Source organism: Variovorax sp. DAIF25 (assembly GCF_050711835.1).
Classification (GTDB): domain Bacteria; phylum Pseudomonadota; class Gammaproteobacteria; order Burkholderiales; family Burkholderiaceae_C; genus Variovorax.
Genome location: NZ_CP136636.1, coordinates 1,237,612 through 1,294,716 on the forward strand (window position 1 = coordinate 1,237,612; position 57,105 = coordinate 1,294,716).

General features: G+C 69.7%; 52 protein-coding genes (2 of these 52 cut by a window edge). 40 read left to right on the forward strand and 12 right to left on the reverse strand.

The genetic code is table 11. The features are described 5' to 3' along the window. The 5 genes from R0232_RS05610 to R0232_RS05630 all read left to right on the forward strand — a co-directional run. A protein-coding gene (locus tag R0232_RS05610; RefSeq protein WP_431511501.1) for a DUF484 family protein crosses the window boundary here: on the forward strand, positions 1–614 show its 3' portion. It extends 88 nt beyond the left edge of the window; the window shows 614 of its 702 coding nt (coding positions 89–702); its start codon lies beyond the left edge, outside the window; its stop codon occupies positions 612–614. Further along, entirely contained in the window at positions 611–1,270 is a 660-nt protein-coding gene (locus R0232_RS05615) for a YdcF family protein (protein WP_431511502.1), read from the forward strand. The genes R0232_RS05610 and R0232_RS05615 overlap by 4 nt, the downstream gene beginning before the upstream one ends. Further along, on the forward strand, positions 1,254–2,300 hold the full coding sequence (locus R0232_RS05620; RefSeq protein ID WP_431511503.1) for a tyrosine recombinase XerC: 1,047 nt from the start codon (positions 1,254–1,256) through the stop codon (positions 2,298–2,300). The genes R0232_RS05615 and R0232_RS05620 overlap by 17 nt, the downstream gene beginning before the upstream one ends. Beyond that, on the forward strand, positions 2,297–3,520 hold the full coding sequence (locus R0232_RS05625) for a class I SAM-dependent rRNA methyltransferase (RefSeq protein ID WP_057597014.1): 1,224 nt from the start codon (positions 2,297–2,299) through the stop codon (positions 3,518–3,520). The genes R0232_RS05620 and R0232_RS05625 overlap by 4 nt, the downstream gene beginning before the upstream one ends. A gap of 121 nt (positions 3,521–3,641) precedes the next feature. Then, entirely contained in the window at positions 3,642–4,694 is a 1,053-nt protein-coding gene (locus tag R0232_RS05630; protein WP_093353350.1) for a CobW family GTP-binding protein, read from the forward strand. A gap of 51 nt (positions 4,695–4,745) precedes the next feature. On the opposite strand, the gene R0232_RS05635 is transcribed toward R0232_RS05630, so the two are convergent. Beyond that, the gene (locus tag R0232_RS05635; protein WP_431511504.1) at positions 4,746–6,203 is read right to left on the reverse strand and encodes a YdgA family protein; all 1,458 of its coding nucleotides are present in this window, start codon (positions 6,201–6,203) and stop codon (positions 4,746–4,748) included. A gap of 704 nt (positions 6,204–6,907) precedes the next feature. On the opposite strand from R0232_RS05635, the gene dksA reads away from it, so the two are divergent. The 22 genes from dksA (at position 6,908) to R0232_RS05745 (ending at position 32,588) form a co-directional block, all read left to right on the forward strand. Further along, positions 6,908–7,600 (forward strand): RNA polymerase-binding protein DksA, encoded by a 693-nt coding sequence (gene dksA / locus R0232_RS05640; RefSeq protein ID WP_408908436.1) that lies wholly within the window; start codon positions 6,908–6,910, stop codon positions 7,598–7,600. Positions 7,601–7,646: 46 nt separating this feature from the next. Further along, complete coding sequence (locus tag R0232_RS05645; protein WP_296780862.1) at positions 7,647–9,305, forward strand: STAS domain-containing protein; 1,659 nt, start codon at positions 7,647–7,649, stop codon at positions 9,303–9,305. A 58-nt stretch (positions 9,306–9,363) separates the two neighbouring features. Further along, on the forward strand, positions 9,364–9,909 hold the full coding sequence (gene hslV, locus R0232_RS05650) for an ATP-dependent protease subunit HslV (protein WP_057597019.1): 546 nt from the start codon (positions 9,364–9,366) through the stop codon (positions 9,907–9,909). Between the two features lie 11 nt (positions 9,910–9,920). Next, positions 9,921–11,243: an ATP-dependent protease ATPase subunit HslU gene (gene hslU, locus R0232_RS05655; protein ID WP_208510403.1), complete on the forward strand. Its 1,323-nt coding sequence runs from the start codon at positions 9,921–9,923 to the stop codon at positions 11,241–11,243. Positions 11,244–11,515: 272 nt separating this feature from the next. Then, positions 11,516–11,944 carry a division/cell wall cluster transcriptional repressor MraZ gene (gene mraZ / locus R0232_RS05660; protein ID WP_057597021.1) on the forward strand — a complete coding sequence of 143 codons (429 nt, stop codon included), beginning with the start codon at positions 11,516–11,518 and terminating at the stop codon, positions 11,942–11,944. Between the two features lie 8 nt (positions 11,945–11,952). Beyond that, on the forward strand, positions 11,953–12,876 hold the full coding sequence (gene rsmH / locus R0232_RS05665; protein WP_208510404.1) for a 16S rRNA (cytosine(1402)-N(4))-methyltransferase RsmH: 924 nt from the start codon (positions 11,953–11,955) through the stop codon (positions 12,874–12,876). A 108-nt stretch (positions 12,877–12,984) separates the two neighbouring features. Further along, a complete protein-coding gene (gene ftsL / locus R0232_RS05670; protein ID WP_208510405.1) occupies positions 12,985–13,350 on the forward strand; it encodes a cell division protein FtsL in 366 nt (121 codons plus the stop codon). Beyond that, the gene (locus tag R0232_RS05675; RefSeq protein WP_093353367.1) at positions 13,347–15,095 is read left to right on the forward strand and encodes a peptidoglycan D,D-transpeptidase FtsI family protein; all 1,749 of its coding nucleotides are present in this window, start codon (positions 13,347–13,349) and stop codon (positions 15,093–15,095) included. Before ftsL ends, R0232_RS05675 begins: the two co-directional genes overlap by 4 nt. Before the next feature lie 2 nt (positions 15,096–15,097). Further along, the gene (locus R0232_RS05680) at positions 15,098–16,663 is read left to right on the forward strand and encodes a Mur ligase family protein (RefSeq protein WP_431511505.1); all 1,566 of its coding nucleotides are present in this window, start codon (positions 15,098–15,100) and stop codon (positions 16,661–16,663) included. Beyond that, positions 16,660–18,120 (forward strand): UDP-N-acetylmuramoyl-tripeptide--D-alanyl-D-alanine ligase, encoded by a 1,461-nt coding sequence (locus tag R0232_RS05685; protein ID WP_431511506.1) that lies wholly within the window; start codon positions 16,660–16,662, stop codon positions 18,118–18,120. The genes R0232_RS05680 and R0232_RS05685 overlap by 4 nt, the downstream gene beginning before the upstream one ends. Before the next feature lie 22 nt (positions 18,121–18,142). Further along, positions 18,143–19,321 (forward strand): phospho-N-acetylmuramoyl-pentapeptide-transferase, encoded by a 1,179-nt coding sequence (gene mraY / locus R0232_RS05690; RefSeq protein ID WP_057597027.1) that lies wholly within the window; start codon positions 18,143–18,145, stop codon positions 19,319–19,321. A 10-nt stretch (positions 19,322–19,331) separates the two neighbouring features. Further along, positions 19,332–21,701 (forward strand): Mur ligase family protein, encoded by a 2,370-nt coding sequence (locus tag R0232_RS05695; protein ID WP_431511507.1) that lies wholly within the window; start codon positions 19,332–19,334, stop codon positions 21,699–21,701. After that, on the forward strand, positions 21,698–22,996 hold the full coding sequence (ftsW, locus tag R0232_RS05700; RefSeq protein ID WP_093353377.1) for a putative lipid II flippase FtsW: 1,299 nt from the start codon (positions 21,698–21,700) through the stop codon (positions 22,994–22,996). Before R0232_RS05695 ends, ftsW begins: the two co-directional genes overlap by 4 nt. Then, positions 22,993–24,057: an undecaprenyldiphospho-muramoylpentapeptide beta-N-acetylglucosaminyltransferase gene (gene murG, locus R0232_RS05705; protein ID WP_296780842.1), complete on the forward strand. Its 1,065-nt coding sequence runs from the start codon at positions 22,993–22,995 to the stop codon at positions 24,055–24,057. The genes ftsW and murG overlap by 4 nt, the downstream gene beginning before the upstream one ends. Then, entirely contained in the window at positions 24,054–25,523 is a 1,470-nt protein-coding gene (murC, locus tag R0232_RS05710; RefSeq protein WP_431511508.1) for a UDP-N-acetylmuramate--L-alanine ligase, read from the forward strand. The genes murG and murC overlap by 4 nt, the downstream gene beginning before the upstream one ends. Next, the gene (locus tag R0232_RS05715; RefSeq protein ID WP_093353382.1) at positions 25,520–26,491 is read left to right on the forward strand and encodes a D-alanine--D-alanine ligase; all 972 of its coding nucleotides are present in this window, start codon (positions 25,520–25,522) and stop codon (positions 26,489–26,491) included. The genes murC and R0232_RS05715 overlap by 4 nt, the downstream gene beginning before the upstream one ends. Before the next feature lie 2 nt (positions 26,492–26,493). Beyond that, positions 26,494–27,285: a cell division protein FtsQ/DivIB gene (locus R0232_RS05720; RefSeq protein WP_093353385.1), complete on the forward strand. Its 792-nt coding sequence runs from the start codon at positions 26,494–26,496 to the stop codon at positions 27,283–27,285. 21 nt (positions 27,286–27,306) lie between these two features. Beyond that, a complete protein-coding gene (ftsA, locus tag R0232_RS05725) occupies positions 27,307–28,536 on the forward strand; it encodes a cell division protein FtsA (protein WP_093353387.1) in 1,230 nt (409 codons plus the stop codon). Positions 28,537–28,705: 169 nt separating this feature from the next. Next, the gene (ftsZ, locus tag R0232_RS05730) at positions 28,706–29,911 is read left to right on the forward strand and encodes a cell division protein FtsZ (RefSeq protein WP_093353389.1); all 1,206 of its coding nucleotides are present in this window, start codon (positions 28,706–28,708) and stop codon (positions 29,909–29,911) included. 261 nt (positions 29,912–30,172) lie between these two features. Then, the gene (lpxC, locus tag R0232_RS05735) at positions 30,173–31,096 is read left to right on the forward strand and encodes a UDP-3-O-acyl-N-acetylglucosamine deacetylase (RefSeq protein WP_093353392.1); all 924 of its coding nucleotides are present in this window, start codon (positions 30,173–30,175) and stop codon (positions 31,094–31,096) included. 22 nt (positions 31,097–31,118) lie between these two features. Further along, positions 31,119–31,295, forward strand: a complete 177-nt coding sequence (locus R0232_RS05740; RefSeq protein WP_172705536.1) for a hypothetical protein — start codon at positions 31,119–31,121, stop codon at positions 31,293–31,295. 243 nt (positions 31,296–31,538) lie between these two features. Next, positions 31,539–32,588 (forward strand): acyltransferase family protein, encoded by a 1,050-nt coding sequence (locus tag R0232_RS05745; RefSeq protein ID WP_431511509.1) that lies wholly within the window; start codon positions 31,539–31,541, stop codon positions 32,586–32,588. A 13-nt stretch (positions 32,589–32,601) separates the two neighbouring features. Here the strand turns inward: R0232_RS05745 and ruvC are convergent, their stop codons facing one another. From ruvC to R0232_RS05760, 3 genes are read right to left on the reverse strand one after another with little or no spacing between them, the layout of a single operon-like run. Then, positions 32,602–33,150 carry a crossover junction endodeoxyribonuclease RuvC gene (ruvC, locus tag R0232_RS05750; RefSeq protein ID WP_093353397.1) on the reverse strand — a complete coding sequence of 183 codons (549 nt, stop codon included), beginning with the start codon at positions 33,148–33,150 and terminating at the stop codon, positions 32,602–32,604. A gap of 7 nt (positions 33,151–33,157) precedes the next feature. After that, entirely contained in the window at positions 33,158–34,147 is a 990-nt protein-coding gene (locus tag R0232_RS05755) for a phosphatidate cytidylyltransferase (protein WP_296801250.1), read from the reverse strand. 6 nt (positions 34,148–34,153) lie between these two features. After that, positions 34,154–35,008, reverse strand: coding sequence for a lysophospholipid acyltransferase family protein (locus R0232_RS05760; protein WP_431511510.1), 855 nt, complete (start codon positions 35,006–35,008; stop codon positions 34,154–34,156). 7 nt (positions 35,009–35,015) lie between these two features. Between R0232_RS05760 and R0232_RS05765 the strand changes: the two genes are divergently transcribed. Next, entirely contained in the window at positions 35,016–35,444 is a 429-nt protein-coding gene (locus R0232_RS05765; RefSeq protein WP_431512864.1) for a DUF2809 domain-containing protein, read from the forward strand. On the opposite strand, the gene mtgA is transcribed toward R0232_RS05765, so the two are convergent. The 5 genes from mtgA to R0232_RS05790 form a co-directional block, all read right to left on the reverse strand. After that, positions 35,389–36,132 carry a monofunctional biosynthetic peptidoglycan transglycosylase gene (mtgA, locus tag R0232_RS05770; RefSeq protein ID WP_208512114.1) on the reverse strand — a complete coding sequence of 248 codons (744 nt, stop codon included), beginning with the start codon at positions 36,130–36,132 and terminating at the stop codon, positions 35,389–35,391. The genes R0232_RS05765 and mtgA overlap by 56 nt on opposite strands. Before the next feature lie 8 nt (positions 36,133–36,140). Continuing rightward, entirely contained in the window at positions 36,141–36,995 is an 855-nt protein-coding gene (gene aroE / locus R0232_RS05775; protein WP_431511511.1) for a shikimate dehydrogenase, read from the reverse strand. Positions 36,996–37,038: 43 nt separating this feature from the next. Beyond that, on the reverse strand, positions 37,039–37,890 hold the full coding sequence (locus R0232_RS05780) for an energy transducer TonB (protein WP_431511512.1): 852 nt from the start codon (positions 37,888–37,890) through the stop codon (positions 37,039–37,041). After that, positions 37,887–39,959, reverse strand: coding sequence for a ribonuclease catalytic domain-containing protein (locus R0232_RS05785; protein ID WP_431511513.1), 2,073 nt, complete (start codon positions 39,957–39,959; stop codon positions 37,887–37,889). Before R0232_RS05785 ends, R0232_RS05780 begins: the two co-directional genes overlap by 4 nt. A gap of 175 nt (positions 39,960–40,134) precedes the next feature. Further along, positions 40,135–40,731, reverse strand: coding sequence for a YqiA/YcfP family alpha/beta fold hydrolase (locus tag R0232_RS05790; RefSeq protein WP_261211314.1), 597 nt, complete (start codon positions 40,729–40,731; stop codon positions 40,135–40,137). A gap of 329 nt (positions 40,732–41,060) precedes the next feature. On the opposite strand from R0232_RS05790, the gene R0232_RS05795 reads away from it, so the two are divergent. From R0232_RS05795 to R0232_RS05820, 6 genes are all read left to right on the forward strand, one after another. Then, entirely contained in the window at positions 41,061–41,786 is a 726-nt protein-coding gene (locus R0232_RS05795) for a response regulator (RefSeq protein WP_208513129.1), read from the forward strand. Between the two features lie 12 nt (positions 41,787–41,798). After that, positions 41,799–43,661, forward strand: a complete 1,863-nt coding sequence (locus R0232_RS05800) for a histidine kinase (protein ID WP_431511514.1) — start codon at positions 41,799–41,801, stop codon at positions 43,659–43,661. A gap of 32 nt (positions 43,662–43,693) precedes the next feature. Next, on the forward strand, positions 43,694–44,848 hold the full coding sequence (gene rodA, locus R0232_RS05805) for a rod shape-determining protein RodA (protein ID WP_093353417.1): 1,155 nt from the start codon (positions 43,694–43,696) through the stop codon (positions 44,846–44,848). A 108-nt stretch (positions 44,849–44,956) separates the two neighbouring features. Continuing rightward, positions 44,957–46,417, forward strand: a complete 1,461-nt coding sequence (tldD, locus tag R0232_RS05810; RefSeq protein WP_093353419.1) for a metalloprotease TldD — start codon at positions 44,957–44,959, stop codon at positions 46,415–46,417. 80 nt (positions 46,418–46,497) lie between these two features. Next, a complete protein-coding gene (locus R0232_RS05815; RefSeq protein WP_093353422.1) occupies positions 46,498–47,034 on the forward strand; it encodes a hypothetical protein in 537 nt (178 codons plus the stop codon). Positions 47,035–47,296: 262 nt separating this feature from the next. Further along, on the forward strand, positions 47,297–48,415 hold the full coding sequence (locus R0232_RS05820) for a 3-deoxy-7-phosphoheptulonate synthase (protein ID WP_093353424.1): 1,119 nt from the start codon (positions 47,297–47,299) through the stop codon (positions 48,413–48,415). 4 nt (positions 48,416–48,419) lie between these two features. Here the strand turns inward: R0232_RS05820 and R0232_RS05825 are convergent, their stop codons facing one another. The 3 genes from R0232_RS05825 to mpl are packed head-to-tail and all read right to left on the reverse strand — an operon-like array spanning position 48,420 to position 51,666. Beyond that, positions 48,420–48,926, reverse strand: coding sequence for a cupin domain-containing protein (locus R0232_RS05825; protein WP_431511515.1), 507 nt, complete (start codon positions 48,924–48,926; stop codon positions 48,420–48,422). A 14-nt stretch (positions 48,927–48,940) separates the two neighbouring features. Next, positions 48,941–50,242, reverse strand: coding sequence for a hypothetical protein (locus R0232_RS05830; RefSeq protein WP_431511516.1), 1,302 nt, complete (start codon positions 50,240–50,242; stop codon positions 48,941–48,943). A 14-nt stretch (positions 50,243–50,256) separates the two neighbouring features. After that, positions 50,257–51,666 carry a UDP-N-acetylmuramate:L-alanyl-gamma-D-glutamyl-meso-diaminopimelate ligase gene (mpl, locus tag R0232_RS05835; protein WP_431511517.1) on the reverse strand — a complete coding sequence of 470 codons (1,410 nt, stop codon included), beginning with the start codon at positions 51,664–51,666 and terminating at the stop codon, positions 50,257–50,259. A gap of 105 nt (positions 51,667–51,771) precedes the next feature. Here mpl and R0232_RS05840 point away from each other — a divergent pair, with 105 nt between their 5' ends. From R0232_RS05840 to R0232_RS05865, 6 genes are all read left to right on the forward strand, one after another. Continuing rightward, the gene (locus tag R0232_RS05840; RefSeq protein ID WP_431512865.1) at positions 51,772–52,371 is read left to right on the forward strand and encodes a hypothetical protein; all 600 of its coding nucleotides are present in this window, start codon (positions 51,772–51,774) and stop codon (positions 52,369–52,371) included. Further along, positions 52,368–52,913 (forward strand): TlpA family protein disulfide reductase, encoded by a 546-nt coding sequence (locus R0232_RS05845; protein WP_093353434.1) that lies wholly within the window; start codon positions 52,368–52,370, stop codon positions 52,911–52,913. Before R0232_RS05840 ends, R0232_RS05845 begins: the two co-directional genes overlap by 4 nt. A 100-nt stretch (positions 52,914–53,013) precedes the next feature. Beyond that, positions 53,014–53,466: an acetyl-CoA carboxylase biotin carboxyl carrier protein gene (gene accB / locus R0232_RS05850; protein ID WP_208513492.1), complete on the forward strand. Its 453-nt coding sequence runs from the start codon at positions 53,014–53,016 to the stop codon at positions 53,464–53,466. A 2-nt stretch (positions 53,467–53,468) separates the two neighbouring features. Next, on the forward strand, positions 53,469–54,818 hold the full coding sequence (gene accC, locus R0232_RS05855) for an acetyl-CoA carboxylase biotin carboxylase subunit (RefSeq protein WP_093353440.1): 1,350 nt from the start codon (positions 53,469–53,471) through the stop codon (positions 54,816–54,818). A 16-nt stretch (positions 54,819–54,834) separates the two neighbouring features. Next, positions 54,835–55,719, forward strand: a complete 885-nt coding sequence (gene prmA / locus R0232_RS05860) for a 50S ribosomal protein L11 methyltransferase (RefSeq protein ID WP_208513491.1) — start codon at positions 54,835–54,837, stop codon at positions 55,717–55,719. An 88-nt stretch (positions 55,720–55,807) separates the two neighbouring features. Next, positions 55,808–57,105 carry the 5' portion of a zinc-ribbon and DUF3426 domain-containing protein gene (locus R0232_RS05865; protein ID WP_431511518.1) on the forward strand. It continues 268 nt past the right edge of the window, so the window shows 1,298 of its 1,566 coding nt (coding positions 1–1,298); it begins with the start codon at positions 55,808–55,810; its stop codon lies beyond the right edge, outside the window.

Consider the following 57,105-nt stretch of genomic DNA (forward strand, 5'->3'; position numbering starts at 1 on the left):
ACTTCTTCGAGCGCCATGCCCAGCTGCTGGCGCAGGTGCAGCTCACCAGCCCGCACGGCAACCGCGCCGTGAGCCTGCAGGAGCGCCAGGCCGAGATGCTGCGCGAGAAGATCAAGGCGCTCGAGCACCGCGTGATGGACATGGTGCGCCACGGCACCGAGAACGTGGTGATCGCCGACCGGCTGCAGCGCTGGACCGCGGGCCTCTTGACCACGCGCGACCCGCGCAGCCTGCCCTACCGCATCGCGGTCGACCTGCAGTCGCTGTTCCTGGTGCCGCAGACGGCGATCAAGGTCTGGGACTGCGGCACCGAATACCTCAACGAGGCCTATGCGCAGTGGGTCAGCGACGACGTGAAGGCGCTCGCGACCTCGCTGACCGCGCCGTACTGCGGCATCAACGCGGGCTTCGAGGCGGCCAACTGGCTGCCCGAGCCGAATGCCGCGGCCTCGATCTCGCTGATCCCGCTGCGCGCCGAGCCCAACGGCCCGGCCTTCGGCCTGCTGGTGCTGGCCTCGCCCGACGCGCAGCGCTTCAACGCCGAGATGGGCACCGACTTCCTCGAGCGCATCGCCGAACTGGCTTCGGGCGCGCTGTCGCGGCTGCGGCCTTGATCCGTCCCGTCGCGGCGCTGGGGCACCTGTGGCGCCGGGTGCCGCGCGTGCTGCGAATCGCAGGCTGGAGCTTGTTCGGGCTGGGTGCGATCGTCTATGCGGCAGCCTGGACCGTGGTGTGGCAGGGCGCGCGCGAAGCGCTCGCCAATCCGCCGCAGCGCGCGGCCGACGCCGCGCTGGTGCTCGGCAACCGCGCCTACCTGCGCGGCAAGCCCAATCCCTGCCTGACCGGGCGCGTCGACGAGGGCGTGGCCCTGGCGCGCGCCGGGCTGGCGCGCGAGCTGCTGTTCTCGGGCGGCGTCGACAGCGAGGACGGCCGCATCGAGGCCGAGGTGATGGAGCAGCATGCGCGCGCCGTGGGCCACAGCGGGCCGATGCGGCAGGAGCGGGTGTCGAGCTCGACGCGGCTGAACCTCGCGCTGTCGACGCCGATGCTGCAGGCGGCCGGCGTGCGCAGCGTGATCGTGGTGTCGGAGCCCTATCACCTGTGGCGCGTGAAGCGGCTGGCACAAAACAGCGGCTTCGACCGCGCCTTCGACGTGCAGTACGCGGCCGCGCCCTCGAGCTGCTGGCGACGCTGGGGAATGGTCTTCAAGGGCGCATTGCGCGAGCCGCTCGCGGTCGTGAACAATGCCGCGCATGGCTACCTCTTCTAGCGCGGCCGGGGCCGAGGCCCCGCCCGCCGACTCGGGCTGGATCGAGAAATACCTGGAGTACGTGCGCGTGGAGCGCCGGCTGTCGGCGCGCACGCTCGAGCTCTACAGCTACCACCTGAAGGAGCTGGCGGCGAACGCGGCCGAGGCGAAGCTGCCGCTGGACCGCGTGCAGACCGCGCACGTGCGCCGCTGGATGGCGCAGCTGCATGGCTCGGGCCGCGAGCCGCGCGGCATCGCGCTGGTGCTGTCGTGCTGGCGCAGCTTCTACCGCTGGCTCGGGCACGAGAAGCTGATCGGCTTCAACCCGGTGCAGGACGTGCACGCGCCCAAGGCCGACCGCCCGCTGCCCAAGGCGCTGGGCGTGGACGATGCGGTGCGGCTGGCCGAGCTGCACGACACCGAGGCCGACCCCTGGACCGAGACCCGCGACCGCGCGATCGTCGAGGTGCTCTACGGCTGCGGCCTGCGCGTGAGCGAGCTCACGGGGCTCGACGCGCGCGCGAGCCAGACCGCGCGCGGCTGGATCGACATGGACGCCCACGAGGCCAGCGTGCTCGGCAAGGGCAGCAAGCGGCGCATGGTGCCGGTGGGCTCGAAGGCGATCGAGGCCCTGACGGCCTGGCTCGCGGTGCGCGGCGACTGCGCGGCGCTCACGGCCGCCACCCTGCGCGAGCCGGCCGAGGCGGCGGCGCTCTTCATCAGCGCCAAGGGCGTGCGGATGTCCTCGCAGGCGGTGTGGAAGCTGCTGCGCGGGCGCAGCCTCAAGGCCGGCCTCGCGACGCCGGTGCATCCGCACATGCTGCGCCATTCCTTCGCGAGCCACGTGCTGCAGTCGAGCAGCGACCTGCGCGCGGTGCAGGACCTGCTGGGGCACGCGAACATCGCGACCACGCAGGTCTACACGCGGCTCGATTTCCAGCACCTGGCGCGCGCCTACGATGCGGCGCATCCGCGCGCGCGGGCCCGCGACGACGATGGCGGCAGTGGCAGCAGCCGTGGCGTCAAGAAAACTCCCGACAAGAAAACATGAAAACCCTCCGACTCAAGCCCGGCAAGGAGCGCTCGCTGCAGCGCCGCCATCCCTGGGTGTTCGAATCCGCCATCGCGCGCGGCGGCGCCGATGCCGGCGAGACCGTGCGCATCGAATCGCACGACGGTGCCTTCCTCGCCTGGGCGGCCTTCAGCCCCGATTCCAAGATCCGCGCGCGTGCCTGGAGCTTCGTCGAGACGCAGCGCATCGACGCGGCCTTTCTCGCGTCGGTGGTGGCACGCGCGGTCGCGGCGCGCGGCCTGTTCGAGCTCCAGAGCGACGGCGTGCGGCTGGTGCACGGCGAGGCCGACGGCCTGCCGGGCCTGATCGTGGACCGCTACGGCGACACGCTGGTGGCGCAGTTCCTGTCGGCCGGCGTGGAGCGCTGGAAGGCCGTGCTGGCCGATGCGTTGCTGAAGGCGACCGGCCTGTCGAAGCTCTACGAGCGCTCGGACGCCAGCGGGCGCGAGCGCGAGGGGCTCAAGCCTGTGACGGGCTGGCTGCGCGGACAGGACGAGGCGACCGAGATCGTGATCCGCGAGCACGACTGGAAGCTGTCGCTGGACATCGCCACCGGCCACAAGACCGGCTTCTACCTCGACCAGCGCGACAGCCGCCGGCGCTTTGCCGAGATGGCGCGGCACCGGCGCTTCCGGCGCGTGCTCAACTGCTTCTGCTACACGGGCGGCTTCACGGTGGCGGCGCTCGCGGGCCTGAAGGCGGCGGACGCGGTGAAGGGCGCCTCGCTGGTGTCGGTCGATTCCTCGCTGCCGGCGCTGGAGCGCGCGCGCGGCCACCTGGCGCTCAACGGCTTCGACGCGGCGGCCGACGGCTTCGAGGCCGAGTTTCTCGACGCCAACGTGAACACCGTGCTGCGCGAGTTCCTCGACCAGGGGCGCAGCTTCGACGCGATCGTGCTCGATCCGCCGAAGTTCGCGCCCACGGTGGCGCATGCCGAGCGCGCCGCGCGCGCCTACAAGGACATCAACCGGCTCGCGCTCAAGCTGCTCGAGCCGGGCGGGGTGCTGCTGACCTTCTCGTGCTCGGGCGGCGTGGGCGCCGACCTGTTCCACAAGATCGTGGCCTCGGCCGGGCTCGATGCCGGCGTGGACGGCTACATCGCCGAACGACTGGGCGCGGCGCCCGACCATCCGATGACCATCGAATTCCCCGAGGGCGAGTACCTCAAGGGGCTGGCGGTGGTGCGAAAACCCGCTTGACCGTGCCGGCCGAAGGGGGCTTGGCCCCCGCGGCAACGCAACTCAGTGGCACTGGCTACACTGCCCGCCAGTTTCCCGTTTTCCGATCCATTCCATCCGTTTTCCGCTTCCGGAGCACCCCATGGCCCTGATTCCCGCCACCATCCTCACCGGCTTCCTCGGCTCGGGCAAGACGACCTTGCTCAAGCGCATCCTGACCGAGGCCCACGGCCAGAAGATCGCGGTCATCGAGAACGAGTTCGGCGAGGAGAACATCGACAGCGACATCCTCGTGACCGAATCGAAGGAGCAGATCGTGCAGATGAGCAACGGCTGCGTCTGCTGCACCATCCGCGAAGACCTGCGCGAGGCGCTGCAGCTGCTGGCCGCCAAGAAGCGCCAGGGCCTGCTGGAGTTCGACCGCGTGGTGATCGAGACCACGGGCCTGGCCGATCCCGGCCCGGTGGCGCAGACCTTCTTCATGGACGACGAGATCGCCGAGAGCTACCTGCTCGACTCGATCCTGACCCTGGTCGATGCCAAGCACGCGCCGCAGCAGCTCAACGACCGCCAGGAGGCGCGCCGCCAGGTGGGCTTCGCCGACCAGATCTTCATCAGCAAGAGCGAGCTGGTGTCGGCCGAGGAGACCGAGGCGCTGATCCATCGCCTCAAGCACATGAACCCGCGCGCGCCGCAGCAGAAGGCGCATTTCGGCGATGTGCCGCTCAAGGACATCTTCGACCTGCGTGGCTTCAACCTGAACGCCAAGCTCGACATCGACCCCGACTTCCTGAAGGAAGACGACCACGATCATCACGACCATGACCACGCGCATGGCGAGCACTGCGACCATCCCTCGCACAAGCACGAGGGCCACGGCCACCATCACCACACGGACGACGACGTCAAGAGCTTCGTCTACAAGGCCGACCGTGCCTTCGACCCGGCCAAGCTGGAAGACTTCCTGGGCGCGATCGTCAACATCTACGGCCCGCGCATGCTGCGCTACAAGGGCGTGCTCAACATGAAGGGCACCGAGCGCAAGGTGATCTTCCAGGGCGTGCACCAGCTGATGGGCAGCGACCTCGGTCCCGAATGGGGCAAGGACGAGCAGCGCCAGAGCCGCATGGTGTTCATCGGCATCGAGCTGCCGCGCGAGATCCTCGAGCAGGGGCTCGAGCAGTGCTTGGTATGAGCTGAGTTTTCCGAATGAAGAAAAGGCGCCGGCCGCGAGGCCGGCGCCTTTTTACTTGGCGGGCAGCTCGACGGGCTTGCCGATCAGCTTGAGCTGGCCGCCGCTGAACTCGACCTGGCTGGTCACGTCGTCGCCCGCGCGCTTCAGGTAGCCCTGCTGCTCGAACTGTTCGATCATCAGCGCGGCCACTTCGGGCGACGGCGCCTGGCTGCCGCCGGCGGTCCCGGCGATCTTCTCGATCCACTTCACCGGCAGCCGCCCGTTGGCCTTGAGCACGCCGCGTTTGAGCAGCAGCGCGTTGCCGGGCAGCTGCAGGTCCTCGTCGGTCACGCCGGCCATGGCGACCGAGTAGCCGAACTCGGCGCGCTGGCCGTCGATCTCGACCAGCAGCCGGTCGACGCCGACCTCGGGGCCATGCTTGGCCATGGCCTTGAGATCGGGCGCGATCTGGTCGGCCAGCGCGCGCAGCGCGGCCTGCGAGGCCTTGCCGCGGATGCAGCCGTTGGCGGCGGCCGAGCGGGTCCAGGCCTCGGCCAGCTTGCGGTAGCCGCCGACGTCGATGCGGCGCGTGCTGCTGGCCATCTCGAAGTTGTCGATGCGCGTCGCGCCGACCGAGCCCGTGCCCTTGAAGGTGCCGGTGCCGGTGTAGAGGCCGTTCTCGATGGTGGCGTCGCTGGCGGCGTCGAGGCCCTGCAGCACGATGGCGGGGAAGGGCTTGGCGGGGGCGGCGTCGGGATCGGCCTTCTTGCCGGCCACCGTGAATTCCAGCGCCTCGAGCCGGCCCGTGCTCTTGCCGGTGGCCAGCATCCAGCCGTGGCGGATGTCCAGGTCGGCCCGGGCGCCGAGCTTGCCCATCTTGAGGTTGACGCCGTTGCGCAGGTCCGCGGCCTCGAAGCCGGGCAGGGCGAGTTCGTAGTGCGCCTCGGTGCGCGCGCCGTCGACCCGCACGCGCAGCTGCGCGCCCTGCCAGGAGACGCGGGTCTTGCCCTCGTCGGCGAACTGGCCGGGCGCGAGCGTGATCTCGCTGGCGTAGCCGCCGTCGAAGCCGACCCGGGTGTGGGCGCCGAAGGGCCTGGCGTCGCCGAACACCTTCTTGGCCTCGGCCTGGCCCTTGATGTCGAGCAGCAGTTCGCTGTCGATGGTGGCCGCGGCCAGGCTGCCGCCGGCCAGCGGGCCGTGGCGGATGGTGTCGCGGAAACTCAGGCGCAGCGGCTTGGACGGGGTCGGCGCGGCCTCCTCGCCGTCTTCTTCGTCCGGGTCCGCGGGCGGCGCGCCGGCCACGGCGGCGTCGGCCGGGCAGCCGAGTTCCAGCGTCACGGTGCTGACCGCGCCGAGGAAGCCGCGCTCGTAGCTGCGTTCGGTCACGCGCACCAGCGCGCTTTGCTGCGGCAGTTCCGCGAAGGCGCTGTCGTAGAAGGATTTCACCTTGTTGCCGGCCCACCAGGTGCTGCCGGCATAGGCCAGCGCGATCGCGGCGGCCAGGACTCCCAGGACTGTCTTCTTGCTCAAGTTCGGCTTTCTTGTAGGGGTATCCAGGGCCATGAGGCCCCTGGCGCCGGCCCTCCGCCGGCGCGGCGCGATGCTACCGGAGCGCCGTGGGGGCCAAACGCATCGCCCGCGCATTCGAGTTCTCTATACAATCGCGCGCCTGTTGAAAACGCCAGGTCCCCCCGCAAGGGGGCGGCAGGGGTCGAAGACAGGAGGGCGCCGCATGTTTGCGGCGGGCTTTCGGGGGTATAACCCCGGGGTTCGCCGACCGGCGGATGCCCTCGACAACGTGGAGCCCGCGCGGCCGACCAGGTCCGCAGTGGCTCCCATGGGAGGAGACACCAGTGAAAGCGCGTTCCAGTTCGTCCAAGGAGCCAGTCACCGTGAAGAAGCCCGCCGCCAAGGCCACGCCAGCATCCAGGACCGACGCCACCAAGGCGACGGCCGCGAAGCCGGCTGTACCGGCGGCCAAGAAAGCATCTTCCGCGACGGCGACCGTAGCGAAGAAGGAAGGCGCCGCAGCAAAGAGCGTCAAGACAGAGAAGACCGCAACGCCCACGGCCAAGGCCGCGAGCGCATCGGCGAAGAAAGCAGTTCATCCCGCCACCAAGCCTGCCAGCGAGCCGGCGGCAACCGTCCCGGCCAAGAGCGCGAGCAAGACAGCCAAAGCGGGTCCATCGTCCACCAAACCCGTCGGCCCGCGTGCCGTTTCACCTGTTCCCCCGATTCCCATGAAAAAAACGGCTGCCGCCTCTTCCTCCGCCCCGGCGACACCTTCGACCCCCGAGCCCGAAGTCGCCACGGCAACGGCCGCGCCCGCCCCCGCCCGCGGCGGCCGGGTGTCCCGCCTGTCGCAACTGACCGTGCCCTCGATGCCGCAATCGGTGGCATCGACCGCCGCCAAGTCCAGCTTTATCCAGACCGCCTCGCAGGCGCTGGTTCCGCCTCCCCCCGTGAATGTGAAGAAAGATCCGAAGTTGGCCAACAACTGGAAGACCAAGTCCGTCGAAGAACTCAGCGATGCCGAAGTCATCGCGATGCCCGATGCCGAGTACATGAACGAGAAGCAGATGGCCTTCTTCCGCCTGAAGCTCGTCGAACTCAAGCGCGGCATTCTCGAGAATGCCGGCGAAACCACCGAGCACCTGCGTGAAGACACGGTGGTCGTGCCCGATCCGGCCGACCGCGCCACCATCGAGGAAGAACATGCCCTCGAGCTGCGCACCCGCGACCGCGAACGCAAGCTGCTGAAGAAGATCGAGCAGTCGATCCAGCGCATCGACGCCGGCGACTACGGCTACTGCGACGAAACCGGCGAGCCGATCGGCGTGGGCCGCCTGCTGGCCCGCCCGACCGCCACGCTGTCGCTTGAAGCGCAGCAGCGCCGCGAGCTCAAGCAGAAGATGTTCGGGGACTGAGCGCCGGTTCTCCGGCCCGGCTCCGACCGTCGTCCATCGCCCGCGAATGCCAAAGGAAGAAACGGGCCGCCTGCTTTCCAAGGTGGCGAAGTTCGTCCGCAATCCGCTCAAGGATTGGTCGGAGCTGGACACCCCCTCGACGACGAACGCCTCCGATTCCTCGCTGCCCGACCCGGCCTACAGCCGGGAAATGCTCAAGGAGATGATCGAGCGGCGCCAGCGCAACGATTTCGTGCGCCGGCGCGAGTTCGACATGCTGCGCAAGCTGCGCCAGCGCGAGGCCGCCGCCCACGCCTTCGATGCGACGGTCACGCCGTCGTCGTTCAACATCAACAGCACCTCGGAGAAATCCGAGGGCCGCGCGCTCACGCTCAAGAAGATCGACGAGATCGAGGAGCAGATGTCGCAGCAGTGGTGGAAGGGGCGCGGGCCGAACGGCGAGACGCTGGTCAAGTCGCCGCCCGACGCGGGCGCCGAGACGCTGTCGCCGGCCGACACCGACGCGCTGCTCGAGCCGCCCTCCCGGCCGGTGCCCGCGCCGGTGGCGCCCGCGGCCGTGGCCACGGCCTCGCCCAGCGGCACCCACATGGCGACCCGGCTGGCGCAGGACGGCGCGCTCGAGGAGGCGGTGATCCGCTTCGCGCACGGCGATGACGTCGGTGCCGAGGCGATCCTGCTGCAGGCGCTGGCCTCCGAGGGCGCGAGCGGCACCGACGAGACCCATGCCGCGACGGCCGAGCGCGACGACGCCCGCTGGCGCGCGCTGTTCGACCTCTACCGCGCCACCGGCGACGCCGCCAAGTTCGCGGCTGCGCGCATGCGCTATGCCCAGCGCATGCGGCGCATGGGCCCCGACTGGGTGGCGCTCGACGAGCTCGCACGCAGCGTGAAGGCGGTGGCCGCCAGCGAGGAGGGCGACAGCGCCCCCGCCGAAGGCGCCGCCGACTGGGCCGCGCCGCCGAAGCTGGCGCGCGATGGCCTGGTGGCGCTCACGCGGGCGCTGTCGCAGGCCGGCTCGGTCTGGACGCTCGACTGGCGCGCGCTGGGCGCGATCGGCTCCGATGCCGCGGCGCCGCTGCGCGTGCTGTTCGCGCACTGGGCCGATTCGCCGGTCAAGCTGCGCTTCATCGGCGCGGCGCAGCTGCTGGCGGTGCTGGCCGAGTCCGCGCCCAACAACGAGCGCGGCATCGACGACGTCTGGTGGCAGCTGCACATGGCCGCGCTGCGCCTGATGCACCTGCCCGACGACTTCGAGCTGGTGGCGCTCAACTACTGCATCACCTACGAGGTGTCGCCGCCGTCCTGGCAGGACCCGCGCGGCGAATACAGCGCGATCGCCGCGCCGGTGTCCACGCCGTCGCGCATGGGCTCGGTCTGGTCGCTGCTGTCGGTGGGCGGCGAATCCGAGAGCTTCCCCTCGGCCGGCAGCGGCTTCGCGGCGCTCGCGGGCGACCTGCGCGGCGAGTCGCCGTCGAACCTGCAGCGGCTCGATGCCGACCTGCGCGGCGGCACCGCGCCCGTGATCTCCTGCGCCGCGCTGCTGCGTATGGACCTGGCCGCGGCGGCCGCGCTGCTGGGCTGGGTGCGCGAGCGCGATGCCAAGGGCGAGCGGGTGCAGTTCGTCGATGCGCACCGGCTGATCGCGACCCTGTTCGGGCTGGTCGGCATCGCGGACCACGCGACGGTCGCGCTGCGCAAGAACTAGGCTTTCGTGCCGCCGCGCGCGGACTTGCATTGCCCCGCCCAGTCCCCAGATGGCTGCGATGGAACAATTTCACGGCACCACCATCGTGAGCGTGCGCCGCAAGACCCCCCAGGGCGACCAGGTCGCCATCGGTGGGGACGGGCAGGTCACACTCGGAAACATCGTCATCAAGGGCACGGCGCGCAAGGTGCGGCGGCTCTATCACGGCAAGGTGCTGGCCGGCTTCGCCGGCGCCACGGCCGACGCCTTCACCCTGTTCGAACGCTTCGAGGCCAAGCTCGAGAAGCACCAGGGCCACCTGTCGCGCGCCGCGGTCGAACTGACCAAGGACTGGCGCACCGACCGCGTGCTGCGCCGCCTCGAGGCGATGCTGGCCGTGGCCGATGCCACCACCTCGCTGATCATCACCGGCAACGGCGACGTGCTGGAGCCCGAGAACGGCGTGATCGCCATCGGTTCGGGCGGCGCCTACGCGCAGTCGGCGGCCAAGGCGCTGCTCGACAACACCGAGCTCACGGCCGAGCAGATCGTGAAGAAATCGCTGGAGATCGCGGGCGAACTCTGCATTTACACGAACATGAACCACACCGTCGAGACGCTCTGAGGCCTGCCACCATGTCCATGACCCCCCAGGAAATCGTCTCCGAGCTCGACAACCACATCGTCGGCCAGCCGCAGGCCAAGCGCGCCGTGGCCATCGCCCTGCGCAACCGCTGGCGCCGCCAGCAGGTCGACGACAAGCTGCGCGCCGAGATCACGCCCAAGAACATCCTCATGATCGGCCCCACGGGCGTGGGCAAGACCGAGATCGCGCGCCGCCTCGCGCGACTGGCCGATGCGCCCTTCATCAAGGTCGAGGCCACCAAGTTCACCGAGGTGGGCTACGTGGGCAAGGACGTCGACTCGATCATCCGCGACCTGGCCGAGATCGCCGTCAAGCAGACGCGCGAGGCCGAGAGCACCAAGGTGCGCGCGCGTGCCGAGGACGCGGCCGAGGAACGCATCCTCGACGTGCTGCTGCCGCCCGCGCGGCTGGCCGACGGCACCGCGCCCGACAGCGGCAACACCACGCGCCAGGCTTTCCGCAAGAAGCTGCGCGAGCACCAGCTCGACGACAAGGAGATCGAGATCGACCTGGTCGAGACGCGCGCGCCGCTCGAGATCATGGGCCCCGCCGGCATGGAGGAGATGGCCGAGCAGCTCAAGGGCATGTTCGGCCAGATGGGCCAGGGCAAGCGCAAGACGCGCAAGCTCAAGATCGCCGAGGCGATGCGCTTCCTGATCGACGAGGAAGCGGCCAAGCTGGTGAACGAGGACGAGATCCGCGCCCAGGCGATCGCCAATGCCGAGCAGAACGGCATCGTGTTCATCGACGAGATCGACAAGGTCGCCACGCGCAGCGAGGCGCAGGGCACCGACGTCTCGCGCCAGGGCGTGCAGCGCGACCTGCTGCCGCTGGTCGAGGGCACGGCCGTGAGCACCAAGTACGGCGTGGTGCGCACCGACCACATGCTGTTCATCGCGAGCGGCGCCTTCCACCTGAGCAAGCCCAGCGACCTGATCCCCGAGCTGCAGGGGCGCTTCCCGATCCGCGTCGAGCTGCAGTCGCTGTCGGTGGCGGACTTCGAGAGCATCCTCACGCAGACCCGTGCCTCGCTCGTGAAGCAGTACCAGGCGCTGCTGGCCACCGAGGGCGTCACGCTCGACTTCACGCCCGAGGGCGTGACCCGTCTGGCGAGCATCGCCTTCGAGGTCAACGAGCGCACCGAGAACATCGGCGCGCGCCGCCTGTCGACGGTGATGGAGCGTCTTCTCGATGAAGTAAGCTTCGACGCGACCCGTCTCGAGGGTCAGACGATCCGCATCGATGCCGCCTACGTGGACCAGCGCCTGGCGGCACTAAGTCACGACGAAGACCTGTCGCGCTTCATCCTCTGAAGTCGCCTCCCTTGCCCCTGTTACAGGGGCAACGCTTCACGCATCACATTCACTGCGTGAGCTAAGTGGTTCATTCTCAACGAAATTCGCCGATTCCAAAATCTTGGAATCGGCGCTAAGTCGTTGATTCCATTACAAAAAATACCCCGCACGCCTGGTTGCGCCGGAAGTGTTTCCTGCTACAGTGCAAAAAAGTGCAGTTAAGTGGGAAAAAGTGCGAGTAGTGTGCCCTTCGGGCGCTGCGGCCTTCCCACCACAGGGGTTTCTCGGTCGTGTTTCAAGGCGCTTCATCGCTCAGTCTGGATGCCAAGGGGCGGCTTTCCGTGCCGACCCGGCATCGCGACGTCCTGAGCGCCACGGCAGGCGGCCAGCTCACGATCACGAAGCACCCCCATGGCTGCCTGATGGTGTTCCCGCGCCCGGAATGGGAGAAGTTCCGCGAGCGGATCGCCGCGCTGCCGATGTCGGCGCAGTGGTGGAAGCGGGTGTTCCTCGGCAACGCGATGGACGTCGAGATGGACGGCACCGGCCGCATCCTCGTGTCGCCCGAACTGCGCGCGGCCACGGGCATCACGCGCGACACTCTGCTGCTGGGCATGGGCAACCATTTCGAACTCTGGGACAAGGCCACCTACGAGGCCAAGGAGGCCGAGGCCACCCAGGGCGAAATGCCGGATGTGTTTCAGGACTTCGCGTTCTGAGGGGCATCGTGAATATCGCATGGACCCACACGACCGTTCTTCTGGACGAAGCGGTCGAAGCCCTTCTTGCAGGCCAGACGGCCGCGCCCGGCACCTTCGTGGACGCGACTTTCGGCCGGGGCGGGCATTCGCGCGCGATCCTCGCGCGGCTGGCGCCGGAAGGCAGGTTGATTGCCTTCGACAAGGATGCGGAAGCGGTGACCGAAGCAGCGCGCATCTCGGATGCGCGTTTTTCCATCCGGCACCAGGGATTCCGTTCGCTGGGCGAGCTGCCCGGCGCGAGCGTGGCCGGTGTGCTGCTGGACCTGGGCGTGAGCTCGCCGCAGATCGACAACCCGGCGCGCGGTTTCAGTTTTCGTTTCGACGGCCCGCTCGACATGCGCATGGACACCACGCGCGGCGAGAGCGTGGCCGAGTGGCTGGCAACGGCAGAACTCCAACAAATTGCAGAGGTGATCCGTGACTATGGCGAAGAACGGTTTGCTGTTCAGATTGCAAAGGCGATTGTTGCTCGCAGACAAGAACGGGGCGCAATTTCAACCACCACCGAACTGGCCGAGCTCGTGGCTGGCACGGTCAAAACCCGCGAGCCGGGCCAGAACCCTGCAACGCGCACATTTCAGGCTCTTCGGATTTTCATCAACGCCGAGCTTGAAGAGCTGCAACAGGCGCTAGAGGCGAGCCTGTCGGTGCTGCAACCCGGCGGCCGGCTCGCGGTGATCAGTTTCCATTCGCTCGAAGACCGGATCGTGAAGCAGTTCATCGCGAAGCACTCGAAGGAGGTCTACGACCGCCGCGCGCCGTTCGCGGCGCCGAAGGCGATGCGGCTGCGCGCGCTCGAGCGCATCAAGCCCTCCGAGGCCGAGGTCAGCGGCAACCCGCGCTCGCGCAGCGCGATCCTGCGCGTGGCCGAACGAACGGAGACGCCATGACACGACCTCGCGTCCACGGTCCCGCCCGCACGATTTCCAGCCGCCGCACCACGGGCGGCTTCGTGCCTTCTGCGGCCGCCCTGCGCGGCGAACGGGGAGGCCGCTGAGATGGCACGCCTGAACCTGCTGCTGCTGCTGTCCGTGATCGCCACGGCGCTCTACCTCGTGCACACGCAATACCTCTCGCGCCAGCTCTACACCGAGCTCGACCGCACGATGCAGGAGACGCGCCGCCTCGAGCTCGACCACGACCGGCTGCAGGTCGAGAAGCGCGCGCAGGCCACGCCGCTGCGCGTGGAGAAGCTCGCGAAGGAACAGCTGCAGATGCGCACCACCTCGCCGGCCATCACGCAGTACGTGCGTCCCGACGGCAGCGTGATCCCGGCCGTGGTCGCGCCGCCGCCCGCGCCGCCCGTCAACAAGCCGGCCGCCACCAAGCCGGCCGCCGCCGCGGCCGCAAGGGGACAGCGATGACCCGCCGCAGCGTGCGCTACACCACCAGCCCCCTGCTGGCGAGCAAGACGCCGGTCTGGCGCAGCAAGTTCATCGTCGGCGGCATCGCGCTGGGCTTCGTCGTGCTCGCGGGCCGCGCGGCCTACGTGCAGGTGTTCGGCAACAGCTTCTTCCAGCGCCAGGGCGAGGTGCGCTTCGCGCGCACGCTCGAGCTGCCGGCCAACCGCGGCCGCATCCTCGACCGCAACGGCCTGATCCTCGCGTCGAGCGTGGTGGCGCCCAGCATCTGGGCCATTCCCGAGGACGTGGAGCGCGACGATCCCGAGGTGCGCGCCAAGCTCAAGCAGGTGGCCAAGCTGCTCGAGATGCCGCAGAAGGACTTCGACAAGAAGCTCGAGGACGAGGACAAGACCTTCGTCTGGATCAAGCGCCAGGTCGACGAGCCGATCGCCAAGCAGATCGCCGCGATGAACCTCAAGGGCATCTACCAGCGCAAGGAATACAAGCGCCAGTACCCCGAGGGCGAGGCCGCCGCGCACGTGGTGGGCTTCACCAACGTCGAGGACAGCGGCCAGGAAGGCATCGAGCTCGCGTTCGACAAGGACCTGGCCGGCAAGGCCGGCTCGCGCCGCGTGATCAAGGACCGCCTGGGCCGCGTGGTCGAGGGCGTGGGCGAGCAGGTGCCACCGCTCGACGGCAAGGACATCCAGCTCAGCGTCGACAGCAAGGTGCAGTTCTTCGCCTACCAGAAGCTGCGCGACGCCGTGACCGCGCGCAAGGCCAAGGCCGGCAGCGTGGTGGTGCTCGACGCCGTGACCGGCGAGGTGCTGGCGCTGGCCAACTACCCGAGCTACGTGCCCGACAAGCGGCAGAACCTCACGGGCGAGCAGCTGCGCAACCGCGCGATGACCGACACCTTCGAGCCCGGCTCGACCATGAAGCCGATCACCGTGGCGATGGCGCTGGAGGCCGGCCGGGTCAAGCCCTCGTCGCTGATCGAGACCTCGCCCGGGCGCTACCAGCTCGGCGGCTTCACCATCAGCGACACCCACAACTACGGCACGCTGACGGTCGAGGGCGTGATCCAGAAGTCGAGCAACGTCGGCGCGCTCAAGATCGCGCAGAAGATGACCCCGCACGAGATGTGGGACACCTACACCGCGCTCGGCTACGGCCAGAAGCCGCAGATCCAGTTCCCCGGCGCGGTCACCGGCCGGCTGCGGCCCTGGAAGACCTGGAAGCCGGTCGAGCAGGCCACCATGGCCTACGGCTACGGCCTGTCGGCCTCGCTGTTTCAAATGGCACATTCGTACACCGCGTTCGCGCACGACGGCGCGATCATTCCGGCGACGATCCTCAAGAACACCGAACCGCCGGCCGGCGTGCGCGTCTTCTCGCCGTCGAACGCGCTCGCGGTGCGCAAGATGCTGCAGATGGCCGCGGGCCCGGGCGGTACCGGCACGCGCGCGCAGACCATTGGCTATTCGGTCGGCGGCAAGTCGGGCACGGCCCACAAGCAGGTCGGCAAGGGCTACGCGAGCAACAAGTACCGCGCCTGGTTCACCGGCATGGCGCCGATCGAGAAGCCGCGCATCATCGTCGCGGTGATGATCGACGAGCCCAGCGACGGCCAGTACTTCGGCGGCCTGGCCGCGGCGCCCGTGTTCAGCGAGGTCGTGCAGCAGACGCTGCGCATGATGAACGTGCCGCCCGACCTGGCGGTCAAACCCCTGGTGATGACGCAGGGCGTGGACGAGAGCTTCTGAGCATGCTGACCTTCACCTCCCCCCAACTGGCCGCGGCCTGGCTCAAGGAGCGGGTGCCTCGGGGCGCGCTGCATGCCGACAGCCGCTCGGTGGCCGCGGGCGACGTGTTCGTCGCCTGGCCCGGCGCCGCGACCGATGGCCGCAAGCACGTGGCGGCGGCGCTGGCGCAGGGTGCAGCGGCCTGCCTGGTCGAGCACGAGGGCGTCGAGGCCTTCGGCTTCGATCTGGGCGAATACAGCGAGCGCATCGTCAGCTACCCCGGCCTCAAGGCCGCCACCGGCCCGATCGCCGCGGCCTTCTACGACCATCCTTCGGCCCGGCTCGACCTGCTGGCCGTGACCGGCACCAACGGCAAGACTTCCACCGCCTGGTGGCTGGCCGAAGCGCTGTCGACCCTGCGGCCGGCCGGCGGCGTGCGCCCGATGCGGCCCGACGGCACGGTGCAGCGCGACGCGCCCTCGCCGTGCGCCGTGATGGGCACGCTGGGCATCGGCGTGCCGCCCGAGCTCACCTATACCGGCCTCACCACGCCCGACCCCGTGATGATGCAGCGCGAGCTGCGCGCGCTGGTCGAGCGCGGCTTCGGCGCCTGCGCCATCGAGGCTTCGTCGATCGGCATCGCCGAGCGCCGGCTCGACGGCGCGCAGATCGCCGTGGCCGTGTTCACCAACTTCACGCAGGACCATCTCGACTACCACGGCAGCATGGACGCCTACTGGCAGGCCAAGGCCGAGCTGTTCCGCTGGCCCGGCCTGCGCGCCGCGGTGATCAACATCGACGACACCCATGGCGCCAGCCTGTGCGCCAACCTGATCGATGCCGGCGTCGGCGCGCTCGACGTCTGGACCGTGTCGGCCGAGGGCAAGCCGGCGCGCCTGGTGGCGCGCGACATCGGTTACGACGCCCTGGGCCTGCAGTTCTCGGTCGCCGAGCACGGCACCGCGGCCGTCGAGCGCGTGACCACCGGCCTGATCGGCCAGTACAACGTGGCCAACCTGCTCGGCGTGCTCGGCACGCTGCGCGCGCTGGGCCTGACGCTCGCGCAGGCCGTGGCGGCGTGCACGAACCTGAGCAGCGTGCCGGGGCGCATGGAGCGCGTGGACGCCGAAGCCGGCGCTCCGCTCGCGGTGGTCGACTACGCCCACACGCCCGACGCCATCGACAAGGCGCTGGCCGGCCTGCGCCCGCTCGCGCAGCAGCGCGGCGGCAAGCTGTGGTGCGTGTTCGGCTGCGGCGGCGACCGCGATCCGATCAAGCGCCCGATGATGGCCGCCGTGGCCGAGCGCCAGGCCGACCACGTCGTGGTGACCAGCGACAACCCGCGCAGCGAGAAGCCCGACGCGATCATCGCGCAGGTGCTGCGCGGCTTCGCGCGGCCCGAGCATGCGCGCGTGCAGGCCGACCGCGCGGCCGCCATCGCCGACACGATCGCGCAGGCCGCGCCCGAGGACGTGGTGCTGATCGCCGGCAAGGGCCACGAGGCCTGGCAGGAGATCGCGGGCCAGCGCCTGCCCTTCTCCGATCGCAGCCATGCGCACGACGCGCTCGCGAAGCGGAGGAGCGCATGAGCGACACCACCTCCCTCGCGCTGACGCTGGCGCAACTGCAGCAGTGGATTCCGGGCGCGCGCCTCGTGGGCGATCCCGCGACCGTGATCGCGCGCGTGCACACAGACACCCGCACCCTGGCCACGGGCGACCTGTTCGTCGCGCTCAAGGGCGAGAACTTCGATGCCAACGACTTCCTGCCGCAGGCCCGCGCCAGCGGCGCGGTGGCCGCGGTCGCGCACGGCGGCCTCGAGGCCGCGGGCCTGGCCGGCCTCGAGGTGCCCGACACCCTGGTGGCGCTCGGCGCCATCGGCGCGCACTGGCGCGCGCAGTTCTCGCTGCCGCTGATCGCCGTGACGGGCAGCAACGGCAAGACCACCGTCACCCAGATGATCGCGGCCATCCTGATGGCCTCGAAGCCCGAGCGCGCGCTCGCGACCGCCGGCAACTTCAACAACGAGATCGGCGTGCCGCTGACCCTGCTGCGCCTGCGCGCGCAGCACCAGCGCGCGGTGGTCGAGCTCGGCATGAACCATCCGGGCGAGATCGCGCGGCTGGCCGCCATCTCGCGCCCGACCATCGCGCTGGTGAACAACGCCCAGCGCGAGCACCAGGAGTTCATGGTCAGCGTCGAGGCCGTGGCGGTCGAGAACGCCGCCGTGTTCGCGGCGCTGCCCGACGACGGCACGGCCGTGTTCCCGCACGGCGACGAGTTCACCACGCTGTGGAGCGACATGGCGCGCGACGGCGCCGCGCGCCGCTGCCTGACCTTCGGCGAGCACGACGATGCCGACATCGGCCTCGAGCATGCCGAATGGACCCAGGGCGCCTGGCAGGTGCGCGTGCGCACGCCGCTCGGCGGCTTCGCCACGCGGCTGCACATCGCGGGCCGCCACAACGTGATCAATGCACTCGCGGCCACCGCCTGCGCACTGGCCGCGGGCGTGTCGATCGACACCATCGCCGCCGGCCTCGATGCCTTCGAGCCGGTCAAGGGCCGCTCCAAGGCCAGCGCGCTCGCGCTGGCCGGCGGCCGCGCCATCACCCTGGTCGACGACAGCTACAACGCCAACCCCGACTCGGTGCGCGCCGCGATCGACGTGCTCGCCGCGCTGCCGGGCCCGCGCCTGCTGGTGCTGGGCGACATGGCCGAGGTCGGCGAGCGCTCGGACGAATTCCATGCCGAGGTCGGCGACTGGGCGCGCCAGCGCGGCATCGAGACCGTCTACACGCTCGGCAGCGCCTCCGAGCACAGCATCGCCGCCTTCCAGCGCAGTGATGCGGCCACGGTCGGCGGCGGACGCCATTTCGAGGACATCGACACCCTGAACGCCGCGGTGCTCGCGCGGCTGCCGCTGGTCGGCAGCGTGCTGGTCAAGGGCTCGCGCTCCATGAAGATGGAACGCGTGGTCCAGGCCATCGCCGCGCAGGGTGCGACCCCGCAGACACAACCACAACAAGAAGGAGGCCGTCCCTGATGCGGGGGCGGTGCGCAATTTCATGTTCATGAGCCTGGCCCAATGGCTGCAGACCCTCTCGCCGGAACTCGGGTTCCTGCGGGTGTTCCAGTACCTGACCTTCCGCGCGCTGATGGCGGCGCTGACCGCGCTCGTGGTCGGCCTCGTGGCCGGTCCGTACGTGATCCGGCGCCTGACCGCGCTGAAGATCGGCCAGCCGGTGCGCGGTTACGCGATGGAGACCCACCTGAGCAAGAGCGGCACGCCCACCATGGGCGGCGTGCTGGTGCTGTTCGCGATCGCCTTCGCCACCATCCTGTGGTTCGACCTCTCGAACCGCTTCGTCTGGATCGTGCTGTGGGTCACGCTGGGCTTCGGCGCGATCGGCTGGGTCGACGACTGGCGCAAGGTGGTGCACAAGGACCCCGAGGGCATGCGCTCGCGCGAGAAGTACTTCTGGCAATCGGTGGTGGGGCTGCTCGCGGCCTTCTACCTGCTGTTCAGCATCTCCGAGAGCTCGAACTGGCGCGTGCTGCAGCTGTTCTTCGCCTGGGTGCAGTCGGGCTTCGACCTCGACTTCCCGCCCAAGATCAACCTGCTGGTGCCCTTCTTCAAGGAAGTCAGCTATCCGCTGGGCGGCATCGGCTTCGTGATCCTCACCTACCTGGTGATCGTGGGCGCGAGCAATGCGGTGAACCTCACCGACGGCCTCGACGGCCTGGCGATCATGCCGGTGGTGATGGTGGGCTCGGCGCTGGGCGTGTTCGCCTACGTGACCGGCAGCGCGGTCTACTCGAAGTACCTGCTGTTCCCGAACATCCCGGGCTCGGGCGAGCTGCTGGTGTTCTGCTCGGCGATGGCCGGCGCGGGCCTGGCCTTCCTCTGGTTCAACACCCATCCGGCGCAGGTCTTCATGGGCGACGTGGGCGCGCTCGCGCTCGGCGGCGCGCTGGGCACCATCGCGGTCATCGTGCGCCAGGAGATCGTGTTCTTCATCATGGGCGGCATCTTCGTGGTCGAGGCGATCTCGGTGATGGCGCAGGTCACCTACTTCAAGTACACGAAGAAGCGCTTCGGCGAGGGCCGCCGCGTGCTCAAGATGGCGCCGCTGCACCACCACTTCGAGAAGAGCGGCTGGCGCGAGACGCAGGTCGTGGTGCGCTTCTGGATCATCACGATGCTGCTGTGCCTCGTGGGCCTGTCGACGCTGAAGCTGCGCTGAGAGACGACGCATGCGGCACCTGAAAGACCTCCCTGTCCTCATCCTCGGCCTCGGCGCGTCCGGGCTGGCGATGGCGCGCTGGTGCGCGCGCCATGGCGCGCAGGTGACGGTGGCCGACACGCGCGAGGCACCGGCCCTGCTCGACACGCTGCGCGCCGAGTGGCCCGAGGCGGTGTTCGTCGGCGGGCCGTTCACGGCCGCGCTGATCGAGGGCACGCCCATCCGCGCCGTCTACCGCTCGCCGGGCCTGAGCCCCGAGACCATCGCGCCGGTGGCCGATGCGGCGCGTGCGGTCGGGCTGCCGGTGGGCGGTGAGCTCGACCTGTTCGCGCGCGCGCTGGCGGATCTCGCCATCGTCGAGACGCCGGCGGTGGTCGAAGCGGAGGAAGAGGACAGCGCGGCGCAAGGAGAACTGGCGCTGGAGGCGGCGGTGCCGGCCGAGAGCGAGCCGGCGCCCGAGGCGGAGGCGCCTGTCGTGCTGCCCGAAGTTCAGGCGCCGGTCGCGGAAGAAGCCGTCGCTGCGGAAGAGGTCGCGATCGAACCGGCCACGCCCGAGACTCCGGCAGTGGCCGAGGCCATCGAAGTCGTGACGCCCGCGAGCGAGGCATCGCCCGCCGAGCCAGCGCCCGTCGAAGCAACACCCGAGGCACCGCGCGCTCCCGCCGCCGTGCCCGAATCGATGCCGCGCGATCCCTCGCTGAGCGTCCCCGTGCTGCACCCGCCCGAACCCGAGCCGCCGGTCGCCGATGCGCCCGTGGTGCAGGAAGGCGTCGAGGCCGCGCCGGCGCAGGGCGCCGAACCCGCCGTGATCGAAACGCCGGCGGCCGCCGAAGGCACGCAGCCCGAACCGGCCGAGCCCGCCGAGTCCGAGGCGCCCGCCGCGCCCGTCGCCGCACCGGCTTCCAAGCCCGCGTCGAACCTGCCGGCCTTCACGGTCGGCAAGCCCTACGTCGCCACGGCCGCGAAGGAAGCGGCCGACTTCGTCGCGAAGATCGCCGAGTTCGCCGCCACCAATCCCGCCTCGGCCGTGGCCGAGGAAGAGCCCGCGCCGCAGCCCGAAGCCCAGCCCGAGCCGGCCCCCGCGCCCGAACCCGCGAAGGGCTACACGCCGGTCGTGCTCGCGATCACCGGCACCAACGGCAAGACCACGGTCACGGCGCTGACCGGCCAGCTCATCGAGCGCGGCGGCAAGAGCGTGGCGGTGGCCGGCAACATCGGCCCGACCCTGCTCGACACGCTGAGCGCGCACCTCGACGCCGGCACGCTGCCCGAGGCCTGGGTGATCGAGCTCTCGAGCTTCCAGCTCGACGGCGTGCAGGGCTTCGAGCCCGCGGCTGCGACGGTGCTCAACATCACGCAGGACCACCTGGACTGGCATGGCGACATGCCGGCCTATGCGCAGGCCAAGTCGCGCATCTTCGGCAAGACCGCGCTGATGGTGCTCAACCGCGACGACCCGGCCGTGATGGCGATGCTCGCCACCGCCGGCCAGGAGCCGGTCAAGCCCATCGAGGAAGTGGTGAACGCCCGCGGCGCGCGGCGCGCGCCGGCCAAGCCCAAGGCGCAGCGCGTGCAGGTGCGCCCGCACGTCACCTTCGGCGCGAGCATGCCGCAGCGCCCCGGCGACTACGGCATCGAACGCGTCAACGGCATGAGCTGGCTGGTGCGCGCGCACGAGGCCGACGAGACGCAGAAGCGCAAGCGCGGCCAGGTGGTCGAGGAAGAGATCTTCGTGCAGCGCCTGATGCCGGCCGACGCGCTGCGCATCCGTGGCCGCCACAACGCGATGAACGCGCTGGCTGCGCTGGCGCTCGCGAACGCGGCCGACTGCCCGCTCGGCCCGATGCTCTACGGCCTGCGCGAGTACCGCGGCGAGCCGCACCGCGTCGAGCCGGTGGCGCTGATCGACGACGTCGAGTACTTCGACGACAGCAAGGGCACCAACGTGGGCGCCACCGTGGCGGCGCTCGGCGGCCTCGGCGAAGACCGCCGCGTGGTCGTGATCCTCGGCGGCGAGGGCAAGGGCCAGGACTTCGAGCCGCTCGCGCTGCCGGTGCGTCAGTACGCGCGCGCCGTGGTGCTGATCGGCCGCGACGCGCCGCTGATCGAGGCCGCGCTGGCTGCCACCGGCGTCACGCTGATGCATGCGGGCTCGATGCACGAGGCCGTGCAGATGGCCGCGCGCCGCGCCCACCCCGGCGATGCCGTGCTGCTGTCACCGGCCTGTGCGAGCTTCGACATGTTCAAGAACTACCCGCACCGCGCGGCGGTGTTCCGCGAGGCCGTGCAGGCGCTCGAGGACGAACCGCGCGACTTCGGGGAACCGGGCGAGCCGCGCACGCAGGCCGCCCCCGATTCGACGGAAGGACCGGCATCGTGAACTCCGCCGCCGCGGGCGCCACGCCCAACACCCGGCCCGGCCGCTTCAGCGGCTGGTTCCGGCGCGCGCGCAGCGGCATCGATGCGCTGCCGGTGCACCTGCCGGTGCGCCTCGGCGGTGCCGGCTTCACGCAGACCAAGGCCACGCCGATCCGCGTGCTGGGCTTCGACCAGGCGCTGGTGTGGGTCACGGTCGCGCTGCTGACCTGGGGCCTGATCATGGTCTATTCGGCCTCGATCGCGCTGCCCGACAACCCGCGCTTCGCGCGCGCCGGCTACAGCGCCTCGTACTTCCTCACGCGGCACGCGGCCTCGGTGGTGTTCGCCTTCATCGCCGCGCTGCTGGCCTTCCAGATCCCGATGAAGACCTGGGAGCGCGCCGCGCCCTGGCTGTTCGTGGCCTCGCTGCTGCTGCTGGTGGCGGTGCTGATCCCGCACATCGGCATCAGCGTGAACGGCGCGCGGCGCTGGCTGCCGATGGGCTTCATGCGCTTCCAGCCCTCCGAGCTCGCGAAGGTCGCGATGGTGCTCTATGCCGCCAGCTACATGGTGCGCAAGATGGAGATCAAGGAGCGCTTCTTCCGCGCCGTGCTGCCGATGGGCATCGCGGTGGTGGTGGTCGGCATGCTGGTGATGGCCGAGCCCGACATGGGCGCCTTCATGGTGATCGCGGTGATCGCGATGGGCATCCTGTTCCTGGGCGGCGTGAACGCGCGCATGTTCTTCGTGATCGCCGCGCTGGTGGTGGTGGCCTTCGGCACCATCGTGGCCACCAGCCCGTGGCGGCGCGAGCGGATCTTCGCCTACCTCGATCCGTGGAGCGAGGAGCACGCGCTCGGCAAGGGCTACCAGCTCTCGCACTCGCTGATCGCCATCGGCCGCGGCGAGATCTTCGGCGTCGGCCTCGGCGGCAGCGTCGAGAAGCTGCACTGGCTGCCCGAGGCCCACACCGACTTCCTGCTGGCCGTGATCGGCGAGGAGTTCGGCCTGGTCGGCGTGCTGCTGATCATCGGCCTGTTCCTCTGGCTCACCCGCCGCGTGATGCACATCGGCCGCCAGGCCATCGCGCTCGACCGCGTGTTCTCGGGCCTCGTGGCCCAGGGCGTGGGCGTGTGGATCGGCTTCCAGGCCTTCATCAACATGGGCGTGAACCTCGGCGCGCTGCCGACCAAGGGCCTCACGCTGCCGCTGATGAGCTTCGGCGGCTCGGCGATCCTGATGAACATGGTGGCGCTGGCGATCGTGCTGCGCATCGACTACGAGAACCGTGTCCTCATGAGAGGGGGCCGCGTATGACCGGCCGCACCGCACTCGTGATGGCCGGCGGCACCGGCGGCCACATCTTCCCGGGCCTCGCCGTGGCCGAGGCACTGCGCGAGCGTGGCTGGCGCGTGCACTGGCTGGGCGCGCCCGGCGGCATGGAAGAGAAGCTGGTGCCGCCGCGCGGCTTCGCCTTCGAGCCGGTGCAGTTCGGCGGCGTGCGCGGCAAGGGCCCGCTCACGCTGTTCCTGCTGCCGCTGCGCCTGCTGCGTGCCTTCTGGCAGAGCCTGCGCGTGGTGCGCCGCGTGAAGCCCGACGTGCTCGTGGGCCTGGGCGGCTACATCACCTTTCCGGGCGGCATGATGGGCGTGCTGCTCAACAAGCCGCTGGTGCTGCACGAGCAGAACTCGGTCGCGGGCCTCGCCAACAAGGTGCTGGCGGGCGTGGCCGACCGCGTCTTCACCGCCTTCCCCAACGTGCTCAAGAAGGCGCAGTGGATCGGCAACCCGCTGCGCGCGGCCTTCACCTCGCAGCCGGCGCCGGCCGAGCGCTTCGCGGGCCGCAGCGGTCCGCTCAAGCTGCTGGTGGTCGGCGGCAGCCTCGGCGCCAAGGCGCTCAACGCGGTGGTGCCGCAGGCGCTCGCGCGCATCGAGCCGGGCACGCGTCCGCAGGTGCTGCATCAGAGCGGCGCCAAGCAGATCGACGAGCTGCGCGCCAACTACGCGGCCGCCGGCGTCGAGGGCGAGCTCACGCCCTTCATCGAGGACACGGCCCTGGCCTATGCCGAGGCCGACCTCATCGTCGCGCGCGCCGGTGCCAGCACCGTGACCGAAATCGCGGCCGTCGGCGCCGCGGCGCTGTTCGTGCCTTTTCCTTCCGCGGTCGACGACCACCAGACCACCAACGCGCGCTTCCTCGTCGATGCCGGCGGCGGCTGGCTGGTGCAACAGACCGATCTCACCCCTGAATTGCTGGCCGATTTGCTACAGAAGACACAACGAACCGAACTGATCGAACGCGCCGAACGCGCCAGGACGATGCAGAAAACCGAGGCCGTCGAGGCGATGGTGCGCGCTTGCGAGGAGCTGGCACGATGAAACACGCGATTCGCCACATCCACTTCGTCGGCATCGGCGGCTCCGGCATGAGCGGCATCGCCGAAGTGCTGCTGAACCTCGGCTACCGCATCACCGGCTCCGATCTGTCCGACAGCGCCACGCTGCGCCGGCTCGCGGGCCTGGGCATCGGCACCTTCGTGGGCCATGCGGCCTCGAACGTCGAGGGTGCCGACGCGGTCGTGACCTCGACCGCGGTGCAGGCCGACAACCCCGAGGTGCTGACCGCGCGCGAGAAACGCATCCCGGTCGTGCCGCGCGCCGTCATGCTGGCCGAGCTGATGCGCCTGAAGCAGGGCATCGCGATCGCCGGCACGCACGGCAAGACCACCACCACCAGCCTGGTGGCGAGCGTGCTCGCGGCCGCGGGGCTCGATCCCACCTTCGTGATCGGCGGCCGGCTCAACAGCGCGGGCGCCAACGCGCAGCTCGGCAGCGGCGACTACATCGTGGTCGAGGCCGACGAATCCGACGCCTCGTTCCTGAACCTGCTGCCGGTGATGGCGGTGGTCACGAACATCGACGCCGACCACATGGAGACCTACGGGCACGACTTCGGCAAGCTGAAGAAGGCCTTCGTCGACTTCCTTCACCGCATGCCCTTCTACGGCACGGCGATCCTGTGCACCGACGATCCGGCGGTGCGCGAGATCGTGGCCGACGTGACCTGCCCGGTCACCAGCTACGGCTTCGGCGAGGACGCCCAGGTGCGCGCGGTCGACGTGCGCGCCGTCGGCGGCCAGATGCACTTCACCGCGCAGCGTCGCAACGGCGTGACCCTGCCCGACCTGCCGGTGGTGCTGAACCTGCCGGGCGAGCACAACGTGCGCAATGCGCTGTCGGTGATCGCGGTGGCGGTCGAGCTCGGCATCGCCGACGAGGCGGTGCAGCGCGGGCTGGCCGGCTTCAAGGGCGTGGGCCGGCGCTTCCAGAGCTACGGCGAGGTCACGGCCAAGGCCGGCGACGGCAGCTTCACCGTGATCGACGACTACGGCCACCATCCGGTGGAGATGGCCGCCACGCTCGCGGCCGCGCGCGGCGCCTTCCCGGGCCGGCGCCTGGTGCTGGCCTTCCAGCCGCACCGCTACACCCGCACGCGCGACTGCTTCGAGGATTTCGTCAAGGTCATCGGCACCGCCGACGCGGTGCTGCTCGGCGAGGTCTACGCGGCCGGCGAGCAGCCCATCGTGGCGGCCGACGGCCGCACGCTGGCGCGCGCGCTGCGCGTGGCCGGCAAGGTCGAGCCGGTGTTCGTCGACGACATCGCCGCGATGCCGCAGGCCATCCTCGACAACGCGCGTGCCGGCGACGTGGTGCTGTGCATGGGCGCGGGCTCCATCGGCGCGGTGCCGGGCAAGGTGGTCGAGCTCGGCGCGGCGCCGGCGGTGGCCGCATCTTCTTCATCCACGACATCGCAGCACGCTGCGCACAAGGGGGAGGCGTCGTGAGCCTTCAGGATCCCAAACTCTTCGGCAAGGTCGCCGTGCTGTTCGGCGGCAGTTCGGCCGAGCGCGAGGTCTCGCTGATGTCGGGCACCGGCGTGCTCGAGGCGCTGCGCTCGCGCGGCGTCGACGCCCATGCCTTCGACCCGTCGCAGCGCGACCTGTCCGAGCTCCGGCGCGAGGGCTTCGCGCGCTGCTTCGTGGCGCTGCATGGCCGCCACGGCGAGGACGGCACGGTACAGGGCGCGCTCGAGATGCTCGGTATTCCCTACACCGGCTCGGGCGTGATGGCCTCGAGCGTGGCGATGGACAAGGTCATGACCAAGCGCATCTGGCAGGCCGACGGCCTGCCCACGCCCAAGTACGTGCGCCTGGCCTTCGACCAGCAGAGCCGCGAACAGGTGATGGCCGTGCCCGACGTGCTGGGCCTGCCGCTGATCGTGAAGCCGCCGCGCGAGGGGTCCTCGATCGGCGTGACCAAGGTCGAGGGCTACTCGCAGATGCAGGACGCGGTGACGCTGTCGGTCAAGTACGACGCCGACGTGCTCTGCGAGGAGTTCATCGAGGGCGAGGAAGTCACCTGCGCCGTGCTCGGCAGCGGCCTCGACGCGCATGCGTTGCCGGTGGTGCGCATCGCCGCGCCCGAGGGCGCCTACGACTACCAGAACAAGTACTTCACCGACGATGTGAAGTACCACTGCCCGAGCGGCCTGCCCGAGGCGGAGGAGCGCGAGATCCAGCGCATCACGCTGGCGGCCTACCGCACGCTCGGCTGCCGCGGCTGGGGCCGTGCCGACGTGATGATCCGCGCCAGCGACCGCAAGCCCTTCCTGCTCGAGATGAACACCTCGCCGGGCATGACCAGCCATTCGCTGGTGCCGATGTCGGCACGCGCGGCGGGCATCGCCTACGAGGAACTCTGCCTGCGCGTGCTGGCCACGGCCACGCTCGACGCCACGGGAGGCGCGCACTGAAGATGGCCGACAGCATCCCCACGCCCTTCGACGTCAAGCTCATGAACATCGTCGCGAACCTCGCATTCGTGGCGGTGGGCCTGATGCTGCTCGCCGCGGGCGCCTGGTGGGTGCTGCGCCAGCCCTTCTTTCCGATCGCGGGCATCAAGGTCGACGGCGAGGTGACGCACAACAACGCCGTCACCCTGCGCGCCAACGTGGCGCCGCAGCTCAACGGCAACTTCTTCACCGTCGACCTCGCGCGTGCGCGCACCGCCTTCGAGTCGGTGCCGTGGGTGCGCAGCGCGGTGGTGCGGCGCGAGTTCCCGAACAAGCTGCGCGTGACGCTGACCGAGCAGGTGCCGGTGGCCAACTGGGGCGACGAAGCCAGCTCCAAGCTGATCAACGGCTTCGGCGATGTGTTCGAGGCCAACGTGGCGGAGGTCGACGACAAGCTGCCGCGGCTGGACGGCCCGATCGAGCAGGCCGGACAGGTGCTGGGCATGTACCGCGTGCTGCAGCCGATGTTCGCGCCCTACGACCTCGAACTCGACGCGCTCACGCTGTCGAGCCGGGGCAGCTGGCGCGCGCAGCTCGACAGCGGCGCCACGATCGAACTGGGCCGGGGTCAGGGCGAGGAGGTGGCGGCGCGGCTGCAGCGCTTCCTGAAGACCGTGACGCAGGTCGCGGGGCAGTACCGCCGGACCATGGAGGACGTCGAGGGCGCCGACCTGCGCCACAACGACGCCTATGCGTTGCGGTTGCGCGGCGTCACCACCGTGGTGACCGACCCCAAGACGCCCAAGAAGAAATAGACGAATACCGAGGACATATCGATGCCCAAAGAATACAAAGACCTGGTTGTCGGCCTCGACATCGGCACCGCGAAGGTGATGGTGGTCGTGGCCGAGGTGCTGCCCGGCGGCGAGCTCAAGCTCGCGGGGCTCGGCATCGCGCCGAGCAATGGCCTCAAGCGCGGCGTGGTGGTGAACATCGACGCGACCGTGCAGAGCATCCAGCAGGCGCTCAAGGAAGCCGAGCTGATGGCCGACTGCAAGATCGGCCGCGTCTACACCGGCATCACCGGCAGCCACATCCGCGGCATCAACTCCAGCGGCATGGTGGCGGTGAAGGACAAGGAAGTGACGCCGGCCGACGTGGCGCGCGTGGTCGAGACCGCGCGCGCCATCAACATCTCGAGCGACCAGCGGCTGCTGCTGGTGGAGCCGCAGGAGTTCGTGATCGACGGCCAGGACGTGAAGGAGCCGATCGGCATGAGCGGCATGCGGCTCGAGGCCAAGGTGCACATCGTGACCGGCGCGCAGAGCGCGGCCGAGAACATCATCAAGTGCGTGCGCCGCTGCGGCCTCGAGGTCGACCAGCTGATGCTGAACCCGCTGGCCTCGAGCCAGGCGGTGCTGACCGAGGACGAGCGCGAGCTCGGCGTGGTGCTGGTGGACATCGGCGCCGGCACCACCGACGTCGCGATCTTCACCAACGGCGCGATCCGCCACACGGCGGTGATCCCGATCGCGGGCGACCTGATCACCAGCGACATCGCGATGGCGCTGCGCACGCCGACCAAGGACGCGGAAGACATCAAGGTCGAGAACGGCTTCGCCAAGCAGCTGCTGGCCGATCCCGACACGCAGGTCGAGGTGCCCGGCCTCGGCGACCGCGGTCCGCGCATGCTGAGCAAGCAGGCGCTGGCCGGCGTGATCGAGCCGCGCATCGAGGAGATCTTCTCGCTGGTGCAGCAGGTGGTGCGCGAGTCGGGCTACGAGGAGGTGCTCTCCTCGGGCGTGGTGCTCACCGGCGGCAGCGCGGTGATGCCCGGCATGGTCGAGCTCGGCGAGGACATCTTCCTCAAGCCCGTGCGCCGCGGCATCCCGAAGTATTCGAGCGCGCTCTCGGACATGGTCGCGCAGCCGCGCGCGGCCACCGTGATGGGCCTGCTCGAGGAGGCCCGCTTCGCACGCATGCGCGGCTTCAAGGTGGCACAGAAGAACGGCTCGGTAAAAACCGCGTTCGGACGTTTCAAGGACTTCATCGTGGGGAACTTCTGACCATGAGCCACTCCCCACTCTGGCTTGCGCGCGGCAGCCCACCCTTGCATTTCAACGAGCGATGGCGACGAACAGGTCCACCATCACGACGATGAATTCGTTCTCGTCGGGTACCCCAAAAAAGATTCATTCATAGACAACGGCAACTGCAAGATTCAAGGAGTAGAAGATGACCATCGAAATGATCGAAGTCGAAGAGTTCAACCAGGGCACGCAGATCAAGGTGATCGGTGTCGGCGGTGGCGGCGGCAACGCGGTCGCGCACATGATGGAACGCGGCGTGCAGGGCGTGCAGTTCGTCTGCGCGAACACCGACGCGCAGGCCCTGCAGCGCAGCAGCGCGCAGCGCAACATCCAGCTCGGCCTGAGCGGCCTGGGCGCCGGCAGCAAGCCCGAGAAGGGCCGTGAAGCGGCCGAAGCCGCCGTGGACGAGATCCGCGCGGCCATCGACGGCGCCCACATGCTGTTCATCACGGCCGGCATGGGCGGCGGCACCGGCACCGGCGCCGCGCCGGTGATCGCGCGCGTGGCCAAGGAAATGGGCATCCTCACCGTGGGCGTGGTGACCAAGCCCTTCGACTGGGAAGGCGGCCGCCGCATGACCAACGCCGAAGCCGGCCTGGCCGAGCTCGAGGCCAACGTCGACTCGCTGATCGTGGTGCTCAACGAGAAGCTGCTCGACGTGCTGGGCGAGGACATCACCCAGGAAGAAGCCTTCGCGCAGGCCAACGACGTGCTGAAGAACGCCGTGGGCGGCATCTCGGAAATCATCAACGAGTACGGCGGCGTGAACGTCGACTTCGAGGACGTGCGCACCGTGATGGGCGAGCCGGGCAAGGCGATGATGGGCACGGCCGTGTCCTCGGGTCCCGACCGCGCGCGCATCGCGGCCGAGCAGGCCGTGGCCTGCCCGCTGCTCGAAGGCATCGACCTCTCGGGTGCCAAGGGCGTGCTGGTGCTGGTGACCGCATCGAAGAATTCGCTGAAGCTCAACGAGTCGAAGCTCGCGATGAACACCATCCGCGCCTACGCCTCGCCCGACGCGCACGTGATCTACGGCGCGGCCTACGACGACGCCCTCGGCGACGAGATGCGCGTGACCGTGGTGGCCACCGGCCTGTCGCGCGCCGACGCGCGCCGCCAGGCACCGACGCTCGAGGTGATCCGCACCGGCACCGACAACATCCCGTTCAACGTGCCCTCGATGGGCACCGGCCACGGCGGTGGTGGCCACCAGCCCAACTACGAAGGCATGGCCGTGCCCAGCGTGTGGCGCACCAACCGCACGATGGCCGCCGCGAAGGTCGATGCGCTGTCCTCGGGCGGCATGGACGACTTCGAGATCCCGGCCTTCCTGCGCCGTCAAGCCGATTGAGAACCGGACCAGGGCCCGTCGCGGGTATCTCGAAAGAGATGCCGCGCGGCGGGCCCGACCGGACGCAGAGGGTTTGAAGAACTCGCAAGAGGCGCAGGAGGAGGCCCAGATAAAGCCTTCCCGCCTGTATCAGGCGCGTTTTCTTCATCCCTTTGCGTCCATTTGCGAAGCGAGCCCGGCTATGCCGATCGAACGATGCCTATGGGTGTAATAGCCAGGGGATTGGCGCGCCACGCACGTCGCGCGCCTAAAATCGCAGGCGTGCTGCAACAACGAACCCTCAAGTCGATCAGCCGCGCCGTGGGCGTGGGGCTTCACAGCGGGCAGCGCGTGGAACTCACGCTGCGTCCCGCCCCGGCCGACACGGGCATCGTGTTCCGCCGCGTCGACCTGCCCGAACCCGCCGAGATCCGCATGACCGCCGAGGCGGTCACCGACACCCGGCTGGCCTCGACCGTCTCCACCGGCGGCGCCAAGGTCCAGACCGTCGAACACCTGATGTCGGCCTGCGCCGGCCTGGGCATCGACAACCTCTACATCGACATCACGGCCGACGAGGTACCGATCCTCGACGGCTCGGCCTCGTCCTTCGTGTTCCTGCTGCAGAGCGCGGGCATCGAATTCCAGAAGGCGCCGCGGCGCTTCATCCGCGTGCTGCGCAAGGTCGAGGTGCGCGAGGGCGACGGCGCCAACGAGAAGTGGGCCAGCCTCGAGCCGTACCACGGCTACAAGCTCAGCTTCGAGATCGACTTCGATCACCGCGTCGTCAATTCCACGGGCCAGCGCGTCGAGTTCGATCTCGGCAGCGATTCGTACAGTCGCGACATCGCGCGCGCGCGCACCTTCGGCTTCACGAAAGACGTCGAGTACATGCGCACCCGGGGCCTCGCGCTCGGCGGCGGCCTCGACAACGCCGTGGTGATGGACGACACCAAGGTGCTCAATGCCGGCGGCCTGCGCTACGACGACGAGTTCGTGAAGCACAAGATCCTCGACGCGATGGGCGACCTCTACATCATCGGCAAGCCGCTGCTCGCGGCCTACACCGCGTTCCGTTCGGGCCATGCGCTCAACAACAAGCTGCTGCGCGAGCTGCTCGCGCACGACGACGCCTACGAGATCGTGACCTTCGCGGACGAGAAGCGCGCGCCGCGCGGCTTCAACGAAGTCGCTCGCGCCTGGTAGGCAACGCCGCGCCGATCCACGCATGCTCCTCTTTCGCTGGGCCCTGCTGTTCCTCCTGCTGATGGCCGGCGTCTCGTTCGCGTTCTATGCCGGCACCGGCCAGCCCAAGTACCGGCGCTTCGGCTGGATCGTGCTCAAGTGGACCTTGCTCGCGGCCTGCGGCTTCTTCGCGGTGCTGATCGCCGAGCGCGTGGCCTGATCCGGACCGGCGCCGCCGGTCTTCCTTCGCCGCGTGGGGTGGCGATCCATGCTCCTCCGTTCGGAGGAGATTTCATTAAGAATTCCTTTTGTAATATCCGCCCCGAAAATTTGATCGGGGAGGGGACGGATGACTCCATCGCAACAGGGTGGCGTTGGCGGCGTGGCCGGGGCGGAGGCAAAAAAACAGGGCGGGGAACGGGTTTTCGGGCTGGATCTTCTGCGGGCACTGGCCATCGGCGGCGTGCTCGTCAGCCATCTGCAGCTGGTGTTCTGGGGCGGTGGCTCGGCACTGGCCGGCATCTCGGGCAGCCTGGGCGTGGAGCTCTTCTTCGTGCTCAGCGGCTTCCTCATCGGCGGCCTGCTGCTGGACATCCTCGAGCAGGGCGCCGGCCCGCGGGCCCTGTGGACCTTTCTGGTGCGGCGCTGGATGCGCACGATCCCGCTGTACTACCTGTGGCTCGGCGTGCTGCTGCTGTGCGGGACCTGGGCCGGTGCCACGCGATGGCCCTGGTTCTTCCTGAGCTTCACGCAGAACCTGGCCTGGCCCATGACCAGCGCCTGGTTCGACGTCTCGTGGTCGCTGATGGTCGAGGAGTGGTTCTACCTGCTGTTCGCCACCCTGCTGATCGCGCTGGCCGGCGTCATGCGCGCCTCGCGGGCCCTCGGGATCAGCTGCGCGCTCTTCATCGCGCTGCCCTTGCTGGCGCGCTGGATCGCCGACGACGCGGTCGCCGCCGACTGGGACGCGCGGATTCGCAAGGTCGTGCTGCTGCGCCTCGACGCGATCGCCTATGGCGTGGCCATGGCCTGGCTGATGCGCAGCCGGCGCCGGGCCTGCGATGCGCTCGCGCAGCCGATGCTGGCGCTGGGCCTCGCCCTGGTCGGGGCCTCGGTGCTGAGCAGCCTGGAGCCGGCCTCCTACCAGAGCGCGTCGTGGCGCGCGGGCTTCTTCAGCCTGACCTCGACGGGCTTCGCGCTGTGCTTTCCGGCCGTCGTGCGGATGCGGCAGCCGGGCCGGGGCACGGAGGCGCTGGTGCGCTGGGCCAGCCAGCGTTCGTACGGCATGTACGTCGTCCACCTGTCGGTGATGGAGTTCGCGCGCCGGCTGATGCTCGACGGCGTGCTGCAGCCGCGCGAGGGCGTGCTGCTGGCCTGCCTGGCCACCGCCGTGCTGGCCGAGCTGTCGTACCGGCTGGTGGAGGTGCCGCTGCTGGCCCGGCGTCCGCCGCAGCATGCGCGCGCCGATCGCGGCCATCGCAATCGCCGCGGCATGCGGGTCATCGCTTTCTGAGCGCGCCGGCGGTTCAGCGCGAGCGGCCCTGGCGGTAGCGTCCGGTCGTCGAAGTCGTCAGCGTGGCGGCCTCCGCCAGCCGCGCCAGCGAACGCCCGACCTGCGCATGCGTGATCGCGATGCCCAGCGCGTCGGCCGCGTCGCTGCCGGGCAGGCCCGGCAGGTCGAGCAGGCGCTTCACCATCTCCTGCACCTGCGCCTTGGCCGCCTGGCCATGGCCCGCCACCGCCTTCTTCATCTGCAGCGCGGTGTACTCGGCCACCGGCAGGTCGCTGGTGACCAGCGCGGTCACGCAGGCGCCGCGCGCCTGGCCCAGCAGCAGCGTGGACTGCGGATTGACGTTGACGAACACGATCTCGACCGCCGAAGCGTCGGGCCGGTAGCGCTCGGTGATCTCGGCGATGCCGTCGAACAGCACCTTGAGGCGCTGCGGCAGGCTGCCGCTGGTGACGCTGCGCGTGCTGATGGTGCCGCTGGCCACGTAGCGCAGCGCATGGCCGTCGACGTCGACGATGCCGAAGCCGGTGGTGTTGAGGCCGGGGTCGATGCCCAGGATGCGCATATGTTCTCTAGGCTCCGAAATACCAGCGGACCGAGTGAAAGAAGATCGGCGCCGCGAAGCACAGCGCATCGACGCGATCGAGCAGGCCGTTGGCACCCGTGACGCCCACGCCCTTCTGGCCCCAGTTGGGAATGCCGCGATCGCGCTTGAGCGCCTTCATCACGAGGTGGCCCATCGAGCCCGCGATGCAGGCGATGACCGAGACCGCGAGCGCCTGGCCGAACTTGAAGGGCGTGATGAAGGAGAACAGGGCGCCCACCAGGCTGGCCACGGCGATGCCGATGCCCCAGCTGGTCCAGTTGAAGCTGCGGCTCACGTTCGGCGCGAAGGGCGCGCGCTGGCTGCGGCGCGAGATCAGGTGCTGCACCAGCACCGAGGTCTGGACCACGAAGACCAGGAAGAACACCAGGAAGGCGCTCTTGCCCTCGTAGCCCGGAAAGCTCAGCAGCAGCAGCGCGGGCACGTGGCTCATGCCGTAGACGCAGACCATGATCCCCCACTGCAGCTTGGCATTGCGCTCGAGGAAGTGGCTCGGGTCGTCGGCCAGCGCGCTGGCCACCGGGATCGCGAGGAACACGTAGACCGGGATGAACACGGTGAACAGGTCGAAGCGCGCGGTGGCCACGAGCCAGAACTGCACCGGCAGCACGACGAAGAAGGCGAGGATCAGGCTGCGGTGGTCGCCGCGCCGCGTGGGCGAGAGGGTGATGAACTCGCGCAGCGCGAAGAAGGCGATCAGCGCGAACAGCACCGTGGCCACGGTCTCGCCGAGCGCCCAGCCGATCCAGAAGATCACGGCCATGAACCAGGTGGTGCCCAGCAGCTTGCGGAAATGCGCGAGCTCGGCCTGCCAGGCGGCGTCGTGCACCGGGTTGCGCCGCTCCCTGAAGCTCAGGAAGAAGGCGGCGGTGCTCACGACCACGAGCACGCCGAAGACGATCAGGAACAGCGCCGCGACCTGCTGCGTGGGGCTGAGGCTGCGCAGGAACTGGTTCATTCTTCTTCAAACGTCGCGCAAGGCGATGACGGCGGCACGCGCGCGGTCGAGGAAAGGACGTCGCTCCTCGCCGGCCTCGACGCGGATCGGCGCGCCGAAGGTGACGGAGCAGAGGATCGGCACCGGCACGATCTCGCCCTTGGGCATCACGCGCTGCACGTTGTCGATCCAGGCCGGCACCAGCACCACCTCGGGGAACTGGGTGGCGAGCGCATAGAGGCCCGACTTGAACTTCTGCGGTTCGCCGGTGTGGCCGCGCGTGCCCTCGGGGAAGATGATGATCGAGTCGCCGCTGCGCAGCGCGTCGATCAGCGGGGCGAGCGGGTCGGCGTCGCGGGCTGCCGGGGGCACGGGCGGCGCAGGTGGCGCGGTGGGCGCTTCGGGCGCGGAGACCGGTTGCGCGGGCAGGTCGAGTTCGCCCTGGATCTCCGTGCGGACCGGCGCCGTGTCGACGGGCGCGGAGCGCGGCAGCAGCGGCTCCATCGAAGGCTCGATGCGTTCGGCGGCGGCGGGTGCTTCGACAGGCTGCATGGGCGTCTCGGCCACGACCGGCACGGCGGGCGCAGGCGGCGAACCGGCGGCCGCCTGCCGCTCCACGTACACCGCGTTGAACACCTCGGTCGTGATCCAGCGCTTGACCGGCGTGTTGGCCCAGTAGTCGCGCGCTGCGATCGGCCGCGTGATGCTGCGCAGCTCCTCGGGCAGCGCGGCCCAGATCATCACCAGGTCGGCATGACTCTGGTGGTTGGCGAAATAGATGCGCTGCTCGGCCTTCGGCGGGCAGCCGTACCAGCGCGCCTGGGCACCGGTGAGCAATCGCACCACGCCCAACAGCAACCATCCCACGAGCTTCGCCAACATGGAGGCGATGATACGGGGCATGCGATGGCGTCTTGCTCCTCTTTCCCTGGCCGGGGCCGCGGCCCTGTTCGTGCTGCTGGCACTGCTCGCGACCGTGGGCGCGCGCTGGGGCTGGGTGCGCAGCTTCCTCGGCGACGTGCTGGCCGTGGTCTGGGTCTACCTGGTGTTCAAGGCCTTCATCGAGGCGCGCGTGCTGCCGCTGGCGCTCGCGGCCTTCGGCGTGGGGCTGCTGGTGGAACTGGGCCAGTACCTGGCGGCCGCGTGGCAGCTGCACATTCCCAACCGCGCGCTGCGCATCGTGCTCGGCAGCACGGCCGACTGGTGGGACGTGCTGGCCTATGCGTTCGGCTTCGCGGCGGTGCTGGCGGGCGAGGCCCTGTTCAGGGCAGGTCGGCCGAAGGCATCCGCGCCACGATCGTCGATGCCCGTCCGTTGAGGTAGGGCGAATTGGGCCGGCGCTCGTAGAACTTCGGGCTCGGCAGCATCACGGCGAGGCGCGCCGCTTCGTACGAGCTCAGGCGCGCGGCCGGTTTCCTGAAGTAGTACTGCGCGGCCGCCTCGGCGCCGAACACGCCTTCGCCCCATTCGACGCTGTTGAGGTAGATCTCGAGGATGCGCCGCTTGTCGAGCAGCGTCTCGAGCAGCACGGCGAGCACCAGCTCCTGGCCCTTGCGCAGCATGGTGCGTTCGCCCGACAGCAGCAGGTTCTTCGCGAGCTGCTGCGTGATGGTGGAGCCGCCGCGCAGCGGTGCCGGCTGCACTGTCTTGCCGCGCGCGGCCGCGCGTGCCATGCGCTTGGCGGCCAGTTCCTCGGCGCGTGCATTGCGCTGGCGCGCGCGCTCGATGGCTTCCCATTCCACGCCGTCGTGGTCGATGAAGCTGGCGTCCTCGCTCGCGATCACCGCGCGCTTGAGGCTGTCGTTGATCTGCGCATAGGGCACCCACTCCTGGCGCCAGGCGCCCTCGCTGCCCTTGTGGATGGCGATCTGCCAGGCCTCGGAACGCTGGAAGGCGGTGCTCTGCGGATCGATGACCGCCATGGCCGCGATGCGCACGACGAAGAACAGCTCGAGCGCGAGGCCGGCCAGCAGCAGGCAGGCGATCCAGCGCAGCGCGGCCTTCATGCGGTGCTTCAGGCCGCGGCGAGCCGCGCACGCAGTTCGTCGAGCACCTGGGCCGAGGGCGGTCGCACGCCGCGCCAGATCTCGAAGGATTCGGCCGCCTGCTCGACCAGCATGCCGAGGCCGTCGCGCGCCACGGCACCGTGGGCCTGCGCCCATTGCAGGAAGCCCGCGGCCGCGGGGCCGTACATCATGTCGACCGCCAGTGCGCCCGCGCGCAGCACCTGCGCGCCGACCGGCACCGCGTCGCCCGCGAGGCTGGAGGCGGTGGCATTGACCACGACGTCGAAGTCGCCCGGCACCGCATCGAGCGCCCAGGCCTCGAGCGAGGCGCCGTTGGCCAGCGCGAGCGCCGCATGCCGGCGCACCAGCGACACCGCCTTGTCGACCGTGCGGTTGGCCACCACCACGCGCGTGGCGCCCGCGTCGAGCAGCGGCCCGAGCACGCCGGCCGCGGCGCCGCCGGCGCCGATCAGCAGCAGCGACTTGCCGGCCAGCGGCACGCGCGCATTGCGCTCGATGTCGTTGACCAGGCCGATGCCGTCCGTGTTGTCGGCATGGATGTCGCCATCGGCCGCGAAGCGCAGCGTGTTGACCGCGCCCGCCAGCGTGGCACGCTCGCTGGTGTGCTGCGCGATGCTGGCGGCGTCGAACTTGAAGGGCACGGTGACGTTGCAGCCGCCCGCGTGGTCGCCGCGTTCGGCGGCCTCGCGCCGGAAGGCGGCGATGCCCTCGGCGAAGGCGCCGAGCGCGACCAGCCGGCGCTCGTAGGCGATCGGCTGGTGGCAGAGCTCGGCGAAGCGGGCGTGGATCCACGGCGAACGGCTGTGCTCGACCGGGTTGCCCATCACGCAGTACAGATCCATGGCGCGGGTCTCCTGGCTTTTTTTCTTCGGCGGGCCGTCGCGGTTACTGCGACGACAGCTCGATGGTCTCGTCGCGCGTGAAGCGGAAGCGCGACTGGATCACGATCTGGTCGGTCTGGCGGCGCATCGCGTCGGTGAACTTGCCGAAGCTGCCGATGCTGCGCACGATGGCCTGGGCGCGGCGGTCGAGCGTGGTGTTGCCCGAGCTCTCGTCGATCACGGTGTCGAGCAGGCTGCCGTCGTGGTTGATGGTGATCGTCATCTTGAGTTCGCCGTAGAGCTTCTTGCCGGCCGCGGTCGGGAAGTTCTCGGTGCCGCGCACCTCGATGCGCCGGCGCAGCGAATCGACGTACAGCGCATAGGCGGCCTCGCGCGTCGACGGGCTCAGGTAGCGCTTCTTGGGGCGCGCGTTCTCCTCGTTCACGCGGCGCTCGATCTCGGCCAGCAGCTCGACCATCTGGCGGCGTTTCTCCTCGCGCGCGGTGGCTTCCCTGGGGTCGCCGCTCACGCGCGGATCGGGCGGCGGCATGGCCGCGAGATCGCGCTTGAGCTGGGTCAGCAGCTGCATCTGCTGCTGCTGCATCAGGTCGACCTGGCGCTGCGCCTCCTCGGCGGAATCGCCGACCGCGCTGAAGGAGGAGGGCGGCAGCGGGCTGGTGGCGCGGCCGCGCTCGAGGTCGCCGCCGCCGGCGAGCGAGGTCTGGGCCATCACACGGGCCTGGGGATCCGGCGCTTCGTTGGTCTTCGAGTTGACGAGGATCACTTCGAGCGGCGTCTCGGTGAACGCGCGGTTGAAGGCCTCGGGGTCGACGAAACGCACCGCCAGCAGCGCGGCATGCGCGATGACGGACACACCCAGCGCAATCTGCAGGGTGCTCAGATCCTTGAGGTTCATGCGGGCGCGTTCTCCACGGCCGCTCCCGCGTCAGGGGCGGCATCGCCATCGGCCAGGTCGACCGCGATCGCGATCGGGCCGGCGACCACCTCTTCCTCGTCCTCGGCGTCGTCCACCGCGCCGGCCGCGGGCGCATCGAGGCGCTCGAGCACGGTGCCGCTGACGTCGAGCGCGATCTCGTCGATTTCGCCGAGCTTCACGCGCAGGCGCGCGCCGCGTTCCTGCTGGCCGGCCACCGGGAACACCAGCGGCAGCGTGTCGGCCCGCACCAGCGCGCCGTTGGGCAGGTCCTTGATGACGGTGGCCTCGAGCTCGGTGATGCCCTGCTGCTCGAGGTACTTGAGGGTCCAGAAGCGTTCCATGCCGCCCTGGTAGCCGTTGTAGGCCGCATAGGCCGCGTCGAAGCCCGAGAGGATCGAGAACAGGTCGGCGTCCTTGGGCTTGAACGGCGCGGCCAGCGCGGCGGTCTTGCCGTGGCGCGCGGCCGCGATGATCTGCCACTGGTTCACCAGGTCGGTGTAGCGGCGCAGCGGCGAGGTGCTCCAGGCATAGCTCTTCACGCCCAGGCCCGCATGCGGCAGCGCGCGCGTGCCCATGCGCACCTTGATGCCGGGCGCCAAGCTGGCCTGGCTGCGGTAAAGCCCGGGCACGCCGAGTTCGCCGAGCCAGCCGCCCCAACTGCTGTTGGCCAGGATCATGGCCTCGGACACGATCAGGTCGAGCGGCGCGCCGCGCTGGCGCGTCGTGATCTGCACCTGCTCGGCGCCCGTGGGTTCGGCGCCGTCGTTGCCGACGAGGCGGAAGTTGTAGTCGGGCCGGTTGAAGTTCTCGGGCTTGCCGCGCACGACCTCGCGCTGCGCCTTCAACTGGCGCGCGAGGCGGTGCAGGAACGAGAGCTGCGGGCGGAAGCGCGCGGCGGCGGCCGGCGTGTCCTCGTGCGTGATCGAGCTGTCCTCGAGCCAGGGCTGCGTCACCACGCTGTCGAGCTGGTCATGGCGCAGGTTGGCGGCGATCGGCACGCGCTCGAGCCTGGTCTCGGTCGACTGCAGCTCGAGCGTGGCTTCGTCGAAGCGCGCATAGAGCGACACGGCCGGGCGGTCGGCGCCCTCGAGCAGCGTGTAGGTGTCGACCACCGCGTCGGGCAGCATCGTGATCTTGTAGCCCGGCATGTAGACCGTGGACATGCGCGCGCGCGCCACCTGGTCGATGGCGCTGCCGGGGGCGAGCGCGAGGCCCGGCGCGGCGATGTGGATGCCGACCGTGACCGTGCCGCTGCCCAGGCCCTGCACCGAGAGCGCGTCGTCGATCTCGGTGGTCTGCGAGTCGTCGATGGAGAAGGCCTCGACGCCCTCGGCCAGCGGCAGCTCGTCGGCGATGGCCGGTGCCGTGAGCGCGGGGAAGCCCGTGCCCTTGGGGAAGTTCTCGAACAGGAAGCGGCGCCAGTGGAACTGGTAGGGCGAGTCGATCGCGCCCGCGCGCTCGAGCAGCTCGAGCGGTGCGCGCTGCGAGGCGCGCGAGGCTTCCACCACCGCCTTGTATTCGGGCGCGTTCTTGTCGGGCTTGAACAGGATGCGGTAGAGCTGCTCGCGCACCGGCGCGGGGCATACGCCTTCGGCGAGCTGGCCGGCCCATTCCACGATCTGCGCCTGGATCGCCTTCTTCTTCTCGATCGCGGCCAGCGCCTGCTGCACGATCTCGGCCGGCGCCTTCTTGAAGCGCCCCTTGCCCGCGCGGCGGAAGTAGTGCGGCGCCTCGAACAGCGCGAACAGCGCCGCGGCCTGCTGCGCCAGCGAGGGCTTGTCGCTGAAATAGTCGGCCGCCAGGTCGGCGAAGCCGAATTCGCCCTCGGCCGCGAACTCCCAGGCCAGGTCGAGGTCCATGGAGGCCGCGAGCGCGCGCGCCTCGGCGATCAATTCGGCGGGCGAGGGCTTCTCGAACCGCAGCACGATGTTGGCGCCCTTGACCTTGACGCGCTTGCCGGTCTCGAGCTCGACCTGCGCCGAGGCTTCCGCCTCCGACAGCACGCGCCCGCCGAGGTATTTGCCGGCTTCTTCAAACAATACAAACATGGGCCGGATTCTCCCATGCAGGCGGGGCGGGCCTGTGGCGCGGGAGCCGCAGGCCGCGGCGCGCGTGGAAAGCGAAGCGGGAAGATCGGCCGCCGCCGGGCCGCCCCAAGGCGGCCGAGCCTCCCCCTCGGGGGGTGGAGTTACACGACCGAAGGGAGTGAAAAGCCGGGGGGCTTTATTGCACGGGGTTGATGAAGGCCATCACGTCGTCCAGGTGGCTCTTCTTGAAATCGGACAAGGCATGGTCGCCGCCCTCGATCAGCTTGACGCGGCTGTCGGCATAGCGCGCCGACATCTCGTGCCAGTCGAGCACCTCGTCGCCCTTGGCGATGACCGCGAACACGCGCTCGGGGCGGGTCAGCGAGCCGACTTCCATGGCGCGCAGCTCGTGGATGTACTCGGGGCGGAAATAGAAATGCTCGGCCGGGTCGTGCCAGGCGCTCTGGTCGCCGATGTAGAGCGTGAGGTCGCGCGCCGGATGGACGGCCGGGTTCAGCAGCACGGCGCGGCAGCGCGTCATGCCCGCGACGTAGGTGGCGTAGAAGCCGCCGAGCGAGGAACCCACCACCGCCATCGACTTGCGCGGCCAGTCGGCGATGCCCTTCATCACCATGTCGATCGCATCCTTGGGCGAGGGCGGCAATTGCGGGCACCACCAGTGCAGGTTCGGGTGCCGCTGCGCCACCCGGTCCGCCACCGCGCGCGCCTTGGTGGAACGGGGCGAGGAACGGAAGCCGTGCAGGTACAGCAGATGGGTGGTTTGTGGTTCCATGCGGGGGGGCGACGGAAAGCGCGTCGATGGTGCGCTGCTTGCGAAGTCCAGGTAATTTTGCATGAGGTCCGTGCCCATCAGATGGCGTCGAGGCGACAAAAACCCCGCGATGCGGGCTTCCCGGAACGGGAGGAGGTCCTCGATGCCTGCGTGGCGCGGCCGGGGCACAACGCGAAAGTATTCATCGCGTGTTCGCATGCCGTGCGCTTCGGGGTCGACCAAATTCGAAGACGGTTCGAGTGTGTGAGCGAAGCGCGCGATGCACATCCCATGAAAGGGTGAGGCTTCGCGGACCTGCGACAGCGTGCGCAGGCTTATGCTTCGGCCCCATGACTAACGAGGACCCCCATGACGCTACGCCCCGCCGCTGGGGCGTGCTCGTGGTCGAGGACGACAGCCGCGCGCGCGCCTTCTTCGAGACCAGCGTGCAGCGCAGCCCGCAGCTGTTCTGGCTCGGCAGCGCCGGCACGGTGAACGAGGCGCTGGGCTGGCTCGCGCGCACCGCCACCATTCCCGACGTGCTGCTGGTCGACCTCGGCATGCCCGACGGCACCGGCCTCGACGTGATCCGCGACGCGGTCGCGCGCTTTCCGGGCTGCGAGCCGCTGGTGGTGTCGGTGTTCGGCGACGAGGAGAACGTGCTCGCGAGCATCGAGGCCGGCGCCGTCGGCTACATCCACAAGGACGCCGCGCCCGAGGACATCGCCCAGACCATCGTCGAGATGAAGGCCGGCGCCTCGCCGATCTCGCCCATGATCGCGCGCCGCGTGCTCGCCAAGTACCGCAGCCTGCAGTCGGCCAGCGTGCCGGGCACGGCCGAACCCGAGGCCGCGCCCGATGCGGGCGAGCGCGCGCTGCTGTCGGCGCGCGAGCACGAGGTGCTGACCTTGATCGCGCGCGGCTTCTCGTACGCCGAGATCGCGCGCCTCAAGGGCCTGAGCGTGCACACGGTGCAGACCCACATCAAGAACCTCTACGGCAAGCTCGCGGTGCATTCCAAGAGCGAAGCCGTGTTCGAAGCCACGCGACTGGGGCTGCTGTCGCGCTCTGGCTGAGACGGGACATCCGTGCTCCGGACCCTGCGCGGGCGGCTGCCCGCGATGCCGATCGCGCCGTGGCTGCTGCTGCTCGTCCTGGCCCTCTGGAGCGGGTGGGCCGGATGGGCGCATGCCGCCGACGCGCCGATCGAGCTGCGCCGCGGCACGGTCACCACCGAGGTCGACGGCGTGCGGCGCAGCGAGCCGGTCGAGTTGTCCTACCACTGGGACCGGCAGCACCGCGGCCGCTCCGGCTTCGCGAGCTTCGACCTGCCCTTCGAGCTGGCGGCCGCGCCGAGCATGCCCTGGGGCATCTTCATTCCGCGCACCGGCAACGTGTTCGAGGTGGAGCTCAACGACGCGCTGCTGCAGGTCTACGGTGACCTCTCGCAGGGCAACGGTGCCGACTACGCCAAGGCGCCGATCTACGTGCCGGTGCCCAGCGAGTTGCTGAAGGCCGGCCGCAACCAGTTGCAGATCCGCATCCGCGCCGACAGCGCGCGCCGTGCCGGGCTGTCGCCCGTGTTCATCGGCCCGGCCGACCAGGTGCGCAACGGGCTGTTCGAGCCGGCCTACGCCTGGCGCTTCACCGCCTCGGTGCTGCTGACGGCCTTCAGCCTGATCGTCGGCGCCATCGCGCTGGCGCTGTGGGTCACGCAGGTCGACGCGACCACGGCCGGGCAGCCGCGCCGCGACGGCATCTACCTGTGGGCGGCGCTGGCCGAGTTCTGCTGGGCGATCCGGGTGGCCGACGGCGTGATCGCCGAGCCGCCGCTGCCGTGGGTCCCCTGGGGTGTGCTGATGGCGGCCTGCTACGCCGGCTGGGCGGCCTCGGCCATGATGTTCTGCTACCACCTGGCCGACTGGGGCCGCACGGCGCACACGCGCTGGCTGCGCTGGCCGCTGCTGGCCGTGGTGCTGGGCACCGTGGTTTCGACCACGCTCGCGCTGCAGCGCGAGGAGCCGATCTGGCTCACCGGCTGGCTCGCGATCGAGATCGTGGTGATCGCGGTCTTCGTCGGCGCCTTCGTCGGGTCCACGGCGCGGCGGCCCAGCGCCGAGCGGCTGCTGGTGGCCGCCGCGGCCTTGCTCACGCTGGCCTTCGGCGTGCGCGACTGGCTGGTGATCCGCCTGAGCGACGCCTACGGCGAAACCACCTGGGTGCGCTATTCGTCGGTGTTCTTCGGCATCGCGCTGCTGTTGATCGTGCTGCGGCGTTTCCGCGCGGCCAGCGTGGCGGCGCGCGGCGCGGTCCGCACCCTGGCCGAGCGGGTGGCGCAGCGCGAGCGCGAGCTGGCCTCGACCTATGCCGAGCTCGAGCGGGCGGCGCGCGACCAGGCGCGCACCCACGAGCGCGAGCGCATCCTGCGCGACATGCACGACGGCGTGGGCTCGCACATCAGCTCGGCCATCCGCCAGCTGCAGTCGGGCCAGACCAGTTCCGAGGAGCTGCTGCGCACGCTGCGCGACTCGATGGACCAGCTCAAGCTGTCGATCGACTCGATCCACCTGCCGCCGGGCGATGTCGGCGCGCTGCTGGCGGCGTTCCGCTACCGGCTCGAGCCGCGGCTGGCCACGGCCGAGATCGTGCTCGACTGGGCCGTGGACGAGGTGACGCCGGTGGCGCACCTCGATGCGCACGGCATGCGGCAGCTGCAGTTCCTGCTGTTCGAGGCGATCTCGAACGTGCTGCAGCATGCCCGGGCGCGGGTGCTGCGGCTGGAGGCATGCATGGAGGGCACGGCGGTGGCGCTGCGCGTGATCGACGACGGGCGCGGCTTCGACGCCAGCCAGCCGCCGCGCTCGCTGGCCGAGCGCGCGGGGGCCATCGGGGCGCGGCTGGCGCTCGAAAGCCGACCGGGCCGCACGGTCGTTCAACTGGTCTTCGATTGAGCGGACGCAGCGGGCGCGGATAATCCGCGCCCATGTCCGCCGTGTTCAATCAGCCCTCCCTGGCGCGCCGGGTCGCGCCCATCTTCCAGGGCTTCGACGGCTTTCTGGCCTTCGCCGTGCTGCTGCTGGCCTTCGCGGGCCTGCTGACGATGTACTCCTCGGGCTACGACCACGGCACCCGCTTCTTCGACCATGGCCGCAACATGCTGCTGGCCGGCTTCATCATGTTCGTGGTGGCGCAGGTGCCGCCGCAGCGGCTGATGCTGGCCGCCGTGCCGCTCTACGCGGCGGGGGTGGCGCTGCTGATCGCGGTGGCGCTGTTCGGCATCACCAAGAAGGGCGCCACGCGCTGGATCAACGTGGGCATGGTGATCCAGCCCAGCGAGATCCTGAAGATCGCCATGCCGCTGATGCTGGCCTGGTGGTTCCAGCGCCGCGAGGGGCAGCTGCGGCCGCTCGACTTCGTGGTGGCGACCGTGCTGCTCGCGGTGCCGGTGGGCCTGATCATGAAGCAGCCCGACCTCGGCACCTCGCTGCTGGTGCTGGCGGCCGGCCTGGCGGTGATCTTCTTCGCCGGGCTGCCCTGGAAGCTGATCGTGCCGCCGGTGCTGCTGGGCGCCGTGGCGATCACGCTGATCGTGAGCTTCGAATCGCAGCTGTGCACCGACGGCGTCGACTGGCGCGTGCTGCACGACTACCAGAAGCAGCGCGTGTGCACGCTGCTCGACCCGAGCAAGGACCCGCTGGGCAAGGGCTTCCACATCATCCAGGGGATGATCGCCATCGGCTCGGGCGGCGTCGGCGGCAAGGGCTTCATGCAGGGCACGCAGACGCACCTCGAGTTCATCCCCGAGCGCACCACCGACTTCATCTTCGCCGCCTATTCCGAGGAATTCGGCCTGGTGGGCAACCTGGCGCTGATCTCGGCCTTCATCCTGCTGATCTTCCGCGGGCTGGCGATCGCGCTCAATGCCCCCACGCTGTTCTCGCGCCTGCTGGCGGGCGCGGTGACCATGATCTTCTTCACCTACGCCTTCGTGAACATGGGCATGGTCAGCGGCATCCTGCCGGTGGTGGGGGTGCCGCTGCCCTTCATCAGCTATGGCGGCACGGCCATGGTCACGCTGGGGTTGGGGCTCGGGATCCTGATGTCGATCGCGCGAGCTCGAAAACTGGCGCAGTCGTAGCGGGAAACACCGCGGAACCGGCTTTGCCGGGCCGCTGGTGTTGCCCCCGGTAGGGGGTTGGAGGAGCGCACGCAGTGCGCGGAGCCTGGGGGCGAGCAATAATCCTTCATGATCTCTCGCGAACCCACCATCGAGCGCCTCGCCACGGCGCAACAACTGCTGCTCACGCCGTTCGGCCTCGACGAATCGCACCTGAGCAAGGCCCTGGCCGAGATCACCGCGCACCGCGTGGACGACGCCGACCTGTACTTCCAGTACACCCGCAGCGAGGGCTGGAGCCTCGAGGAAGGCATCGTCAAGACCGGCAGCTTCAGCATCGACCAGGGCGTCGGCGTGCGCGCGGTCAGCGGCGAGAAGACGGCCTTCGCCTATTCCGACGACATCTCCGAGGCCTCGCTGCTCGACGCGGCGCGCACGGTGCGCTCGATCTCCTCGGCGGGCCGCACCGGCCGCGTGAAGACCGTTCCGCGCAAGATCGCCTCGAGCCGCTCGCTCTACGCCGGCCTCGATCCCATCGCCACGCTCGACAGCACCGCCAAGGTGAAGCTGCTCGAGAAGGTCGAGCAGCTGGCCCGTTCGCGCGATCCGCGCGTGTCGCAGGTCATGGCCGGCCTCGCGAGCGAGTACGACGTGGTGCTGGTGGCGCGCGCCGACGGCACGCTGGCGGCCGACGTGCGGCCGCTGGTGCGGTTGTCGGTCACCGTCATCGCCGAGCAGAACGGCCGCCGCGAGGTGGGTTCGGGCGGCGGCGGCGGACGCTTCGGCCTGGCCTATTTCGACGACGAGCAGATCGCCGAGTACGTCGACCATGCCGTCAAGTCGGCACTGACCAACCTCGAGTCGCGCCCCGCGCCCGCGGGCGAGATGACCGTGGTGCTCGGCCCGGGCTGGCCCGGCATCCTGCTGCACGAGGCCATCGGCCACGGCCTCGAGGGCGACTTCAACCGCAAGGGCTCGAGCGCCTTCTCGGGCCGCATCGGCGAGCGTGTGGCCGCCAAGGGCGTGACCGTGCTCGACGACGGCACCATCGCCGACCGCCGCGGCTCGCTCAACGTCGACGACGAGGGCAACGCCAGCCAGCGCAACGTGCTGATCGAGGACGGCATCCTCAAGGGCTACATCCAGGACGCGCTCAATGCGCGCCTGATGAAGGTCAAGCCCACCGGAAACGGCCGTCGCGAGAGCTATGCCCACGTGCCGATGCCGCGCATGACCAACACCTACATGCTGGGCGGCGACAAGGTGCCCGAGGAGATCGTGGCGAGCATCAAGAAGGGCCTGTACGCCGTCAACTTCGGCGGCGGGCAGGTCGACATCACGAGCGGCAAGTTCGTGTTCTCGGCCAGCGAGGCCTATTGGGTCGAGAACGGCAAGATCCAGTACCCGGTCAAGGGCGCGACCATCGTGGGCAACGGCCCCGACGCGCTGACCCGCGTGAAGATGATCGGCAACGACATGGCGCTCGACTCGGGCGTGGGCACCTGCGGCAAGGAAGGCCAGAGCGTGCCGGTGGGCGTCGGCCAGCCCACCTTGCGCATCGACGGGCTGACTGTAGGCGGAACGGCTTAAGACTTTCGTCACTTGCGGAGCGTTTCCTCCCATTGCTAAGCTGCGCCCTTTTGCGAACGACGCATTCAAGGAGCATTTCAATGGGGAACAGGATCCACTCGCCCGCCGCCCTCTGGGCCATGACCGCCCTGGTCGCGCTGGCCAGCGCCGGCTGCGCATCGCGCGGCGGCTCGGGCAGCCAGAGCGAGGCCGCGCCCGCGGCGTCCGCCGCCCCGGCCGCCCCCGCGCGCAGCGGCTCCAGGGCCGGCATGGATGCCCAGGGCAATGTCGTCGATTCGTCCAAGGTCGAGGCCGGCAGCGGCCGCACCGTCAAGGGCCTCAATGGCTACGAGGGCGAGATCACCGGCAACCCGGCACGCAACAGCAAGTTCGCCCGGCTGCAGATCGGCATGAGCGCCAAGCAGGTCACCGACCTCGCGGGCCAGCCCACCGACCAGGGCGCCTACGTGACCGGCAAGGCCTTCATCCCGTTCTATTTCGGCAGCGACCGCCATCGCTTCGAGATGACCTACAAGGGCCAGGGCCGCCTGATCTTCGCGGGCGGCGGCATGGGCGACTACTCGAGCGGCAACCTGATCTGGATCATCCACAACGCCAACGAGTCGGGCTACCGCTGAGCCCGCCCCGAGGCGCCGGCCTGTCCGGCGCCAAAACAACGAACGCCCGGCCTCCAAGCCCGGTTTTGTTTTTCCGTGCTACATTCGCGCCCATGTCCGCCGCTCTCCGCGCCTATTTCTTTGCCTACTTTTGGTTCCCGGTTTCCGGCGGACGAGAGGCGAGCGCGTAAAGCAGACAGGCACCCCTCCCAGAACCGCCGGCGCAAGCAGCCCCGGCGGTTTTTTTATGCCCTGACGATATTCAATCCAACAAGGAACCCTCATGAGCACGAACACTGCCCCGGCCAGCGAGAGCTGGTATGCGAGCGTCGAAAAAACCAGCAAGACCGACGACGAACGCATCAAGGACATCAACGTGCTCCCCCCTCCCGAACATCTGATCCGCTTCTTCCCGATTCGCGGCACGCCGGTCGAAACGCTGATCACGGGAACGCGCCGCAACATCCACAACATCATGGGCGGCAAGGACGACCGGCTGCTGGTGGTGATGGGTCCCTGCTCGATCCACGACCCGGCCGCCGCGCTCGACTACGCGCGCCGCCTCAAGGTCGAGCGCGAGAAGTACGCCGACACGCTGGAGATCGTGATGCGCGTGTACTTCGAGAAGCCGCGCACCACGGTCGGCTGGAAGGGCCTGATCAACGACCCCTACCTCGACGAGAGCTACCGCATCGACGAAGGCCTGCGCATCGCGCGCCAGCTGCTGATCGACATCAACCGCCTGGGCCTGCCGGCGGGCAGCGAGTTCCTCGACGTGATCTCGCCGCAGTACATCGGCGACCTGATCGCCTGGGGCGCGATCGGCGCGCGCACCACCGAGAGCCAGGTGCACCGCGAACTGGCCTCGGGGCTGTCGGCGCCGATCGGCTTCAAGAACGGCACCGACGGCAACATCCGCATCGCCACCGACGCCATCCAGGCCGCGGCCCGCGGCCACCATTTCCTCTCGGTGCACAAGAACGGCCAGGTCGCGATCGTGCAGACCAACGGCAACCGCGACTGCCACGTGATCCTGCGCGGCGGCAAGGCGCCCAACTACGACGCGGCCAGCGTCGAGGCGGCCTGCAAGGACCTCGAGGCGGCCAAGCTGCCGCCCACGCTGATGGTCGACTGCAGCCATGCCAACAGCTCGAAGCAGCACCAGAAGCAGATCGACGTCGCGAAGGACATCGCCGACCAGATCGCCGGCGGTTCGCGCCGCGTGTTCGGCGTGATGGTCGAAAGCCACCTGCAGGCCGGCGCCCAGAAGTTCACGCCGGGCAAGGACAAGATCGCGGGCCTCGAGTACGGCAAGAGCATCACCGACGCCTGCCTGGGCTGGGACGATTCGACTCAGGTGCTCGAGACGCTGTCGCAGGCGGTCAAGCAGCGCCGCGGCTGATCGCTCAGATCAGCGCGGCGAGTTCGGGCCAGTGATGGCGCACCGCGGCGGCCTCGTCGCCGTCGGGCGCCATCAGCGAGAAGTCGGCGAAGTCGAAGCCCGGCCCGACCATGCAGGCGACCAGCGTGAAGTCGCCCGCCGAATGGCTTTCGATCGGCCGCGCGGCCTGCCACTGGCCCGCGGGCACCACGTGCTGCGGCCGCGTGCCGTGCACGTCGACCGGCCCGAGCCGCACATGGGCCGGCGCGGTGCGCAGCGCGGCATCGCAGGTCCACAGTGCCAGCGGCACGCCTTCGAGATGCACCCAGACCTCGTCGGACAGCACCCGGTGCCAGCGCGAATGCTGGCCGGCTTCGAGCAGGAAGTAGATGCTGGTGAGCGCGCTGCGGGCCGCGCGCTCGTCGGCGGGAGTCACCTGCACCGCGGAGCGGAACACCTCGCGGTACCAGCCGCCCTCGGGATGCGGGTGCAGCCCCAGCGTGTCGATGAGTTGGGGGGCGCGCTGGGTCATGGGCGGGTCCTCGTTCAGGGGGTGGCGGGAAAGTGCCAGCCGGCCAGGTGCTTCAGGTCGCTGGCCTGGCCGCCGGGAATGCGCTCCGGCAGGGGCTGGACATGCGATGGTGCCGGCACGCCGATGGCGATCCGCGTCACGCCGGTGGTCTTGCCGAGCCCGGCGACCCAACTCTGCCAGCGCTCGCCGTTGCGGCGGTCGCGAAAGCCGATGCCGGCGATCTGCTCGGCGGTGGGTGGCGTGGGCGAGAGCAGGTCCAGGTATTCCACGCGGCCGCGCACGATGCCGCGATGGTCGGCCTTCACTTCGTGGCAGTAGGCGGCGGTCCACAGGTCTTCGCGCAGCCGCACGGCATGCACGTCGCCCGCGGCCGGTGGCCCGGGGATCGACTTGGCGCGCGCGCCGGCGGCGGGCTTGCGCCGAACCGGCTCGGCGGCCTCGGCGGGCGGTTCCTGCCGGGGGCGCTTCAGATGGCCGAACAGCCGCGCCACCAGCGTCTCGTCGAGACCATCGGCCGCGCGCCACCACCCCAGCGGGGCCGGTGCCTCGACCTTGGTGGAAGGGCGCTGGTCGCGTTCGACGGCGGTTGTCCAGCGCGTGAAGAGGCCCGGATGCTCGGGCGTCTGCATGACGCCGAGCGTGGCCAGGGCCTCGAGCACCGTCTCGCAGCGGTAGGGATTGTTCACGCGCAGCAGCTTCGCGTCCTTGAGCGCCGTGCGTGCCTTGCTGTAGCGCGTGTCGGCCGGCAGGGCGCGCAGCAGGTCGAGCAGGCGATGGAAGACCCAGATGTCGCGCGGTGTAGGCCGCGGCCAGCCATCGACCGGGCCCGTGGCCTCCAGCGCGAGCAGGCCTTCGACCGGTCCGCCGGTGCCCCAGCCCGCGCCCTGCAGATGGCGGAAGTAGGCGCGCAGCGTCGGGTCGGCGCGCTCGTCGCGGTGGAAGCAGACGCGGCAGCTTCCGCCGCCCATGGCCGCCATCGGATGCGCCGGCATCGCGAGGCCGAGGGCGGTGGCGGGCAGCACCGTGAGCCAGACCAGGTCGCTCGAGGTCATTGAAGCGACAAAAGCATCGGCCGCGCGGCGCAGGTCCACGCCGGCCGCGGCCTGCCGCAGTCGGTTCACCGCCTCGTCGTGCGGGATCGCGACGAAGCGGTTGGGCTCGAGGCCCGCGTCGGCCAGCGCCTGCCGCTCGGCCTCGCTGAAGGTGTCGGGAATGCGGTGGCAGTGGTTGCCATCGGCGTCGAAGTAGCTGTTGCCGTTGTCGTACACGCGGCGCAGCAGGCCGAGCAACGTGTCGTCGGGTGCCGCGGCCGCCATGCGCGTTCTCTCTTTCAGGCGATGCCGTCGCGCAGGGCCTGCAGCAGCTTGTCGTGCACGCCGCCGAAGCCGCCGTTGCTCATGCAGACGATGTGGTCGCCGGGCCGCGCCGTGGCGACCAGCTGGCCCACCAGCGTGCCGATGTCGCCAGCCACCCGGGCGCGCTCGCCCATCGGGGCCAGCGCCGCGGCCGCATCCCAGTCGAGCCCGGCCGTGTGGCAGAACGACAGGTCGGCCGACTCGAGGCTCCAGGGCAGCTGCGCGGCCATCACGCCGAGCTTCATCGTGTTGCTGCGCGGCTCGAAGGCCGCGAGGATGCGCTCGCCCTGGCGGCCCGCGGCGTCGAGCTTCTGGCGCAGGCCATCGAGCGTGGTGCGGATCGCTGTGGGGTGGTGGGCGAAGTCGTCGTAGACCGTGATCGTGCCGTCCGTGCGCTCCACCGTGCCGCGCAGTTCCATGCGCCGGCGCACGTTGCGGAAGCTGCCGAGCGCGCGCGCCGCGTCGGCCGGCGACACGCCCACGTGCTCGGCGGCCGCGATCGCGGCCAGCGCATTCATCTGGTTGTGCAGGCCCGACAGCGCCCATTCGACGCGGCCGACCTGCTCGCCCTCGTGCAGCACGTCGAAGGCATCGTGCGTGCCGCGCGCCTGCCACTGCGCACCCGGGCCTTCGCCGCCGAAGCGCGCGAGCTCGCTCCAGCAGCCCTGGGCCAGCACGCGCTCCAGGCTGGGCTCGGTGGCATTCACCACCAGCCGGCCCGTGGACGGCACGGTGCGCACCAGGTGATGGAACTGCCGTTCGATGGCCGCGAGGTCGTCGAAGATGTCGGCGTGGTCGAACTCGAGGTTGTTGAGGATCGCCGTGCGCGGGCGGTAGTGCACGAACTTGCTGCGCTTGTCGAAGAAGGCGGTGTCGTACTCGTCGGCCTCGATCACGAAGGCCGGTCCGTCGCCGAGCCGGGCCGAGACGCCGAAGTCCAGCGGCACGCCGCCGACCAGGAAGCCCGGCGCCTTGCCCGCGCGCTCGAGCACCCAGGCCAGCATCGAGGTGGTGGTGGTCTTGCCGTGCGTGCCGGCCACCGCCATCACGTGGCGGCCCAGCAGCACGTGCTCGGCCAGCCACTGCGGGCCGCTGGTGTAGGGCTTGCCGGCGTCGAGGATGGCTTCCATCAGCGGAAACTTCGGCGTGCCGTCGGCCAGCCGGGCGCGCGACACCACGTTGCCGACCACGAACACGTCGGGTGCCAGCGCGAGCTGGTCGGCGCCGAATCCCTCGATCAGGTCGATGCCGAGCGCGCGCAGCTGGTCGCTCATCGGCGGGTACACGCCGGCGTCGCAGCCGGTGACCCGGTGGCCTGCCTCGCGCGCCAGGGCGGCCAGACCGCCCATGAACGTGCCGCAGATGCCCAGAACATGAATATGCATGGGGGCCGATTCTAGGGAGGCCGATCCTCCCGGCCCGAGGCCACGGCCTTGGCCGCGGTACTGATGTTCATCGTACGGACCATGCTCTGCGGGCAAAATGCCCCGATGGACACGTCCAAGCGCGAAATCGCCGCCACCGCCGCCCGTCTCGTGGTCGAGGAGGGGCTCGAATACGGCCCGGCCAAGCGCCGGGCGCTGCGTGACCTGGGCCTGTCGGCGCGCACCGCGTTGCCGAACAACGACGATGTCGAGGCCGAGGTCCGCGACTACATCGCGCTGTTCTGCGCCGACACCCAGCCCAAGGAACTCCAGGCGTTGCGCCTGCTGGCGCTCGAATGGATGGAGCGGATGGCCGTGTTCCGGCCCCATGTGGGCGGCGCCGTCTGGCACGGCACGGCCACCCGGCTGTCAGACATTTATATTCAGTTGTTCTGCGATGATTCGAAGTCGGCCGAGATCGCGCTGATCGACCATCACGTGGATTACGAGCCGCGCATGGTGACCGGCTTCCATGGCGAGCAGGTCGAGGCCTTGAGCGTGCATGCGCCGAGCCGGGCCCTCGGCGAGGAAATCGGCGTGCACCTGCTGGTCTACGACCTCGACGACCTGCGCGGCGCGCTCAAGCCCGACGCCCAGGGCCGTTCGCCGCGCGGCGACCTGGCGGCGCTGCGGCGGCTGATTGAAAGAGAAAAGGACATCGGATGACTTCTTCGACCACACGACGCGGCCTGCTGTACGGCGGCGTGGCGGTGGTGGCCGCCGCGGCCGGCCTCGGTGGTGCCTGGTGGCGCCATCGCGGCAGCGGCGCGGCCGGCGAAACGCTCGGCGCCGATTTCTGGGCCCAGCGCTTCGAGCGGCCCGAGGGCGGCGAACTCGCCATGACCAGCCTGCGCGGCAAGCCGGTGCTGCTCAACTTCTGGGCCACCTGGTGCCCGCCGTGCGTCGAAGAAATGCCGATGATCGATCGCTTCTTCCGTGATCATGGTGCCAACGGCTGGCAAGTCGTCGGCTTAGCGATCGATCAGCCGAGCGCCGTGCGCAAGTTCCTGCAGCGCACGCCGGTCACCTATCCGACCGGATTGGCCGGCCTGCAGGGCACGGAACTGGTCAAGAATCTCGGCAACACCGGCGGCGGCCTGCCGTTCACGCTGGTGCTCAATGCCGACGGTTCGGTGGCGGCCCGTAAAATGGGCAAGCTCGAAGAGGCCGACCTGGAGGGTTGGCGACGTGAACTCGTTCACAGTTAGAATTAGATACACAGGTCGGCGTTAACCGCCGAAAGCCGACAATCAACGATGTTCGGCCTAGTTGTATCCTAATAACCGGAAAACCCGGCACTGGAGTCCCATGGATCTGCGCAAACTCAAGACACTGATCGATCTGGTGTCCGAATCGAATATTTCCGAACTGGAAATCACTGAAACCGAAGGCAAGGTCCGCATCGTCAAGGGCGGCGGCGCAGCCCCCGTTCAGTACGTGCAGACCTTGGCGGCACCGCCCGCCGTGGCAGCAGCTCCCGCCGGCGCAGCGGCACCTGCCGCACCCGTGGCCGAGGCCGCTCCGGCCGGCCATCCGGTGAAGTCCCCGATGGTGGGCACCTTCTACCGCTCGGCCAGCCCGGGCGCTCCGGCCTTCGTCGAGGTCGGCAGCAAGGTCAACGAGGGCGACACGCTCTGCATCATCGAGGCGATGAAGATCCTCAACGAAATCGAGGCCGACAAGGCCGGCACCGTCACCCAGATCCTCGGAGAAAACGGTCAGGCGGTCGAATACGGCCAGCCGCTGTTCATCATCGAGTGACCATGTTCAAGAAGATCCTGGTCGCCAACCGCGGCGAGATCGCTTTGCGCATCCAGCGCGCGTGCAGCGAGCTCGGCATCAAGGCCGTGATGGTCTATTCCGAGGCCGACCGCGAGGCCAAGTACGTCAAGCTGGCCGAGGAAGCCGTCTGCATCGGCCCGGCTCCCTCGTCGCTGAGCTACCTCAACATGCCGGCCATCATCTCGGCGGCCGAAGTGACCGATGCCGAGGCGATCCACCCCGGCTACGGCTTCCTGAGCGAGAACGCCAATTTCGCCGAGCGCGTCGAGCAGAGCGGCTTCCAGTTCATCGGGCCGACGCCCGACAACATCCGCACGATGGGCGACAAGGTCTCGGCCAAGCAGTCCATGATCAAGGCCGGCGTGCCCTGCGTGCCCGGTTCCGACGGCGAGCTTTCCGACGACGCGACGGCCAACAAGCGCATCGCGCGCGCCATCGGTTACCCGGTGATCATCAAGGCCGCGGGCGGCGGCGGTGGCCGCGGCATGCGCGTGGTCCATACCGAGGCCGCGCTGATCAACGCGATCCAGATGACCAAGGCGGAGGCCGCGGCGGCCTTCAACAATCCCTCGGTCTACATGGAGAAGTTCCTCCAGAACCCGCGCCACGTCGAGATCCAGGTGCTGGCCGACAAGCACCGCAACGCGGTCTACCTCGGCGAGCGCGACTGCTCGATGCAGCGCCGCCACCAGAAGGTGATCGAGGAATCGCCCGCGCCGGGCATTCCGCGCAAGCTGATCGAGAAGATCGGCGAGCGCTGCGCGGCGGCCTGCAAGAAGATCGGCTACCGCGGTGCCGGCACCTTCGAGTTCCTCTACGAGAACGGCGAGTTCTATTTCATCGAGATGAACACCCGCGTGCAGGTGGAGCATCCGGTGACCGAGCTCACGACCGGCATCGACATCGTCAAGACGCAGATCATGGTGGCGGCCGGCGAGAAGCTGCCGTTCACGCAGCGCCAGATCCAGATGCACGGCCACGCGATCGAGTGCCGCATCAACGCCGAGGACGCGTGGAAGTTCACGCCGTCGCCGGGCCGCATCACGATGTGGCATCCGCCGGGCGGCCCAGGCGTGCGCGTGGACTCGCATGCGTACACCAACTACTTCGTGCCGCCGAACTACGACTCGATGATCGGCAAGATCATCGTCTTCGGCGACACCCGCGAGCAGGCCATGGCGCGCATGCGCACCGCGCTCAACGAGACCGTGATCGAAGGCATCCAGACCAACATCCCGCTGCACCGCGAGCTGATGGTCGACGCCAAGTTCATGGCCGGCGGCACCAACATCCACTACCTCGAAGAGTGGCTGGCCGCGCACAAGCGCTGAGCCGTCCCTGCCCGCCATGTTCGAACTTCGCCTGCTGGCCCCCGAGGAGCGCATCGAGTCCCTCGGCGACGCGCTCGATGCGCTCGACGCACTGAGCATCTCGGTCGAGGACGCCGACGCGCAGACCGATGCCGAGCAGGCGTTGTTCGGCGAGCCCGGCATGCCGCCGCCCAAGGAGGGTTGGCAGCGCTCGCGCGTGATCGCGCTGTTCGCCACCGAGGAGCTCGCGCGCGACGCGGGCTCGGTGCTCGCGCTGCAGGATTTCTTCGAAGGCTGCACGCTGCTGGGCATCGCCGAGCTGCAGGACCAGGACTGGGTACGGCTCACGCAGTCGCAGTTCGCGCCGGTCGAGATCACGCCCGAGTTCTGGATCGTGCCGAGCTGGCACGAGGCGCCGGCGCAGGCCACGCAGGTGATCCGGCTCGATCCGGGCCTGGCTTTCGGCACCGGCACCCATCCCACCACGCGCATGTGCCTGCGCTGGATCGCGACCCGCGGCGCGCTCGCGGGCCAGCGCGTGCTCGACTACGGTTGCGGCTCCGGCATCCTGGCCATCGGTGCCGCGAAGTACGGTGCGAGCGAGATCGACGCGGTCGACATCGACGAGGCGGCCGTGAGCTCGACGCGCCTCAATGCCGAGGCCAACGGCGTGACGCTCCACACGGGCCTGCCCGAGGCGGCGCAGGGCCAGTACGGCACGGTGCTCGCGAACATCCTCGCGACCCCGCTCAAGGTGCTCGCGCCGCTGCTGTGCGAGCGCGTGGCGCCCGGCGGCTCGCTGGTGCTCGCCGGCATCCTCGAGCGCCAGGCCGACGAGCTGAAGGAAGCGTACGCGCCCTACGTGGCGCTCGAAGTCAGCGACAGCGAGGACGGCTGGATCCTCATGACGGCACGCCGCTGAACGCGTTCGCGCCGGGGCCGCGGCCCGGCGCAAACGGCGCTGCCGGCATCACGTCGCGCCGAGGGCCCAACCCTACAATCGCCCCCTCATGAGCCTCGTCACGCGTTGCCCCGCCTGCGCCACCACCTTCAAGGTGGTGCGCGACCAGCTCCGGATCTCGGACGGGTGGGTGCGTTGCGGTCGCTGCAGCCATGTGTTCGATGCGACGCTCGATCTGCACGAGACGCCCGATGGGGTGGCTCGACCGGGTGGTGTCGCACCGCCGCAGGAACCGGTGCCATCGGTGCCGGCAGTCGCGCCGAGCGCGGAGCCCGTTGAACCCGAGGCTTCGACGCCGCCAGCGCCCGCGGCCCCTTCCATCGACACCGGCTTCGGATTCGATGCGCGTGCCGACGAAGGCGCAGCGCCGCCGCAAGAGCCGGCCGGCGGATTCGACGGCCTGTCGGCGCCGCCTTCCTTCGCACCGGCTCCGCCGCAGGTCGAGGAGTCCGACTTCCTCGACGACGAGGTCAACGAAGATCCGCCGCCGGTGCAGCCCGAGCCGTCGCCACCACCCGCGCCACCGCAGTCCCCGGAGGTGCGCGACAGCGCGGACTTCACGCTGCCCGCGCACGGCATCGTCGCCGACGAGCCCTGGTCCGACCTCGAGGCGCGCGAGCCGCCATGGCGGCCGCCGCCGAGTTCGCTGCCGCCGTTTCCCGACATCGACCTCAACCTCGCCGCGCCGCCATCGCCGCCGCCCGCACCGGTGCCGCCACTGCCCGCGGTGTGGACGCGTCGATCCGATGCGGTCGCGGCGCCGGCGAGTGGCAAGCCCGCGGGCTTCGCAACGCTGCGCCGTTCCGGCTCCGACGAAGACGGCGACGAGGACACCGAGCTCGAGCGCGACGACGCCGATGCGCCCGAGGCGGGTGACGACAAGGACCAGCTGCAGATGCAGAAGGCGCTGCGCAGAGCGCGCGCCAGGTCGGCCAAGATCGCCGCCAGCACCAAGGCGCGCGACGAACGCGACGAACCAGAAGGGCGAGCGAAGAGCGAAGACCCCGCGCTGCTGCCCTTCGCCTCCGTGCTCGACGCGGCGGACGAGACCGAGGATCGCGCGGCGCACCGCTTCACCGACGAGGCGGACGACGACGAGAGCGACGATCGGCCGAAGTCCCTCTGGCAGCGCATCGGCACGCGCCGCGGGCTGATCGCGCTCGCGGTGCTCGCGGGCCTGCTGCTCGCCGTGCAGGTCCTGCGGCACGAGCGCGACGGCATCGTCGCGCGCCAGCCTTCGCTGCGCCCCGCACTGGCCGCGCTGTGCCAGGCGACGGGCTGCGAGCTCGCGCCGCTGCGCCGCATCGGCGACATCGTCATCGAGGGCGCCGCCTTCGCGCGCGAGAA

Coding starts and splice junctions, on each gene's coding strand:
- R0232_RS05620 (WP_431511503.1), top strand. CDS start 1,254: ATGGCTACCTCTTCTAGCGCGGCCGGGGCCGAGGCCCCGCCCGCCGAC.
- R0232_RS05625 (WP_057597014.1), top strand. CDS start 2,297: ATGAAAACCCTCCGACTCAAGCCCGGCAAGGAGCGCTCGCTGCAGCGC.
- R0232_RS05630 (WP_093353350.1), top strand. CDS start 3,642: ATGGCCCTGATTCCCGCCACCATCCTCACCGGCTTCCTCGGCTCGGGC.
- R0232_RS05645 (WP_296780862.1), top strand. CDS start 7,647: ATGCCAAAGGAAGAAACGGGCCGCCTGCTTTCCAAGGTGGCGAAGTTC.
- hslV (WP_057597019.1), top strand. CDS start 9,364: ATGGAACAATTTCACGGCACCACCATCGTGAGCGTGCGCCGCAAGACC.
- hslU (WP_208510403.1), top strand. CDS start 9,921: ATGTCCATGACCCCCCAGGAAATCGTCTCCGAGCTCGACAACCACATC.
- ftsL (WP_208510405.1), top strand. CDS start 12,985: ATGGCACGCCTGAACCTGCTGCTGCTGCTGTCCGTGATCGCCACGGCG.
- R0232_RS05675 (WP_093353367.1), top strand. CDS start 13,347: ATGACCCGCCGCAGCGTGCGCTACACCACCAGCCCCCTGCTGGCGAGC.
- R0232_RS05680 (WP_431511505.1), top strand. CDS start 15,098: ATGCTGACCTTCACCTCCCCCCAACTGGCCGCGGCCTGGCTCAAGGAG.
- R0232_RS05685 (WP_431511506.1), top strand. CDS start 16,660: ATGAGCGACACCACCTCCCTCGCGCTGACGCTGGCGCAACTGCAGCAG.
- mraY (WP_057597027.1), top strand. CDS start 18,143: ATGTTCATGAGCCTGGCCCAATGGCTGCAGACCCTCTCGCCGGAACTC.
- R0232_RS05695 (WP_431511507.1), top strand. CDS start 19,332: ATGCGGCACCTGAAAGACCTCCCTGTCCTCATCCTCGGCCTCGGCGCG.
- murG (WP_296780842.1), top strand. CDS start 22,993: ATGACCGGCCGCACCGCACTCGTGATGGCCGGCGGCACCGGCGGCCAC.
- murC (WP_431511508.1), top strand. CDS start 24,054: ATGAAACACGCGATTCGCCACATCCACTTCGTCGGCATCGGCGGCTCC.
- R0232_RS05720 (WP_093353385.1), top strand. CDS start 26,494: ATGGCCGACAGCATCCCCACGCCCTTCGACGTCAAGCTCATGAACATC.
- ftsA (WP_093353387.1), top strand. CDS start 27,307: ATGCCCAAAGAATACAAAGACCTGGTTGTCGGCCTCGACATCGGCACC.
- ftsZ (WP_093353389.1), top strand. CDS start 28,706: ATGACCATCGAAATGATCGAAGTCGAAGAGTTCAACCAGGGCACGCAG.
- R0232_RS05740 (WP_172705536.1), top strand. CDS start 31,119: ATGCTCCTCTTTCGCTGGGCCCTGCTGTTCCTCCTGCTGATGGCCGGC.
- ruvC (WP_093353397.1), bottom strand. CDS start 33,150: ATGCGCATCCTGGGCATCGACCCCGGCCTCAACACCACCGGCTTCGGC.
- R0232_RS05755 (WP_296801250.1), bottom strand. CDS start 34,147: ATGAACCAGTTCCTGCGCAGCCTCAGCCCCACGCAGCAGGTCGCGGCG.
- R0232_RS05760 (WP_431511510.1), bottom strand. CDS start 35,008: ATGTTGGCGAAGCTCGTGGGATGGTTGCTGTTGGGCGTGGTGCGATTG.
- R0232_RS05765 (WP_431512864.1), top strand. CDS start 35,016: ATGATACGGGGCATGCGATGGCGTCTTGCTCCTCTTTCCCTGGCCGGG.
- mtgA (WP_208512114.1), bottom strand. CDS start 36,132: ATGAAGGCCGCGCTGCGCTGGATCGCCTGCCTGCTGCTGGCCGGCCTC.
- aroE (WP_431511511.1), bottom strand. CDS start 36,995: ATGGATCTGTACTGCGTGATGGGCAACCCGGTCGAGCACAGCCGTTCG.
- R0232_RS05780 (WP_431511512.1), bottom strand. CDS start 37,890: ATGAACCTCAAGGATCTGAGCACCCTGCAGATTGCGCTGGGTGTGTCC.
- R0232_RS05785 (WP_431511513.1), bottom strand. CDS start 39,959: ATGTTTGTATTGTTTGAAGAAGCCGGCAAATACCTCGGCGGGCGCGTG.
- R0232_RS05790 (WP_261211314.1), bottom strand. CDS start 40,731: ATGGAACCACAAACCACCCATCTGCTGTACCTGCACGGCTTCCGTTCC.
- R0232_RS05795 (WP_208513129.1), top strand. CDS start 41,061: ATGACTAACGAGGACCCCCATGACGCTACGCCCCGCCGCTGGGGCGTG.
- rodA (WP_093353417.1), top strand. CDS start 43,694: ATGTCCGCCGTGTTCAATCAGCCCTCCCTGGCGCGCCGGGTCGCGCCC.
- tldD (WP_093353419.1), top strand. CDS start 44,957: ATGATCTCTCGCGAACCCACCATCGAGCGCCTCGCCACGGCGCAACAA.
- R0232_RS05815 (WP_093353422.1), top strand. CDS start 46,498: ATGGGGAACAGGATCCACTCGCCCGCCGCCCTCTGGGCCATGACCGCC.
- R0232_RS05820 (WP_093353424.1), top strand. CDS start 47,297: ATGAGCACGAACACTGCCCCGGCCAGCGAGAGCTGGTATGCGAGCGTC.
- R0232_RS05825 (WP_431511515.1), bottom strand. CDS start 48,926: ATGACCCAGCGCGCCCCCCAACTCATCGACACGCTGGGGCTGCACCCG.
- R0232_RS05830 (WP_431511516.1), bottom strand. CDS start 50,242: ATGGCGGCCGCGGCACCCGACGACACGTTGCTCGGCCTGCTGCGCCGC.
- mpl (WP_431511517.1), bottom strand. CDS start 51,666: ATGCATATTCATGTTCTGGGCATCTGCGGCACGTTCATGGGCGGTCTG.
- R0232_RS05840 (WP_431512865.1), top strand. CDS start 51,772: ATGGACACGTCCAAGCGCGAAATCGCCGCCACCGCCGCCCGTCTCGTG.
- R0232_RS05845 (WP_093353434.1), top strand. CDS start 52,368: ATGACTTCTTCGACCACACGACGCGGCCTGCTGTACGGCGGCGTGGCG.
- accB (WP_208513492.1), top strand. CDS start 53,014: ATGGATCTGCGCAAACTCAAGACACTGATCGATCTGGTGTCCGAATCG.
- accC (WP_093353440.1), top strand. CDS start 53,469: ATGTTCAAGAAGATCCTGGTCGCCAACCGCGGCGAGATCGCTTTGCGC.
- prmA (WP_208513491.1), top strand. CDS start 54,835: ATGTTCGAACTTCGCCTGCTGGCCCCCGAGGAGCGCATCGAGTCCCTC.